The 56282-nt window shown below is 50.3% G+C and carries 62 protein-coding genes (1 of these 62 running past the window's edge); 34 read left to right on the forward strand and 28 right to left on the reverse strand.

The genetic code is table 11. The annotated features are described in order from the left end of the window. Positions 1-17 precede the first annotated feature (17 nt). Genes BZG82_RS05760 through crr form a run of 3 tightly spaced genes read left to right on the forward strand, consistent with a single transcriptional unit; the run spans position 18 to position 2602 of the window. Positions 18-275: an HPr family phosphocarrier protein gene (locus BZG82_RS05760; protein WP_077480214.1), complete on the forward strand. Its 258-nt coding sequence runs from the start codon at positions 18-20 to the stop codon at positions 273-275. Positions 276-325: 50 nt separating this feature from the next. Beyond that, a complete protein-coding gene (gene ptsI, locus BZG82_RS05765) occupies positions 326-2053 on the forward strand; it encodes a phosphoenolpyruvate-protein phosphotransferase PtsI (protein ID WP_077765384.1) in 1728 nt (575 codons plus the stop codon). A gap of 39 nt (positions 2054-2092) precedes the next feature. Further along, entirely contained in the window at positions 2093-2602 is a 510-nt protein-coding gene (gene crr / locus BZG82_RS05770; protein ID WP_069587401.1) for a PTS glucose transporter subunit IIA, read from the forward strand. 58 nt (positions 2603-2660) lie between these two features. Here crr and BZG82_RS05775 read toward each other — a convergent pair whose 3' ends face one another. Both BZG82_RS05775 and BZG82_RS05780 read right to left on the reverse strand, forming a co-directional pair. Further along, on the reverse strand, positions 2661-3584 hold the full coding sequence (locus BZG82_RS05775) for a Dyp-type peroxidase (protein WP_077765385.1): 924 nt from the start codon (positions 3582-3584) through the stop codon (positions 2661-2663). Beyond that, the gene (locus tag BZG82_RS05780) at positions 3581-4084 is read right to left on the reverse strand and encodes a DUF2919 domain-containing protein (protein WP_077765386.1); all 504 of its coding nucleotides are present in this window, start codon (positions 4082-4084) and stop codon (positions 3581-3583) included. Before BZG82_RS05780 ends, BZG82_RS05775 begins: the two co-directional genes overlap by 4 nt. A gap of 120 nt (positions 4085-4204) precedes the next feature. On the opposite strand from BZG82_RS05780, the gene BZG82_RS05785 reads away from it, so the two are divergent. Further along, positions 4205-4552 (forward strand): DUF2956 domain-containing protein, encoded by a 348-nt coding sequence (locus tag BZG82_RS05785; protein WP_077480218.1) that lies wholly within the window; start codon positions 4205-4207, stop codon positions 4550-4552. Between the two features lie 71 nt (positions 4553-4623). Continuing rightward, entirely contained in the window at positions 4624-4995 is a 372-nt protein-coding gene (locus BZG82_RS05790) for a DUF1499 domain-containing protein (RefSeq protein ID WP_158011465.1), read from the forward strand. Here the strand turns inward: BZG82_RS05790 and BZG82_RS05795 are convergent. Then, on the reverse strand, positions 4992-5270 hold the full coding sequence (locus tag BZG82_RS05795) for a winged helix-turn-helix domain-containing protein (protein ID WP_025740011.1): 279 nt from the start codon (positions 5268-5270) through the stop codon (positions 4992-4994). The two genes, BZG82_RS05790 and BZG82_RS05795, sit on opposite strands and share 4 nt — an antisense overlap. A 233-nt stretch (positions 5271-5503) precedes the next feature. On the opposite strand from BZG82_RS05795, the gene BZG82_RS05800 reads away from it, so the two are divergent. Genes BZG82_RS05800 through BZG82_RS05815 form a run of 4 tightly spaced genes read left to right on the forward strand, consistent with a single transcriptional unit; the run spans position 5504 to position 7888 of the window. Beyond that, positions 5504-5851: an ArsC family reductase gene (locus BZG82_RS05800; protein WP_069587405.1), complete on the forward strand. Its 348-nt coding sequence runs from the start codon at positions 5504-5506 to the stop codon at positions 5849-5851. Positions 5852-5889: 38 nt separating this feature from the next. Beyond that, positions 5890-7023 carry a succinyl-diaminopimelate desuccinylase gene (gene dapE / locus BZG82_RS05805; protein WP_077765388.1) on the forward strand — a complete coding sequence of 378 codons (1134 nt, stop codon included), beginning with the start codon at positions 5890-5892 and terminating at the stop codon, positions 7021-7023. Further along, on the forward strand, positions 7020-7718 hold the full coding sequence (locus tag BZG82_RS05810; protein WP_108742963.1) for a M15 family metallopeptidase: 699 nt from the start codon (positions 7020-7022) through the stop codon (positions 7716-7718). The genes dapE and BZG82_RS05810 overlap by 4 nt, the downstream gene beginning before the upstream one ends. Continuing rightward, positions 7706-7888 carry a DUF2897 family protein gene (locus BZG82_RS05815; RefSeq protein WP_077765389.1) on the forward strand — a complete coding sequence of 61 codons (183 nt, stop codon included), beginning with the start codon at positions 7706-7708 and terminating at the stop codon, positions 7886-7888. Before BZG82_RS05810 ends, BZG82_RS05815 begins: the two co-directional genes overlap by 13 nt. A gap of 62 nt (positions 7889-7950) precedes the next feature. Here BZG82_RS05815 and purC read toward each other — a convergent pair whose 3' ends face one another. Genes purC through dapA form a run of 3 tightly spaced genes read right to left on the reverse strand, consistent with a single transcriptional unit; the run spans position 7951 to position 10649 of the window. After that, positions 7951-8664 carry a phosphoribosylaminoimidazolesuccinocarboxamide synthase gene (purC, locus tag BZG82_RS05820; protein ID WP_077640509.1) on the reverse strand — a complete coding sequence of 238 codons (714 nt, stop codon included), beginning with the start codon at positions 8662-8664 and terminating at the stop codon, positions 7951-7953. 59 nt (positions 8665-8723) lie between these two features. Further along, on the reverse strand, positions 8724-9755 hold the full coding sequence (gene bamC / locus BZG82_RS05825) for an outer membrane protein assembly factor BamC (RefSeq protein ID WP_077765390.1): 1032 nt from the start codon (positions 9753-9755) through the stop codon (positions 8724-8726). A 15-nt stretch (positions 9756-9770) separates the two neighbouring features. After that, positions 9771-10649 (reverse strand): 4-hydroxy-tetrahydrodipicolinate synthase, encoded by an 879-nt coding sequence (dapA, locus tag BZG82_RS05830; RefSeq protein ID WP_069587411.1) that lies wholly within the window; start codon positions 10647-10649, stop codon positions 9771-9773. 272 nt (positions 10650-10921) lie between these two features. On the opposite strand from dapA, the gene bcp reads away from it, so the two are divergent. Beyond that, the gene (gene bcp, locus BZG82_RS05835) at positions 10922-11392 is read left to right on the forward strand and encodes a thioredoxin-dependent thiol peroxidase (RefSeq protein ID WP_077480223.1); all 471 of its coding nucleotides are present in this window, start codon (positions 10922-10924) and stop codon (positions 11390-11392) included. An 81-nt stretch (positions 11393-11473) separates the two neighbouring features. Here the strand turns inward: bcp and BZG82_RS05840 are convergent, their stop codons facing one another. From BZG82_RS05840 to BZG82_RS05850, 3 genes are all read right to left on the reverse strand, one after another. Continuing rightward, positions 11474-12910 (reverse strand): FAD-dependent oxidoreductase, encoded by a 1437-nt coding sequence (locus BZG82_RS05840; RefSeq protein ID WP_077765391.1) that lies wholly within the window; start codon positions 12908-12910, stop codon positions 11474-11476. Positions 12911-13014: 104 nt separating this feature from the next. Next, positions 13015-14094, reverse strand: a complete 1080-nt coding sequence (locus BZG82_RS05845) for an AI-2E family transporter (RefSeq protein ID WP_077480225.1) — start codon at positions 14092-14094, stop codon at positions 13015-13017. Between the two features lie 10 nt (positions 14095-14104). Continuing rightward, a complete protein-coding gene (locus BZG82_RS05850) occupies positions 14105-14326 on the reverse strand; it encodes a sulfurtransferase TusA family protein (RefSeq protein WP_077480226.1) in 222 nt (73 codons plus the stop codon). A gap of 132 nt (positions 14327-14458) precedes the next feature. On the opposite strand from BZG82_RS05850, the gene BZG82_RS05855 reads away from it, so the two are divergent. The 4 genes from BZG82_RS05855 to BZG82_RS05870 are packed head-to-tail and all read left to right on the forward strand — an operon-like array spanning position 14459 to position 17385. After that, positions 14459-15973: a beta-barrel assembly-enhancing protease gene (locus tag BZG82_RS05855; protein WP_077765392.1), complete on the forward strand. Its 1515-nt coding sequence runs from the start codon at positions 14459-14461 to the stop codon at positions 15971-15973. 24 nt (positions 15974-15997) lie between these two features. Next, complete coding sequence (gene arsC, locus BZG82_RS05860; protein ID WP_069587416.1) at positions 15998-16354, forward strand: arsenate reductase (glutaredoxin); 357 nt, start codon at positions 15998-16000, stop codon at positions 16352-16354. After that, positions 16351-16941: an NAD(P)H:quinone oxidoreductase gene (gene wrbA, locus BZG82_RS05865; protein ID WP_077480227.1), complete on the forward strand. Its 591-nt coding sequence runs from the start codon at positions 16351-16353 to the stop codon at positions 16939-16941. Before arsC ends, wrbA begins: the two co-directional genes overlap by 4 nt. Before the next feature lie 36 nt (positions 16942-16977). Continuing rightward, complete coding sequence (locus BZG82_RS05870; protein WP_077661849.1) at positions 16978-17385, forward strand: DUF2069 domain-containing protein; 408 nt, start codon at positions 16978-16980, stop codon at positions 17383-17385. Positions 17386-17439: 54 nt separating this feature from the next. Here the strand turns inward: BZG82_RS05870 and BZG82_RS05875 are convergent, their stop codons facing one another. Beyond that, the gene (locus tag BZG82_RS05875; protein WP_077661850.1) at positions 17440-17925 is read right to left on the reverse strand and encodes a zinc ribbon-containing protein; all 486 of its coding nucleotides are present in this window, start codon (positions 17923-17925) and stop codon (positions 17440-17442) included. A gap of 107 nt (positions 17926-18032) precedes the next feature. Between BZG82_RS05875 and leuS the strand changes: the two genes are divergently transcribed. From leuS to lipA, 12 genes are all read left to right on the forward strand, one after another. Beyond that, positions 18033-20609, forward strand: coding sequence for a leucine--tRNA ligase (gene leuS / locus BZG82_RS05880; RefSeq protein WP_077765393.1), 2577 nt, complete (start codon positions 18033-18035; stop codon positions 20607-20609). A 15-nt stretch (positions 20610-20624) separates the two neighbouring features. Then, on the forward strand, positions 20625-21248 hold the full coding sequence (locus tag BZG82_RS05885; RefSeq protein ID WP_101494724.1) for an LPS-assembly lipoprotein LptE: 624 nt from the start codon (positions 20625-20627) through the stop codon (positions 21246-21248). After that, positions 21248-22270: a DNA polymerase III subunit delta gene (holA, locus tag BZG82_RS05890; RefSeq protein ID WP_077765409.1), complete on the forward strand. Its 1023-nt coding sequence runs from the start codon at positions 21248-21250 to the stop codon at positions 22268-22270. Before BZG82_RS05885 ends, holA begins: the two co-directional genes overlap by 1 nt. Positions 22271-22340: 70 nt before the next feature. After that, on the forward strand, positions 22341-22658 hold the full coding sequence (gene rsfS / locus BZG82_RS05895) for a ribosome silencing factor (RefSeq protein WP_069587421.1): 318 nt from the start codon (positions 22341-22343) through the stop codon (positions 22656-22658). 3 nt (positions 22659-22661) lie between these two features. After that, a complete protein-coding gene (rlmH, locus tag BZG82_RS05900) occupies positions 22662-23132 on the forward strand; it encodes a 23S rRNA (pseudouridine(1915)-N(3))-methyltransferase RlmH (RefSeq protein ID WP_077479405.1) in 471 nt (156 codons plus the stop codon). Positions 23133-23138: 6 nt separating this feature from the next. Further along, positions 23139-25025 carry a penicillin-binding protein 2 gene (gene mrdA, locus BZG82_RS05905; RefSeq protein ID WP_077479406.1) on the forward strand — a complete coding sequence of 629 codons (1887 nt, stop codon included), beginning with the start codon at positions 23139-23141 and terminating at the stop codon, positions 25023-25025. Then, complete coding sequence (gene rodA / locus BZG82_RS05910; protein WP_077455581.1) at positions 25022-26140, forward strand: rod shape-determining protein RodA; 1119 nt, start codon at positions 25022-25024, stop codon at positions 26138-26140. Before mrdA ends, rodA begins: the two co-directional genes overlap by 4 nt. A 5-nt stretch (positions 26141-26145) precedes the next feature. Next, positions 26146-26964, forward strand: coding sequence for a septal ring lytic transglycosylase RlpA family protein (locus BZG82_RS05915; RefSeq protein ID WP_069587425.1), 819 nt, complete (start codon positions 26146-26148; stop codon positions 26962-26964). A gap of 112 nt (positions 26965-27076) precedes the next feature. Then, positions 27077-28228 (forward strand): serine hydrolase, encoded by a 1152-nt coding sequence (locus BZG82_RS05920; RefSeq protein ID WP_415752717.1) that lies wholly within the window; start codon positions 27077-27079, stop codon positions 28226-28228. Between the two features lie 142 nt (positions 28229-28370). Continuing rightward, positions 28371-28640 (forward strand): DUF493 family protein YbeD, encoded by a 270-nt coding sequence (gene ybeD / locus BZG82_RS05925; protein WP_069587426.1) that lies wholly within the window; start codon positions 28371-28373, stop codon positions 28638-28640. A gap of 84 nt (positions 28641-28724) precedes the next feature. Further along, complete coding sequence (gene lipB, locus BZG82_RS05930) at positions 28725-29375, forward strand: lipoyl(octanoyl) transferase LipB (RefSeq protein ID WP_069587427.1); 651 nt, start codon at positions 28725-28727, stop codon at positions 29373-29375. Then, on the forward strand, positions 29372-30337 hold the full coding sequence (gene lipA, locus BZG82_RS05935) for a lipoyl synthase (protein WP_069587428.1): 966 nt from the start codon (positions 29372-29374) through the stop codon (positions 30335-30337). The genes lipB and lipA overlap by 4 nt, the downstream gene beginning before the upstream one ends. 83 nt (positions 30338-30420) lie before the next feature. Here the strand turns inward: lipA and BZG82_RS05940 are convergent, their stop codons facing one another. From BZG82_RS05940 to BZG82_RS05965, 6 genes are all read right to left on the reverse strand, one after another. Beyond that, on the reverse strand, positions 30421-31674 hold the full coding sequence (locus BZG82_RS05940) for a glutamate-5-semialdehyde dehydrogenase (protein WP_077765394.1): 1254 nt from the start codon (positions 31672-31674) through the stop codon (positions 30421-30423). Positions 31675-31690: 16 nt separating this feature from the next. Then, complete coding sequence (gene proB, locus BZG82_RS05945; protein ID WP_077765395.1) at positions 31691-32848, reverse strand: glutamate 5-kinase; 1158 nt, start codon at positions 32846-32848, stop codon at positions 31691-31693. A gap of 85 nt (positions 32849-32933) precedes the next feature. Further along, the gene (gene crl / locus BZG82_RS05950; protein WP_069587431.1) at positions 32934-33335 is read right to left on the reverse strand and encodes a sigma factor-binding protein Crl; all 402 of its coding nucleotides are present in this window, start codon (positions 33333-33335) and stop codon (positions 32934-32936) included. A 114-nt stretch (positions 33336-33449) separates the two neighbouring features. Next, positions 33450-34703 carry an esterase FrsA gene (gene frsA / locus BZG82_RS05955; protein WP_077765410.1) on the reverse strand — a complete coding sequence of 418 codons (1254 nt, stop codon included), beginning with the start codon at positions 34701-34703 and terminating at the stop codon, positions 33450-33452. 157 nt (positions 34704-34860) lie between these two features. Next, positions 34861-35316 (reverse strand): xanthine phosphoribosyltransferase, encoded by a 456-nt coding sequence (gene gpt, locus BZG82_RS05960; protein ID WP_069587432.1) that lies wholly within the window; start codon positions 35314-35316, stop codon positions 34861-34863. A gap of 56 nt (positions 35317-35372) precedes the next feature. Then, complete coding sequence (locus BZG82_RS05965) at positions 35373-36665, reverse strand: NCS2 family permease (protein ID WP_069587433.1); 1293 nt, start codon at positions 36663-36665, stop codon at positions 35373-35375. 739 nt (positions 36666-37404) lie between these two features. Here BZG82_RS05965 and BZG82_RS05970 point away from each other — a divergent pair. Continuing rightward, on the forward strand, positions 37405-38880 hold the full coding sequence (locus tag BZG82_RS05970) for an aminoacyl-histidine dipeptidase (protein WP_077661856.1): 1476 nt from the start codon (positions 37405-37407) through the stop codon (positions 38878-38880). Here the strand turns inward: BZG82_RS05970 and dinB are convergent. The 10 genes from dinB to bolA form a co-directional block, all read right to left on the reverse strand. Continuing rightward, positions 38877-39926, reverse strand: a complete 1050-nt coding sequence (gene dinB, locus BZG82_RS05975; RefSeq protein ID WP_077765396.1) for a DNA polymerase IV — start codon at positions 39924-39926, stop codon at positions 38877-38879. The genes BZG82_RS05970 and dinB overlap by 4 nt on opposite strands. 82 nt (positions 39927-40008) lie before the next feature. Next, on the reverse strand, positions 40009-40230 hold the full coding sequence (gene nqrM / locus BZG82_RS05980) for a (Na+)-NQR maturation NqrM (protein WP_069587436.1): 222 nt from the start codon (positions 40228-40230) through the stop codon (positions 40009-40011). Between the two features lie 30 nt (positions 40231-40260). Then, positions 40261-41277: an FAD:protein FMN transferase gene (locus BZG82_RS05985; RefSeq protein ID WP_077661857.1), complete on the reverse strand. Its 1017-nt coding sequence runs from the start codon at positions 41275-41277 to the stop codon at positions 40261-40263. A gap of 84 nt (positions 41278-41361) precedes the next feature. Continuing rightward, positions 41362-42585 (reverse strand): NADH:ubiquinone reductase (Na(+)-transporting) subunit F, encoded by a 1224-nt coding sequence (gene nqrF, locus BZG82_RS05990; protein ID WP_077479416.1) that lies wholly within the window; start codon positions 42583-42585, stop codon positions 41362-41364. 31 nt (positions 42586-42616) lie between these two features. Then, positions 42617-43213 carry an NADH:ubiquinone reductase (Na(+)-transporting) subunit E gene (gene nqrE / locus BZG82_RS05995; RefSeq protein ID WP_069587439.1) on the reverse strand — a complete coding sequence of 199 codons (597 nt, stop codon included), beginning with the start codon at positions 43211-43213 and terminating at the stop codon, positions 42617-42619. A 6-nt stretch (positions 43214-43219) separates the two neighbouring features. Then, on the reverse strand, positions 43220-43852 hold the full coding sequence (locus tag BZG82_RS06000; protein ID WP_069587440.1) for an NADH:ubiquinone reductase (Na(+)-transporting) subunit D: 633 nt from the start codon (positions 43850-43852) through the stop codon (positions 43220-43222). Further along, a complete protein-coding gene (locus BZG82_RS06005; protein ID WP_077455572.1) occupies positions 43845-44648 on the reverse strand; it encodes a Na(+)-translocating NADH-quinone reductase subunit C in 804 nt (267 codons plus the stop codon). Before BZG82_RS06005 ends, BZG82_RS06000 begins: the two co-directional genes overlap by 8 nt. After that, positions 44638-45879, reverse strand: coding sequence for an NADH:ubiquinone reductase (Na(+)-transporting) subunit B (locus tag BZG82_RS16165; protein ID WP_069587442.1), 1242 nt, complete (start codon positions 45877-45879; stop codon positions 44638-44640). Before BZG82_RS16165 ends, BZG82_RS06005 begins: the two co-directional genes overlap by 11 nt. Positions 45880-45882: 3 nt before the next feature. Then, on the reverse strand, positions 45883-47223 hold the full coding sequence (locus BZG82_RS16170) for a Na(+)-translocating NADH-quinone reductase subunit A (RefSeq protein ID WP_069587443.1): 1341 nt from the start codon (positions 47221-47223) through the stop codon (positions 45883-45885). Positions 47224-47633: 410 nt separating this feature from the next. Next, on the reverse strand, positions 47634-47942 hold the full coding sequence (bolA, locus tag BZG82_RS06015; protein ID WP_077479418.1) for a transcriptional regulator BolA: 309 nt from the start codon (positions 47940-47942) through the stop codon (positions 47634-47636). 193 nt (positions 47943-48135) lie between these two features. Between bolA and BZG82_RS06020 the strand changes: the two genes are divergently transcribed. From BZG82_RS06020 to BZG82_RS06050, 7 genes are all read left to right on the forward strand, one after another. Continuing rightward, positions 48136-49263: a methyltransferase gene (locus BZG82_RS06020; RefSeq protein WP_241837350.1), complete on the forward strand. Its 1128-nt coding sequence runs from the start codon at positions 48136-48138 to the stop codon at positions 49261-49263. Positions 49264-49282: 19 nt separating this feature from the next. Next, positions 49283-49852 carry a YajG family lipoprotein gene (locus tag BZG82_RS06025; RefSeq protein WP_069587446.1) on the forward strand — a complete coding sequence of 190 codons (570 nt, stop codon included), beginning with the start codon at positions 49283-49285 and terminating at the stop codon, positions 49850-49852. A gap of 2 nt (positions 49853-49854) precedes the next feature. Then, a complete protein-coding gene (locus BZG82_RS06030; protein ID WP_077765398.1) occupies positions 49855-50415 on the forward strand; it encodes a peptidylprolyl isomerase in 561 nt (186 codons plus the stop codon). Between the two features lie 21 nt (positions 50416-50436). After that, positions 50437-51828 (forward strand): AmpG family muropeptide MFS transporter, encoded by a 1392-nt coding sequence (locus tag BZG82_RS06035; protein WP_077479421.1) that lies wholly within the window; start codon positions 50437-50439, stop codon positions 51826-51828. A gap of 215 nt (positions 51829-52043) precedes the next feature. Next, positions 52044-52859 (forward strand): nucleoside-specific channel-forming Tsx family protein, encoded by an 816-nt coding sequence (locus tag BZG82_RS06040; protein ID WP_077661862.1) that lies wholly within the window; start codon positions 52044-52046, stop codon positions 52857-52859. Positions 52860-52968: 109 nt separating this feature from the next. Beyond that, entirely contained in the window at positions 52969-53856 is an 888-nt protein-coding gene (locus BZG82_RS06045) for a 2-dehydropantoate 2-reductase (protein WP_077765399.1), read from the forward strand. 2 nt (positions 53857-53858) lie between these two features. Further along, on the forward strand, positions 53859-54461 hold the full coding sequence (locus tag BZG82_RS06050) for a DJ-1 family glyoxalase III (RefSeq protein WP_077479424.1): 603 nt from the start codon (positions 53859-53861) through the stop codon (positions 54459-54461). A gap of 56 nt (positions 54462-54517) precedes the next feature. Here BZG82_RS06050 and thiI read toward each other — a convergent pair whose 3' ends face one another. Both thiI and BZG82_RS06060 read right to left on the reverse strand, forming a co-directional pair. Next, positions 54518-55966 (reverse strand): tRNA uracil 4-sulfurtransferase ThiI, encoded by a 1449-nt coding sequence (gene thiI / locus BZG82_RS06055; protein WP_077765400.1) that lies wholly within the window; start codon positions 55964-55966, stop codon positions 54518-54520. A gap of 157 nt (positions 55967-56123) precedes the next feature. Next, positions 56124-56282 carry the end of a flagellar motor protein MotB gene (locus BZG82_RS06060; RefSeq protein WP_077765401.1) on the reverse strand. 777 nt of this gene lie beyond the right edge of the window, so only the last 159 of its 936 coding nucleotides appear in the window; the start codon falls outside the window, past its right edge; the stop codon is at positions 56124-56126.

Raw genomic sequence — 56282 nt, forward strand, 5'->3', positions numbered from 1 at the left:
GAGATACGGGGTGAATCATGTATAAGAAGCAAGTTGAAATTACTGCAGAAAACGGCCTACACACTCGTCCAGCAGCGCAGTTCGTAAAAGATGCGAAAGCCTATGATGCTGACATCACTGTTGAGTCTAACGGTAAAAGCGCGAGCGCAAAAAGCCTGTTCAAACTTCAAACCCTTGGCTTGACCAAAGGCACCATGGTGACTATCTCTGCTGAAGGTGCGCAAGCACAAGAAGCTGTTGAGCACCTAGTAAAACTGATGGGCGAGCTGGAGTAATCCGGCTCTTTTTCTATCGGTTTTAAGTTTGGTAAACGTAAGGTAAAGCTATGATTTCAGGCATCCTGGCATCACCTGGTATTGCTTTCGGTAAAGCACTGCTGCTGCAAGAAGAAGACGTTGTAATCAATAAAAACAAGATTGCCGCGTCTCAAGTCGATCAAGAAATTCAGCGCGTATTGGATGCTCGCGAAAAGTCTAAGACGCAACTTGAAGCGATCAAAGACAAAGCAAGGGAAACCTTCGGCGAAGAGAAAGAAGCCATCTTCGAAGGTCACATCATGCTGCTAGAAGATGAAGAGCTGGAAGAAGAAATTGTCAGCTTCATCAAGTCAAACCTAGCAACCGCCGACCACGCTATCTACAGCGTGATTGAAGAACAAGCGGTGACGCTTGAGTCACTCGACGACGATTATCTGAAAGAGCGCGCCGCAGACATTCGTGACATTGGCTCACGCTTTGTGAAAAACGCGCTAGGCATCAACATGGTGTCTCTCAGTGCAATTAACGAGCAAGTGATCTTGGTCGCCAACGATTTAACGCCTTCTGAAACGGCGCAAATCGACCTGAACTATGTGCTGGGCTTTATCACAGACATTGGCGGACGTACGTCTCACACCTCGATTATGGCACGCTCACTTGAGCTTCCAGCCGTGGTGGGTACTAACGATGCGACTGCGAAAATTAAAAATGGCGACATGCTGGTACTGGATGCCGTAAACAACAAGATTGTTGTGAACCCATCTGAAGACGAGTTGGCGAAATTTAAAGCCATTCGCGATCAGTACCAAGCAGAAAAAGCTGAGCTGGCAAAATTGAAAGATTTGCCTGCCATTACGCTGGACGGTCATCAAGTTGAAGTCTGCGGTAACGTAGGTACCGTAAAAGACTGTGACGGTGTCAACCGTAACGGTGGTGAAGGTGTCGGTCTTTACCGTACCGAGTTCCTATTTATGGACCGTGATTCACTACCTACCGAAGAAGAACAGTATCAAGCGTACAAAGCGGTCGCTGAGGCGGTTGATGGTCATCCAGTGATCATCCGTACCATGGACATTGGTGGCGATAAAGACCTGCCATACATGGATCTGCCTGACGAAATGAACCCATTCTTGGGTTGGCGTGCAGTGCGTATCAGCTTGGATCGTCGTGAAATTCTGCGTGACCAACTCCGTGCTATTTTGCGTGCATCTGCACACGGTAAAGTCCGCGTGATGTTCCCAATGATCATCTCTGTTGAAGAAATCCGTGAGCTGAAAACCGCGCTAGAGACCTACAAAGCTGAGCTGCGTGAAGAAGACCTAGCCTTTGATGAGTCACTAGAAATCGGTGTGATGGTAGAAACACCGGCGGCTGCCGCCATTGCTCATCACCTTGCTAAAGAAGTTGACTTCTTCAGCATCGGAACCAACGATTTGACCCAGTACACCCTGGCTGTCGACCGTGGCAACGAACTGATTTCTCACCTGTACAATCCGCTGTCACCTGCGGTATTGACGGTTATCAAGCAAGTGATTGATGCCTCACATGCCGAAGGTAAATGGACCGGAATGTGCGGAGAACTTGCAGGGGATGAGAAAGCAACGTTACTATTGATGGGTATGGGCCTGGATGAGTTCAGTATGAGTGCCATCTCTATCCCTCGCATCAAGAAGATTATCCGTAATGCCAACTTTGCTGATGTGAAAGCGATGGCCGACACAGCCCTCAATCTGCCAACTGCGGCAGAAATCGAAGCCTATGTCGAAAAATTTATTGCGGAAAAAACCGTCTGCTAATATACAATCAGCAAAGAATTACTGCTTAGGAGCAACACTATGGGTCTGTTCGACAAACTGAAGAAGTTGGTGTCAGAAGACAGCAACGACGCAAGTGCTATTGAAATTATCGCCCCATTATCGGGTGAGATCGTCAACATTGAAGACGTGCCTGATGTTGTGTTTGCTGAGAAAATCGTCGGTGATGGCATTGCAATCAAGCCTTCAGGCGACAAAATGGTAGCACCTGTAAACGGTACTATCGGTAAGATTTTCGAAACCAACCACGCTTTCTCTATCGAGTCTGAAGATGGCGTTGAGCTTTTCGTTCACTTCGGTATTGATACCGTTGAGCTGAAAGGCGAAGGCTTTAAGCGTATTGCAGAAGAAGGCCAAACAGTGAAAGCGGGCGACACCGTGATCGAGTTTGACTTGGGCATGCTGGAAGAAAAAGCTAAATCAACGCTAACACCGGTTGTTATCTCTAACATGGACGAGATCAAAGAGCTAACCAAGCTTTCTGGTGCCGTCACTGTGGGTGAAACACCTGTACTACGTGTGACCAAGTAATTCAAACTTGGTCGACGATAAGAAAACGCAGCCTTCGGGCTGCGTTTTTTATTGCCCGTTATGCAACACCGGGTTGGCTAAGACGCTCCACATATTGCGCTAACGTGGTCTGTGAAGGCATAAACATGATGGCGCCGGTCACCGCTTGGGTAAAGCTTAACATCATGTCAGTTTTGCCATCTCGTTCACCAAACATGCTATCTAACATCACATCCAACGGATGTTGCTGTTGGCAATAGGCAAGGAACAATAGCCCATGCTCTCCACTGACACTGCCGTATGGCAGGCTCTGACGAAGAATTTTCAGGCCGACCCCGTTTTCTTTGATGTCCACACGCCCAACGTGGGATGTATCCGGCATGTCCTCAAGTTCGATGGAGTCAGGCTTGGTGCGTCCAATCACCTTTTCTTGTGCCGCTTGCTGTAACCGCTCCCAAGCCGGTAGGTCATGGACATAGCGTTGGACCAAAGCCACACTGCCCCCAGTAAACGGTCCGTCTGGGATCACTGCAACCGCTTCACGCGCAAGACCTTGCGGATTTTCCGTGCCATCGATAAAGCCTGTCATATCACGCGCATCGAGATAGCGGAACCCGGCTGTTTCATCCACCACATCCACGACTTTCTTAATGGGGGTTAACCATTGCTGAAAAACATAGAAATTCAAATCGTGCCGCAAACCATGAAGATGAATAAAAACATCACAGTCAGTCTTAGGCGCCCGATGTTTGCGACTCTCTCGGAGACGAAAGTCTGTCACGTCCTCCGGATAGGCTAACCCGTGGGCACGACAAAAAGCAGGGCTAAACCCGACCGCCACACCCATCTGAGCATCACCAAAGACCTCTTGCGTTTGCTTGGCAATCTCAGCCAACCGCTGACATTGCTGTAGCACCAAGGCGGCATCATCAGTGACCTTAAGCATCACATACAATGCATAGGGTCCACCATCAGGGACAATCGCGGACTGTGCCTGTGTCATGTTACTTCTCCTTTGTACTTATTGTTGTCTGTGGCGCTTAAATGTAAGCCACGGATAAACTGGTAAAAAAAACGTTTCACCCGTCGGCTTCTTAACCAATACAAGCTCCCCCACACCACCCATAGTCCGTGGCATGCAATCAACCAATCAAACTGCCCGTCAGTGGCCATTAATGTCCTAAGCACATGCGCTCCTTCCCAGCACCAGACCGGCCAAATTAAGGCATAGCCCCAATGCCAAAGGCGCTGAGCCCACCAAGGTGCACGGTGACAATTGCCAACCAACAACAGAAGTATGAGAGGCAACACGCCCACCGCCAAACTGGCGTACAGGGCAGGTTTGTCTGGATAAAATAGTGCCAGCAATTCACTGCCTTGCTGTCGACTGACCCCTGCCATCGCGAGTAGCCACCATGCACGGCTTAATAAAATAAGACAGATCAGATAAGTCACGGGCGCTTTTAAAAAGCCCTTCTCGTCATAATGGTGAAGTGTATCCATGTGTATGCCAATATTATTGCGCTATTGACCAACATGACGCGCACACCGAAAAACTGCAAGATCCCGATGAGAATTTGTTACTCTATTCACCTGATATATCATCCGCAGTACGGAGCAAACATGGGGAAACAAGCAGCCGCTGTCTCGCCTGAAACACAGCAAGAAGCCATGCGTGTAGCCAAAGCGACACAAAAACCAGGACAAACCAAAGCCCAAACCAAACTGATTGCCCAAGGCATCGAGAAAGGTATTGCGCAATATAAGAAAGAGCAAAAAGCCAAAGCGCGCGCACACGACAAAGCTCGGAAGAAAAAACAAAAACAAGCGAGTGAGCATACCGACACTGTCACTGCTAGCGCACCGCCACAACCGACAACATCTGCGCGCGATCGCAGCGATAGCCGTCTACCTTGGCTATTATTGGTGATCAGTTGGATTGGCTTTATTAGTTACCTATGGGTGGGATAATGATACGAACACTGACATTGGGGTTACTCGTGGCATTGACGCTTACAGGGTGCTCGACAGGAGACAAGATAATGAAACAGCCGCCGGTTACCGCCTGCGAAGACAGCCCTAACTGCGTATCAAGCAAGGATACTCGACCCAAGTTTGCATTATCACCTTTCACCCTGACCAGTGAGTCTGTCCGGTTTGACGATATCGTCAACACCATTGCCAGTTTGTCAGGCGCGACGCTTATCTCACAACAAGATAGCTATGCCCACTTCACCTTCACGACCCCAGTGCTGCGCTTTGTCGACGACGTAGAGATATCAGTGCACGGCACAGAGCTGACGCTGCGCTCCGCATCTCGTATTGGCTACTATGATTTTGGTGCCAATCGACGACGCGCTGACGCAATTCGTCAGGCGTTACGCGATAGCAAACTCATTACACCGTCGCCTTAGTTGATATAAGAACGAATATCGCGCTTCTTATCTTCAACCCAATCACGGCGGAAGGGCCCCCAGTCTTTTAGCTGGTAATAGCCATCATTATGGCGCTTGCCATCTTGGATAAAGGTCATGTCGATTCCCAAGCCCGATAATGACTTTAAGACATCTTGAATAGTGCGACGTGGCCAGCCCGTCGCTTCAATTAAGCGCGGTACATTAGGACGTTCCATTTCTTCAACAAGCGCGGCGAGATACAAGCGCCGTGCAAACACAGGATTTAGTTCCATACGAACCTCCGAAAGTTCTGATTAATCCCATTATTCATGTCGGGTAATAGGAGGTTTTGCGTTCGATCAAAACGCCATCAAATCGACGTGCTGCAGACCTATTTAGCGGGAGAATTCACACTCTGCGCGAGATCTCTACCTTGCTATTCATCAGCACATCGATCCCGCGCTAGGTATTGCGTTCACTCTCAACCAGTGTCACTCTTTAATCACGCAAAAACACGACCTAAAAAATCATGACAACTGTATTTGGCATTAAAAACTGCGACACCCTAAAAAAAGCGCTGAAATGGTTAGATAACCAAGGCATCGACTATCAGTATCACGATTATCGCAAGGATGGCTTAGACGCATCGCTGCTGCGCACCTTCGTTGCTGAACTTGGCTGGGAAGCGTTGGTGAATAAACGCGGTACGACCTACCGCCAACTGAGCGATGAGCAAAAAGCCAGCCTCGATGAAGCCAGTGCGATAGCCATCATGCTCGATAACCCTGCGATCATTAAACGCCCCCTACTCGTACACAAGGGTAGCTACTATCTCGGCTTTAAAGAGAACCAATACGCTGACATTTTTGCGTAATGTGATATTCCGTTCATTCTCGTTGTAAGGAAACTAAGATGACTGACAGTGCTACCCTGTCTTTGGCAAAAGATTTGATTAACCGTGAATCAGTCACCCCAGAGGATGCGGGCTGCCAAGATGTAATGATTGCACGCTTAAAAGCATTAGGCTTTACCATTGAGCCGATGGTCTTTGAAGATACCACCAATCTGTGGGCACGCCGTGGCACCCTAGGGCCATTATTTGCCTTTGCCGGTCATACCGATGTGGTGCCTGCCGGACCGCGCGATCAGTGGCACACGCCACCGTTTGAAGCCGTGGTGATTGACGATCATCTCCATGGTCGCGGCGCCGCCGATATGAAAGGTTCACTGGCTGCAATGGTGGTGGCAGTTGAGCGTTTTGTCGCTGAAAACCCAAATCACCCCGGCTCGATTGCCTTTTTGATCACTTCGGATGAAGAAGGACCATTTATCAATGGTACGACCCGCGTGGTTGATACACTGGTCGCACGCGATGAAATCATTGATATGTGCATTGTTGGTGAGCCTTCGAGTACCCATCATGTGGGGGATGTGGTCAAAAATGGCCGTCGTGGATCGATCACCGGCGATTTGTATGTGCAAGGCACTCAAGGGCATGTTGCCTATCCTCACTTAGCCAATAACCCCGTGCATCAGGCTATGCCTGCCCTTACTGAGCTCGCGCAAACAGTGTGGGATAACGGGAATGACTTCTTCCCGCCGACCAGCTTTCAAATTCCCAATATTCAAGCAGGGACTGGGGCTGCGAATGTGATCCCGGGCGAGTGTCATGCACAGTTTAACTTCCGCTTTAGTACCGAACTTGATAGCGAAACCATCAAGCAACGGGTCTATTCCATCCTTGATGCTCACGGGTTGGAGTATCGTCTTGAATGGACTCATAGCGGCGACCCCTTTTTAACCGACAAAGGCACCCTACTCGATGCGGTGGTCGAAGCGGTCGAAGAAGTCAATCATCAAACGCCCCAGCTGTTAACCACAGGCGGCACGTCTGATGGTCGCTTTATTGCTAAAATGGGTGCACAAGTGATTGAACTGGGTCCGGTGAATGCCACGATTCATAAAGTGAACGAGTGCGTTAGCATTCCCGATCTTGAAAAACTCACCGACATGTACCAAAAAGTGCTGGAGAAAGCCCTACGTTGACCTTAAGTCTTGCACAATTAACCGGGCAAGATATGCAATTTCTCGTGCCTATCAATGCCCGGCCGAATGCGCCTTGTTTGCACCCCGAGGTGCTTGAGCACATTGAGGCGTTGCGCCATAGTGCGCAACAAGCCGGCTTTACGCTAACCATCGCCAGTGCTCATCGGTCTTTTGATAGACAACTGGCGATTTGGAATGGCAAATACCGAGGCGAAAAGCCGGTCTTAGACGACCACGGCCAACCGATTGACATTCACACCCTCTCCGATAACGAGCGAGTGAGAGCTATCTTGCGTTGGTCCGCCCTTCCGGGCACCAGCCGTCACCATTGGGGAACGGATTTGGATGTGTTTGACCAACAGGCATTGGCACCCGGTGAATCGTTAGCGCTGACACAAGTAGAATACGATCATGGGCCTCAGGCCCGATTCGCAACCTGGCTGCACGCTCATGCGCCGCGCTACGGATTTTTCTTCCCCTATGCGCAGGACCAAGGAGGCGTTGCTCGCGAGCCGTGGCACATTAGCCATATCGCCACCAGCCAACCTCTGCTTAATGCCTTGACCTTAGATGGCTTGCATCGCGTGATTGCGCAAGCGCCCATTCTGGGACAGCAGGCTATTCTTGAACAACTAGATTGGATATATTCAACCTATGTCACCAACATCTGCGAGGTGCACTCATGGAATGGCTAACCAATCCTTATGTGATTATCGCGATTGTGGTCGCGGTCGTGGTCAGCAATATTATGGCGCTTAAGTACACAGCGAATGCTAAGTTTGGGCTTAAATATAAAGATAAACCTGACGATAAAACCGACGCTGACGAAACACACTCCAACGACACACCATCGACAAAAAAATAGCGCCATCATGGCGCTATTTTCTCTTAAGCAAACGCAAAGGTTTGCGTTTTTAAGCCAAAAAATTACAGATTCAGGCCGATACGCTTCGCCACTTCGATGTAGGCTTCAACAACGCCACCCAAACCTTGACGGAAGCGGTCTTTATCCAGCTTTTCTCGGGTGTTGGCATCCCACAAGCGGCAGCCATCTGGGCTAAACTCGTCACCGAGGACAATGTTTCCTTGATGGTCAACACCAAACTCGAGTTTGTAATCCACCAGCAACAAGTCACCTTCAGCAAACAAAGCTTTCAGCACATCATTAACCTGATAGGTCAGCGCTTTCATGGTCTCCAGTTGTGCTTGTGTGGCAAACCCTAGCGACTCACAGAGCGATTCATTGACCATAGGGTCATGCAACGCATCATTTTTAAGAAACAGCTCAAATGTCGGTGGCGTCAACGCAGTGCCTTCTTCAACGCCTAGGCGGCGACACAAAGAGCCGGCGGCAATATTGCGGACCACACATTCTACTGGGATCATCTCCAGTTTTTTTACCACCGCTTCGGTATCAGACAGTAGCTGATCCATTTGGGTCGGGATGCCAGCCGCTTCCAGCTTTTGCATGATGAAGTGGTTAAACTTGTTATTCACTTCCCCTTTGCGATCTAGCTGCTCTACTCGCTCACCGTCAAAGGCAGAGGTGTCGTTACGAAAGTGCAGAATAAAGCGGTTTTCATCATCAGTTGCATACACAGACTTCGCTTTACCGCGATACAACTCAGCACGTTTTTCCATTACCTATACTCTCCATTAGGCGCTAAAAACGAGGGACGCCATAAGGCGTCCCTGGGTGATTATGGGGTTGGCGCATTGCCAAGCTGGGCAATAACCGCTTTCAGTGCAGGACTCAAGGCTTTGAGCGTTTCCTCTTTCACTGGTTTCCCTTTGCTGGTGGTCACGTTGATTGAGGTTCGGTTCCCCAAATCGCCTAACAGCAAGGTGTAGCTATTATCGCTTAAACTAATTGGCGCAACGCCCAACGCTTGCCAGCTTTCATCGCTGGGCGCGACGTGGCGTGTTTTCACAGTGCCTTGCGATTGATTGCTGCTTTCAATCGAAAAACCGAGCGGCTTGATGATCGCTGGCAGCTTTTCCCACACCACATCATACGGCGCACGGGCAATAATAACCGGCAAACCGCTGCGATCAGTGCCAAAGCTGATTGGAATATCAGACTGCTGCTGCTGCGCGATACGGCGAGCCTCAGCACGTAAGGCAGCGTCATGACTCACCGTGATCAAATTAGTCATCAGGGTGTTATAACGTTCGCTTAGCGCGGGGGTCAGCGGTTGCTCACCTTTTTGCGCACGCCATTCAATCAAGTTGACACCGAGGGCGAAACGACGGCCCTGCTCTAGGCGGGCAATACGAAAGCGCGCCTGATGCTCGCTGTCTTCTTTTTCCCACGCAATCCAGCCCGTCTCGAGCTGATTCTCTTCGCGCTGAGCAACCGGGATGGTGCCGTCATCCGCCAAGCGCTCCACAGTTTGCCAAAGTGACGACAGCTGCTTTTCATTCACCACCGCTAAGGTGACCCCGCGGCTGTCTCGCTCAATACGTGCTCCCGGCACAAGGTCCAACACCTGACGCGGCGGACGGATGTCTACGCCTTTGCCCACCTCTCCCTCAAAATCTTGTGATGGGATTTGGTAGTTGGTTGAAAAGTAGGGCGCTTGGTCTGGCAACGTTTGCCATTCTGAAAGCGGGGTCGTGTTTAAATAGTCGAAATCATCTTTCGCCTGACGACGTTGCTCGGCGCCACCACTGCAAGCAACCAATCCGGTTACCATGATGGCACAAAGGCCGAGCCTAAATACTGGTTTCATTCGCACTCCAACAGCTTAAACAACACCTGCAACCTGCATGGCCTCGCGCACGGTGGGGCGCAAGTGTTCGCTTAATTCGGTTAATGGCAGACGTAGGTGGCCATCCTCAATCAAGCCCATTTCACGGACTGCCCATTTCACAGGAATCGGATTGGCCTCGTCAAAGAGGTGGCGATGCAATGGGATCAAGGTTTCGTTAATCGCGTGTGCTTGGTCAGCCTCTCCAGCACGGGCGAGTTGGATCATTTTCGCCATCTGTGCCGCAGCCACGTTATTGGTCACGGAGATCACACCGTGGCCCCCTGCAAGCACAAAATCGAGCCCTGTTAAATCATCGCCACTGAATAAGAGGAAGTCGTCGCCACAAAGTTCCTTATGAATGGCTACGCGGCTCACATCTGCGGTAGCATCTTTTAAGCCGATGATGTTGTCAAACTGCGCCAAACGCGCCACGGTTTCGGGTTGTAAGTCGACCGCGGTACGCCCGGGCACGTTGTACAAGATTTGTGGTAAATCGCTTGCTTCAGCGATCGCTTTGTAATGCTGGAACAAGCCTTCTTGAGTCGGCTTGTTGTAGTAAGGGGTCACGCTCAAACACGCCGCGACGCCTGAACCTGCAAACATTTTACTGAAGGTAATAGCTTCATGAGTGGCATTGGCCCCCGTCCCCGCGATCACAGGGATACGGCCATCGGCGAATTCCAAGGTCTTTAAAACAACCTTGATATGTTCGTCAACCGTAACAGTCGACGACTCACCGGTCGTACCAACTGCGACAATAGCATCGGTTCCCGATTGGATATGGAACTCGACCAGTTTTTTCAGGCTAACGTAATCAACTTCGCCGTGTGCATCCATTGGTGTGACAAGCGCCACAATGCTTCCAGAAACCATGTTTGTCTCCCTTCGTGTTAATGATGCAATGTTACTTTTGGCGTCTGGCAAACACAAGAACAACCCTACGCGCAACACAGGATTAGCAGAAAATTTTTTCGTCGCTGCCAGACCGTGTGATTAAGGTACCATTCAAGGTGACCACCATGGGGTTAATTTCCGGTCAAAGGATGTCAGCGCACAGTGATCGCCCACATCAGCGGGTTGCGTAAATTCGTCAAGTCCCTATCATCGTTGAATAACTCGCGAACAACAAAAAGGAAACCTCTCGCATGCAAACCTTGACTGCTGGCGCCACCGCGCCTGACTTCTCACTACAAGATCAAAATGGCGATACGGTCACGCTTAGCCAATTCAAAGGCGACAAGCGTGTTCTGGTTTACTTTTACCCAAAAGCCATGACCCCGGGCTGTACAACGCAAGCTTGCTCACTGCGTGATACCAAAGCAGAACTGGATGCGTTGGACACCGTGGTGTTGGGGATAAGCCCCGATCCGGTAAAAAAACTGGCGCGCTTTGTTGAGCGTGACTCACTGAATTTCACCTTGTTAAGCGACGAAGACCACGCTGTCGCGGATGCTTTTGGCGTTTGGGGACCGAAGAAATTCATGGGTAAAGAGTACGATGGCATTCATCGCCTCAGCTTTTTAATTGGCAAAGATGGCAATGTTGAACATGTGTTCAACAAGTTTAAAACCAAAGACCATCACCAAGTTGTGTTGGACTACTTACAGCAAGCCTGATAGCGGTTATCGCCGTCCATTTCCCTTAACGACAAAGAGCATGGCAAACGCCATGCTCTTTTTTGGGGAGCCAATACACCATTAACCCACGGGTTTGGCTAATCCTTCTGGGTAGCCCCGCTCCGTCGCTAATTGACACGCGGTCGCAACAATCTGCGCGTGACTCGGACGCGGCAAAGGATAGGTTGCGTCAGGCGAAAGCCATCCAACATCTTCAAAGTGCGAGAGAATCTTGTTGATAGCAGTCAGTGCCGAAGAGGCTTTGACAATCTCTAAACGTGCATAACGCTCACCGTCGAACGACACATCAGAGGCACGCAAAGACGGGTCGTCTCCGGGGATCTGTTGTGCGCCACACAGTGGTTTGCCCCCCACTTCAGCGTCCTGAAAATCAGGGAGCCACTGCGCGAAGTGCGCAATTGCCCGCTCGGTGCGCTCGCAGGCATGTGACCATGACCAACCTTTATCGATATTTTTCACATACTCAGCAGCCACAGCCGGCTGCGCCGAGTCGTGGGTGCTACTGACTAAGCCCCCTTCGAACAAAGTAATGTCTTTGGTCATGCCATGGAGTTGGAAAAAGCCATCAGGATACGGCGTCAGCTGCGCCATGCCTTGTGGCGTGCCGCGTTCACCGTGAACAATAATTTCTGGCCACTGACAAGTGCTGCTTGGCCAATGGGCAATGTAAGCCGCTTTGTATTCGACAAGACGACGACGCGCAAAGCCCGCTTGATCATCAATGGTGCCGGTTCTAAAACCCGCCGCATTAATCAGATAATCCACATCCGTTGATTGAACTTGCCCGTGTGCATCTTGGTAGGTGACTGTCCACCCCGCGCCATTTGCTTGGGTGTTAATCACTTTATGATTAAACGCGAGCTGGCAGTGCGAGACATCGGCAAGGGCCAGTTGCGCTTCAGCAGCAAGGCGGAAGACACTCAAACCATACTCTTGCACCAATACCAGCGGATACTTCATGCTATCGAGGCGCAAGGACTGCGCGACAGGCCACATCCAGCGTTCGGCCGCGTCGGTCAAGCTTTCATACTCTCGCTGTTTCAGCGCAGCTAAATCGGCTTGATGAAAGAGGCGAAAATAATCTTCGGGCTCGCCCATTACCTTGTTAGCATTATCCATCTCGACAAGTTGCGCGTAGCGTGCTTGAAGGGTCTCTAGGCGCGCAACCACGCTATCCAGAGATCCTTTATCTTGCTGAGGAACCGCCAGAACCGTAGGACGGCGGTTGACTGAGTGTGGATACATGCGCACTGTCGCGATGGACTGCTCGAGCAAGGTTAAGCACTGATCGAGTGAAATCTCGCGGTAGAGGTTGCCCCCTGCATGCAAGTGGCAGATAGGTGGACCATTCACTAACCCAGTGCCTGCTTCAAACAACTGGGTGTCGATGCCACGCTCTGCCAGCCGCATCGCCGCCGTTGTTCCCGCGACACCGCCACCAATGACCGCGACACGAAACCGATTTACCTGTGTTTGTTGTTGCCTTTGTTGTTCCATGCCAACTCTTTTATATGTACTGCTTTTCTGGGCCAAACTGGTGCGGAAAAGGCACGCGCTTCCCCGCTCAACCTTGTTTATTAGAGCGGCGAACGTGGGATGGATCACTGACCATCAGGTTTCGGATCGTCCTCAAGCTCAATCACAGGCAACGCCTGCCAAACCGCCTTCACCAAGGTCGCCAATGGAATAGCAAAAAATACGCCCCAAAAGCCCCAGAGTCCACCGAAAACCAGTACGGCTATTATGATGGCAACGGGATGCAAGTTAACAGCCTCAGAAAACAGCACAGGCACTAATACATTGCCATCAAGCGCTTGAATCACGCCATAAGCAATCATGACGTACCAAAATTCAGGCGTGAGCCCCCACTGAAACAGCGCCACAATTGCGATCGGTAAGGTGACAACCGCCGCGCCGATATAGGGGATCAGCACTGAGAACCCGGTCGCTACGCTAAGCAGCACCGCATACTCGAGCCCCAACACGCTGAACGTCACATAGCTCACGCTACCTACGATCAAAATTTCCGTGACCTTACCACGAATATAATTGGAGATTTGTTGGTTCATTTCATGACCCACACGCGAGGCTAAGCGTCGATTACGGGGCAATAAACCTTTAAACATGGCCAACATTTCTTGCTTATCTTTGAGCAGGAAAAATACCAACAGCGGCACTAACACGAGATAAACCGCCAAAGCGACCAAGTTCACTAACGAAGACAGGGATCCTTTCACCAAGGTTTCGCCCATGCGCAGCACGTTATTTTGCAGCGTATCGACAAAGGTGTTGATCATATGAGGCTTGATCAATTCAGGGTAGCGTTCAGGCAAGCTCAGCATCAGCGCCTGGACGTTATTAAACATATTGGGCACATCCGCCACCAAGTTCACCCCTTGGTTCCAAATGGTCGGCACTAAACCAAAGGCCGCCATCATGGTCATGCCCACGAACAAAGTGCTGACCACCATCACCGACAAGGTGCGCGGCAAACCAATACGGGTTAAGCGATTAACAGGCCAATCCAGTAAGTAAGCAATCACAATGGCAGCCAGTAACGGCGCCAGCAAATTGCCAAAGAAATAGATAGTGATAAAGCCAACTAGCAAGATGGCAACCAAGCTCACTGCATGTGGGTCGGAAAAGCGCCGCCGATACCAGCGGTTTAACATATCAAACATAATCGATCCGTTATTCTTTGGTTACTTTCAAGCGCGCCTGTTGCGGCCTATCCAGCCACTCGATGGTAAAGGTTTGCTGTTCAAAATAGCGCGGAATGTCTTGTTGCGCGCCAGCATCCCCCAGCAAAATGATAAGCTGATCACCGTGTCCTAACTGTGCGGCAGCACGTTTGGCAAGCAGTAATGCCATCGGGCAGACATGCTCACGTAAATCAAGCGTTTGACATTCCATTCTGTCTCACCGGTAGGTATTATCGCCTGCATTGTAATGGACATTAGACAGAACGCCAACGAAACCCACACGCATTTTATTGGTCTGTATCCTAGGTTACATTCCGTTTGCTAACGAAAGGTTCACGCTATCATGCCGCTACGTGCTTTGCGCCATTCACACTCTCTTCTGCCGTCTAAACGGTCGGGTCGCCGCTTGTTGGCCTATCTTTTAGCGGGCCTTTTGGCTACCGCCCCTGCTACCGCCAGCACCGAGCAATATGGATTCGATTTACCGGATATCGGCACCGCCGCTGCGGGAACGCTGACCATTGCGCAAGAGAAGGAATTTGGTGATGCCTATATGCGGATGCTGCGCGCCAGTAAACCCATTATCAGCGACCCATTGCTTTCTGAGTATGTGAATGCGCTCGGCCATCGTCTTGTCGCCAATGCCAATGATGTGCGCACGCCGTTTCAATTTATTCTCATTAATAACCAAGCGATTAATGCATTCGCGTTCTTCGGCGGTTATGTTGCTATGCATTCTGGCTTGTTTTTACATGCCAATACTGAGAGTGAACTTGCGTCCGTCATGGCGCATGAAATCGCCCACGTGACCCAGCGTCACTTGGCCCGCAGCATGGAAGACCAAGCCAAGAAATCCCCACTGACAGTGGCCGCATTGGTGGGGTCGCTAATGCTCGCCATTGCCGCACCAGAGGCTGGTATTGCCGCTGCCCATGCTGCCACAGCAGGCACCATTCAAAGCCGTATCAATTATACGCGCCGTAACGAAGAAGAAGCCGATCGGATCGGCATCGACACCTTAGCTCGCGCCAACTTCGATGTCAGCGCAATGCCTCGCTTTTTCACTCGACTGGCCGATGAATATCGCTACGCCAGTAAGATGCCGGAATATTTCAGCACTCACCCGTTACCCGAATCACGTATCACCGACTCTCGGGCTCGAGCGCGGCAATATCCTCAAAAGCGTGTGCCTCTGTCGCCCGACTACCACTTGGCCCGCGCTCGCATTGTGGCCCGTTATAGCGGCATTGCCGCTGAATCGGCAATGGATTGGTTCGCGCGTAAGCTGAAAAAAGCATCACCGGCGGAAAAGCAAAGCCTCAACTATGGCGTAGCGCTCTTGCACATTGATGCGCACCGCTTTGATGAAGCACGCGCTTTGCTGAAGCCACTTATCCAAGCGCAACCGAACAATCGCTTTTTTATCGATGCAATGACAGATCTTGATATCGGCGAGAAGCACTTTGACAAAGCACTTTCACGCCTGAGTGATGCACTCGCCAATCAGCCCGATAATCGCGTCCTACTCCTGAACCGTGCTTATACCTACGTCAAAGCCCAACGTGGTCAGGAAGCGATTCCGGCGCTCGAGCGTTATACCCACCAATATCCCGATGACAGTAACGGCTGGTTTTTGTTACAACAAGCATATGAAAGTACCGGTACGCATCGGGATGGCGAGCTTGCCGCCCAAGGCGAGCGCTACGCGTTGCGTGGTCAATGGTCAAAAGCCATTCGTAATTACACCCAAGCCAGCCAACTTGTCGAGTTGGGAAGCTTGGCACAAGCACGCTATGATGCGCGGCTTGATCAGCTTCGTCATCAACAAGCGCGCTTTAACGCCCTAAAAGATCGTTAATTCATTCAAATAAGGATATCTGTCGTGACCACTATTACGCTTTATCACAACCCGCGTTGTTCCAAAAGCCGTGAAACACTTGCACTGCTGGAATCCAATGGCGTGCAACCAAACATCGTTAAGTATCTGGAAACGCCTCCGTCTGCCGACACCCTGACCGCCCTGAAAGATAAGCTCGGCATCCGCTCATTTCGCGACATGATGCGCACCAAGGAAGCAGACTATAAAACCGCGCAGCTGGGTGATGCCAGCGTGACGGAAGCGCAACTGCTCGACGCGATGGTCAACAACCCTAAACTCATTGAGCGCCCTATCGCCGTTAAAGCTGAGCGTGCTGTTATTGGTCGTCCACCAGAAAACGTTTTGGATCTTTTGGCATGACAAAGGTACTGGTGCTTTACTACAGCCGCTCAGGCAATACCCGCAAACTGGCGCAACAGCTTGCGCGAGGCATTGAATCTCAGGGCGTGGAGGCCGTGTTACGTACGGTGCCAGAATTGCCGAGTTATACAGACGGAAAAACACCGGCCCATTCAGCCAGCGATCCTTTTGTGACTCGCCAAGACTTGCTCGACTGTGACGGGCTAGCCTTGGGTAGCCCGGTGCGTTTCGGCAATATGGCCGCGCCACTCAAGCATTTTATCGACAGTACCAGTGCCGAGTGGCTCTCTGGGGCCTTAATCGATAAACCTGCCGCCGTGTTTGGGGCCGGCTCTATGCTTCATGGTGGACAAGAAACCACCCTGCTCACCATGACGGTGCCCCTGCTACATCACGGTATGATTCTTGTTGGCGTACCGCACAGTGAAAGCGCACTGCACACCACCCAAGGCGGTGGTTCGCCCTATGGTGCCTCGAGTGTGAGCAACGCTCAAACCCCTTTACTCGCCGATGAGAAAAAAATAGCCAATGCGCTCGGCCAACGGCTCGCTTCACTCGCGCGCACGCTCAACCCCACTAGCTCGTAAAAGGACATCACAGTGACTGACCCTCGTCTTGCATTGATGCGTAAACTCTCGCTTGCCAGCAACCTTGGCCTAATCGCTTGGGTAGCGCTTTGGCACGCCTACCTATCTCCTCACCCGCACTTAAACGCGTGGGCGGTCACGATCGGTTGGCTGGTGCCTTTGCTGTTGCCACTGCCTGGATTGATTAAGGGCAAAGCGTTCACTCACGCCTGGGCCAACTTTATTTTAATGTTTTACTTTTTACATGCCCTAACCCTGATATATGTCGATGAGGGCGAACGCTGGCTGGCGGTAGCCGAGCTTGTGCTGGTCAGCTGTGCATTTTGGAGCAATATTGTGTTTGCTCGCTGGATGGGAAAAGCGCAAGGACTCAAATTGCCTCGACTATCTCAGGTTGAGAAAGAAGAAAAAGCACGCTTTGAAGGTGCCAAAGGTGAAGAATAAGCCCGCCTGAGGCATGGATAACGCAAGGGCCGGGGTTGCCGGCCCACTTTTGATTTAGGCTGGGTAAGCGCGACGGGTAAAAAAGCGATGCCCGCATTTCACACAAGGATGAATCACATCCACGCGATTATGGCGAGTCTGGTGCTGGCATTGTTCACATTGCAATATACCTAACCCCACAATCTCCCCGGCTTCGTACACCCCTTGATGCTGCAAATCATCAAACACTTCACGCCATTCCAGCTGCGTTCGATCGGTGATCTCCGCCAGTTGTTCCCAAATGGTGTCAGCAATCAGGTCGTTAAAAACCTCACTGTCTATCTCATCGGCCTGTGATTTGTCATATTGTGCGCCAAACGCTTTCACATCACGTTTGAAATACGCCTCAATCAATGCCCATTCATCTTTGGTCAAATCCGCTGCCGCCTTAAGGTATTGCTCCGACAACTCCACCCAGCGCGCAAGGGATTCAGGACTGTTTTCCAGCGCATCTTTAACACGCTCGATGATGCTTTGTTGGGTATCTTTCTCTTTATTCATCGTCCTGCTCCTGATTCAAGTGTTGTTGCGGTCTTTGCCTTTCGTTATTCTATGACGATATTTCTCTTTCAGGTTTTACCTTTCTCACAGAATCTCGGAAGCCATCGATGCAAGAACAATATAGCCCGCAAGATATTGAACAAAAAGTTCAAGCCCATTGGGACGAAAATAAAACCTTTGTGGTTCATGAAGACCCTAACAAAGAAAAATTTTATTGTCTTTCTATGTTCCCATACCCCAGTGGTCGTTTGCACATGGGACATGTGCGCAACTACACCATCGGTGACGTCATTTCACGCTACCAGCGCCTGCAAGGTAAAAACGTGATGCAGCCTATCGGTTGGGACGCCTTTGGCCTACCCGCTGAGGGCGCGGCGATTAAAAACAAAACCGCACCGGCACCTTGGACCTACGAAAACATTGATTACATGAAAGGCCAGCTGAAAATGCTGGGCTTTGGTTACGATTGGAACCGTGAAGTCGCCACCTGTAGTCCAGATTACTACCGCTGGGAACAAGAGTTCTTCACCAAACTTTACAACAAAGGGTTGGTATATAAGAAAACCTCGTCAGTAAACTGGTGTCCGAATGACCAAACCGTTTTGGCCAATGAGCAGGTACACGAAGGCTGCTGTTGGCGTTGTGACACACCGGTTGAGCAAAAAGAAATCCCGCAGTGGTTTATTAAAATCACCGACTATGCAGAAGAGCTGCTCCAAGACATCGATAAATTGGATGGTTGGCCAGAAATGGTTAAAACCATGCAACGCAACTGGATTGGCCGCTCTGAAGGGGTGGAGCTGACCTTTGAAGTAGAAGGCGATCACCCTGCACTGGATGTGTACACCACGCGTCCTGATACCCTGATGGGCGTCACCTATGTGGGCATTGCCGCTGGTCACCCACTCGCGGATGCCGCTGCCAAGCAAAATCCAGCGTTGGCTGAATTTGTACAAGAGTGCCGTAACACCAAGGTTGCTGAAGCAGAGCTTGCAACCATGGAGAAAAAAGGCATGGCAACCGGCTTGTACGCGACACACCCTCTAAACGGTCGTCGTGTGCCTATCTTTGTCGCCAACTTTGTCTTGATGGATTATGGCACAGGCGCCGTCATGGCCGTGCCAGCACACGACCAGCGCGACTTTGAGTTCGCCAGCAAATACGGCCTCGATATTGAACCGGTGATCCTTGACGAAAATGGCCAAGCGCCAGATCTGTCCGAGCAAGCGCATACCGAGAAAGGCAAACTGTTTAACTCTGGCGAATTTGACGGCCTAGACTTTGATGCCGCGTTTGATGCGATTGCCGCCAAGCTTGAATCGCTGGGTAAAGGCAAGAAAACCGTTAACTTCCGTCTGCGTGATTGGGGCGTTTCTCGTCAACGCTACTGGGGTGCACCTATCCCAATGCTGAACACAGAAGACGGTGAAGTGGTGCCTGTTCCTAGCGAGGAACTGCCTGTCATCTTGCCAGAAGACGTGGTTATGGACGGCGTGCAAAGCCCGATCAAAGCCGATAAGCAATGGGCGCAAACCCAGTATCAAGGCAAGCCTGCGCTGCGTGAAACCGACACCTTTGATACCTTCATGGAGTCATCTTGGTATTACGCACGTTATTGTTCTCCACAAGCAGACCAAATGCTCGACCCAGCAGCCGCAAACTACTGGCTGCCGGTGGACCAGTACATTGGCGGAATTGAACATGCGTGTATGCACCTGCTTTACTCACGCTTCTTCCATAAACTGCTCCGTGACGACAACATGGTCGACAGTGACGAGCCGTTTAAGCAGCTACTTTGCCAAGGCATGGTGCTTGCCGACGCCTTCTACTACAACGACGAGAAAGGCGTGCGAGTTTGGGTCTCGCCAACCGATGTGACCGTCGAACGCGACAGCAAAGGCAAGATCATCAAAGCTATCGACAATGAAGGACGCGAAGTCGTGCACACTGGCATGACCAAGATGTCAAAGTCGAAGAACAATGGTATCGACCCGCAATTGATGGTCGAAAAATATGGTGCCGACACCGTACGCTTGTTCATGATGTTTGCCGCGCCAGCAGAAATGACCCTTGAGTGGCAAGAGTCAGGCGTCGAAGGCTCTCACCGCTTCTTGCGTCGCGTGTGGAAATTGGTTTACGAGCACAGCGCCAAAGGTGCCGTCGCAGCACTCGATGCTAGCGCCCTGAACAATGAGCAGAAAGCACTGCGCCGTGACGTTCACAAAACCATTGCTAAGGTGAGTGACGACATGGGTCGTCGTCAGACGTTCAACACTGCGATTGCTGCGATTATGGAGCTGATGAACCGTTTGGTGAAAGCACCACAAGAGAGCGAGCAAGACCGAGCCGTGCTGGATGAAGCGCTGAAAGCGATTGTTGTGATGCTCTATCCCATCACCCCACACATCAGCTTTACGCTGTGGGAAGCGCTGGGTGAACAGAACATTGATGACGCCCAATGGCCACAGGCTGACCAAGACGCCATGGTTGAAGATGAAAAGCTCATCATCGTCCAAGTTAACGGAAAACTGCGTGCCAAAATCACCGTTGCCGCTGACGCCGAAAAAGATGCGGTCGAAGCACAAGCGATGGCTGATGAAAATGTGGTTAAGTTTACTGACGGGAAAACCGTGCGCAAAGTCATCTATGTACCAGGTAAACTGGTTAACATTGTTGCTAACTAAACAAGGAGCAGTAGCGTGACCCTGTTTCAACCTGTGTTTCGCTTCCTGCTTGTTGCGGTGGTCGCTTTGACCACCGCCTCTTGCGGGTTTGCCTTACGTGACAGCTACAACTTACCGGACGAGGTCACGCAAGTGTCGTTAACCAGCGTCGACCCTTACGGTGAGCTCACTCGCCAGCTGCGCAATCAACTCAATCAACATAAGGTTGAATTGGTTGCACCAGCCAATACAGTGACCAATATTCACCTGCTTGGCGAAAGCAATAGCGAACAAACCCTATCGCTTTACCAAAACAGCCGTGTCGCAGAGAAAGAGTTCCGCTATGTGGCTCGCTACCGGGTGACTGTGCCGCAAAAAGGCAGTTATACTTTTTCAACCACGCTAAGTCGTAACTTCCTCGATAACCCGCTGACTGCATTGGCTAAATCGGTCGAGCAAGACAAGCTGGTTGCGGAGATGCGGACCGAAGCAACACGCCAGATTATGCGTCAACTCTCACAGCTTAAAGGTGATATTGCCGAATTTGAGCGCCGTGAGGCTGAACAAGCAGCGTTGGAACAGCTTGAACAAGGTGAGCGTCCAAACAAGCCAGAAATCATTATTGAAACGCGTCAGACTGAGACTGATACCGCGCAATGATGAGAACCTATCCAGAACAATTGGCGCAGCAGCTCAAGCAGCCACTGCGCCAAACCTATCTCGTGTTTGGCTCTGATCCTCTGCTTAAACTCGAATCACGCGATGCAATTTGTCGCTCCGCTCGAGAGCAAGGGTTTGAAGAGCATCATCGCTTTATCATTGATGCACAGCTCAATTGGCAGGAGGTGATTGATTGTTGCCAAGCGCTGAGTTTGTTTTCTTCACGCCAGATTATCGAAATCACCTGCCCAGAAAACGGCCTTAACACCACACAAGCCAAGCAATTGGCTGACATCGCGCAATGGCTTAATCCTGATATTTTATTGCTGGTGCAAGGCGAGCGTTTAAATAAAAAGCAAGAGTCTGCCAAGTGGTTCACCGCCTTGTCTCAGCACGGGCTCTATGTGGTGTGTAACACACCCGATGCCCGCCAGCTGCCGCGTTTTATCGAGCAGCGCTGTCAAGGGCTGGGGCTTAAACCGGATCAACCGGCATTGCAGTTATTAGCGCAATGGCATGAAGGCAACTTACTGGCGTTGGTGCAAAGCCTGCACATACTGCAGTTGCTCTATCCGGACGGCGCCTTAACGCTCCCTCGCATTGAAAGCGCCCTGTCGCGCCATCATCATTTTACGCCTTTCCAACTTACCGATGCGTTATTAGAAGGAAAAGCGCAGCGCGCGCAGCGTATTTTGGAGCAGCTCTATGCAGAAGGAAACGAGCCCACCTTGTTGCTACGATTGATCCAAAAAGAGCTCAAGCAGCTTTATGTGATTCATGAGCAAGGCCAACAAGGGCGGCCATTGAACAAAATATTCGACCAACTGCGGATCTGGCAAACACGCCGACCCATGATGATTGCCGCGCTGAATCGCTTAACGCGACCGCGTCTGACTCAACTTCTGCGGCAACTGGCTCAGCTCGAAATCGGTCTAAAAACCGATTACAGCCGCGATCCTTGGCCTGAATTGCACTATTTTTGCGCACTCATGTGCCAAATGCCTGAACCTCAGCCGCGCTAATGTGTCCAATTGGCAAGTGAGTGATATACTCGCTTGCCAGTAATCCAAACGGTAACCATAGAGGTCTCTTTTGCAAGCTACCGAGTTACAACAGTTTGTGGCCGATAAGGTCGATGATATGAAAGCCAGTGACATTGTGACACTGGATGTCCGTGACAAATCTTCCATTACCGATTTTATGGTGCTGTGCACCGGTAACTCCCGTCGCCATGTTGCTTCCATTGCAGAGCATGTGCGTGACGAAGCCCAAGCTATCAATATCGGCGCGATGGGCATGGAAGGCCAAGACGACAGCGAGTGGGTCGTGGTCGATTTGGGCGATGTGATGGTGCATGTGATGCAAGAAGAACAGCGCCAGCTCTATCAACTGGAAAAGCTCTGGAACTAATTGATGAAGATTCAGTTGATTGCCGTCGGCAATAAAATGCCGAAATGGGTTGAGCAAGGCTTCGCCGAGTACCAGCGTCGTTTTCCCAAAGATATGCCTTTAGAGCTGATTGAGATCCCCGCGGGAAAACGGGGCAAAAACGCCGACATTGCCCGCATTCTGCAAAAAGAAGGCGACGCTATGTTAGCCGCGGTCAACCGCGGTAGCCGTATCGTGACACTCGACATTCCTGGTAAACCATGGGATACCCCGCAATTGGCTGAACAGTTAGAGAAATGGAAGCTTGACGCTCGTGACGTGGCGATCTTAATTGGCGGGCCAGAGGGATTGGCACCAGAATGTAAGGCCGCTGCGGAACAAAGTTGGTCTTTATCGCCACTGACACTGCCCCATCCGCTGGTACGTATTGTCATGGCTGAGAGCCTTTATCGCGCGTGGAGCTTAACGACTAACCATCCTTACCATCGAGAATAATCACGGATGAAGCGCCAACGAAGTCAAATTCGCGACCATAGCGCCGAAGCGGCGCTGTTTGTCCGCCGAGCGATTGTCTGCTTCATCGGGATTATTGCCTTAGTCGGGATCTTGCTTACCAACCTCTATCACATTCAGGTCGTTGAACACCAAGATTATCAGACGCGCTCAAATGATAACCGGATTAAAGTGGTGCCTGTCGCGCCCAACCGCGGTCTTATCTATGATCGCAACGGCAAATTGCTCGCAGAAAACCGGCCGGTATATCATCTCGAAATCACCCCTGAACAAGTCGATGATATGCCCGCCACCTTGGCGCGCTTACAGTCATTACTGTCGCTGTCTGACAGTGATATCGACAACTTCCAAAAAGAACGTAGACGTTCGCGTCGCTTTAATGCGGTGCCGCTAAAGACCCAGTTAACCGATAAAGAGGTCGCCATCTTTTCTGCCCACCAGCACCAATTTTCCGGGGTGGAAATCAAGGCGTATCTAAAACGCCACTACCCTTACGGCGATGCGCTGACCCATGTGCTGGGTTACGTTGCAAAAATCAACGACCGTGATATCGCCAAGCTGCGTCAAAAAGATGTGCTCAATAACTATCGCGCGACGCGTGACATCGGCAAACTCGGCATAGAAAAATATTACGAGCCCGTGTTGCATGGTAAAGCGGGCTATCAAGAAGTCGAGGTGAATAGCCGAGGTCGAATCATCCGCACCTTAAAATATGTGCCACCCGTGCCGGGTAAGGATTTGATCCTCAATCTCGATATTGATTTACAACTTTATATCCGTGGCATCCTAGGCGATCGCCGTGGCGCTGTGGTTGTGCTCGATCCGAAAACATCTGGCGTTTTAGCCATGGTATCGACCCCCAGCTATGACCCGAACCTTTTTGTTCACGGCATTTCCAGCACCCAATACAGTGCCCTGCTTAATGATAGAGACAGACCATTGGTAAACCGTGCGACATTAGGCATCTATCCGCCGGCGTCGACGGTGAAGCCCTTTATTGCTGTCGCTGCACTGGAAGAAGGGATTATTACCACCAAGACGACCCGCAACGATCCCGGTTATTGGCGGATCCCCAACTCTAACACTCGCCCTTTCCGTGACTGGCTTCCATGGGGGCATGGCCGCGTAAATATCGTCCAATCGATTGAAGAGTCGGTGGATACCTTCTTCTACCAAATCGCCTATGACATGGGCATTGATAAGCTCTCGTCTTGGATGGAGAAGTTCGGCTTCGGCCAATACACTGGCATAGATATCCAAGAAGAAAGCAGCGCCAATATGCCTAACCGAGAATGGAAAATGAGCCGCCACCGCCAACCTTGGTACAAAGGGGACACCATTCCTGTCGGCATAGGTCAGGGCTACTGGACGGCGACCCCAATGCAGATAGCGAAGGCACTCACAGTAGTATTGAACCGCGGCGAAGTCAAAGCGCCTAAATTACTGATGCTGTCGCGCGATGAAGACGGTATGCATAAACCCAAGCCAGAACCTTATCCTCCGATACAAGGAGTAAGCGATAAGTATTGGGACGTCGCCCTTGAAGGGATGCGATTGGTTAATCATGGTCGTAAAGGTACCGCTAGACGCTCGTTCCGCACCGCAAAGTATGTCTCTGGCGGGAAGTCCGGTACCGCGCAAGTGTTCGGTTTGGGCGAAGATGAAGAATACAACGCCGACGAGATTGCTGAGCACTTACGCGATCATGCGCTTTACATTGGCTTTGCTCCCTTTGAACATCCCAAGGTGGCAGTCTCTATGGTATTAGAAAACGCCGGAGGCGGGTCAAGCAACGGTGCGCCCATCGCCCGTCGTATTTTTGATCATATCTTGATTGAAAAAGACGCTGAAGAGAACAAAGAGGCAAAACAATGAGTTCTTTAGCCCAAGTAAGCAGTAAGCGCTCGTTATTCGATCGCTTGCACCTCGACTTGCCCTTGCTCATTGGCATTTTATTACTGATGGGCTTTGGTCTTGTGGTTATGTACAGTGCCAGTGGCCAAAGTATGGCAATGATGGAACGCCAAGCGGTTCGGATGCTGCTAGCTCTGTCGGTAATGTTTGCGCTGGCACAGGTGCCGCCACGCCATTACGAGTTTTGGTCGCCGTACTTATATGTGATTGGTGTGGCCCTACTGGCGGCGGTCTTACTGGTGGGTGAAACGGCAAAAGGCGCTCAGCGTTGGCTCGATCTTGGCGTGGTTACTTTCCAGCCTTCCGAAATAATCAAACTGGCGGTGCCTTTAATGCTGGCTCGTTTTATCGGTAAGGATCCGCTCCCGCCGAAATTTACGACCTTGCTGATCGCGCTCTTTTTGTTGTTTATGCCCACCATTATGATCGCGAAGCAACCCGACTTAGGTACCTCTATTCTTATTGCCGCGTCAGGCGTCTTCGTACTCTTTCTCGCCGGGATCAGTTGGAAGCTGATTACTGCAGCTGTCGTTGCAATCGCAGGGTTTATTCCTGTGCTGTGGTTTTTCTTAATGCACGACTATCAGCGCACTCGCGTGCTCACGCTCTTTAATCCAGAGTCCGACCCACTGGGAGCGGGCTATCATATTATTCAATCTAAAATTGCAATTGGTTCCGGAGGGCTGGCCGGAAAAGGTTGGCTGCATGGCACACAATCGCAGCTCGAGTTTCTCCCTGAGCGCCATACCGACTTTATCTTTGCGGTCATTGCCGAAGAATGGGGATTAATTGGTGTATGTGCCCTGCTCGCCTTATACCTGTTTTTGATTGGGCGTGGACTGATGTTAGCCAGCCGAGCCCAAACTGCATTCGGCCGTATGATGGCCGGGAGTATCGTGCTCAGCTTTTTTGTTTATGTTTTTGTCAATATTGGTATGGTCAGCGGTATTTTGCCTGTGGTTGGGGTACCCTTACCTCTGATCAGCTATGGCGGTACCTCTATGGTGACCTTGATGGCTGGTTTTGGCATTCTCATGTCCATTCATACTCATCGAAAAATGCTATCTAGGGCTTAATAAACATGCGAGCGATTGTAATTCTTTTCGCCATGCTCCTGAGCGCGTGCAGTACGCAACAGGGCCGATATCAAATGGCTGACGACCAAGCACCCGAACGCCTTCCTGAGCAGGTGCACACTGATGATGCCCAGCCAAGGTATGAGCCTTATAGCTTAGCTGGCAACAAAGACTACACCTTAAATGGTCAACGCTACGAAATACTCCGTGAGCCTCGCGGTTACCAAGAGGCGGGTATTGCCTCTTGGTACGGCCAAAAATTCCACGGCCATAAAACCTCTAATGGCGAAGTGTATGACATGTATTCCATGTCTGCGGCGCACAAAACCTTGCCTTTGCCGAGCTACGTCGAAGTCACCAATCAAAATAACGGTAAGAAAGCGATTGTACGCGTCAACGATCGCGGCCCTTTCCATAACGAGCGCCTGATTGATCTCAGCTATGCGGCTGCAAAAAAGCTTGGTGTTTTGCAAACAGGTACCGCACCAGTCGCACTTCGTTTAATCTCCCCAGAGAAACCCGCGCAAGATGAGTGGCATTCGGCCCGCCATCATGCGTACTATGTCCAGTTGCTTGCATTGTCCGATGGCTTAAAAGCCAGCCAAAGTGCGGAACAATTAGCGAAAGCACACGGTCTACCTACCCACATTGCTCGCCGCGACCAAGTGTATCGTGTGCGTTTTGGTCCGTTTTACGACCGTGGCCAAGCTCAGCAAGCGATGCAAGTCGCTAAACAGCATCAACTGCCGGGCGCTTTTATCGTCACCGAAGCACTTGTTAATGACGACACATCTGTCACAAGTGCTAAAACAAACAATCAGTGAGTTAAAGGAATCGAGCCTGTCTCTCTGTGCCCAATTTGGTATAGTGAGCTTACAGTATCGACATCGATAACCGACAAAAGTACTAAAAATGATGAAAAAATCCGTTTCCCGCATGCGTACATTGCTATCTGCTGCGCTTTTCGTATCAGTGACGGCCCAAGCTGCGCCCGCTGTTGTACCCGATGCTCCACAAATTGCCGCCAAGGGCTACGTGCTTATGGACTACCACTCCGGTGAAGTCCTTGCCGAAAATAATGCCTACAAACGCCTTAACCCGGCCAGCCTCACCAAGATGATGACCAGTTATGTGATTGGCCAAGAGGTTGAGCGCGGTAACATCTCCATGGATGATGACGTGGTGATCAGCGAAAATGCGTGGGCGAAAAACTTCCCGGGTTCATCCAAGATGTTCATCGAAGTCGGGACCACGGTGAAAGCAGCCGACCTTAACCGAGGCATTATCATTCAATCAGGCAACGATGCCTGTGTCGCGATGGCGGAGCATGTCGCGGGCTCGGAAGATGCGTTTGTAGATCTGATGAACCGTTGGGGTGAAACGCTGGGCATGGACAGCACACATTTCTCGAACGTGCATGGCCTCGACTCTAAAGATCTTTATACCACCCCTTATGACATGGCGTTACTGGCGCAGGCGCTGATCCGTGATGTGCCGGGGGAATACCGCATTTACAAAGAGAAAGCGTTTACCTACAACGGGATTACCCAATACAACCGCAATGGCCTATTGTGGGACAAGAGCCTTAACGTTGACGGTATCAAGACGGGCCATACCGATGGTGCCGGCTATAACTTGGTGAGCTCAGCCACTGAAGGCGAGATGCGTTTGATTGCTGTCGTGATGGGCACCAAAAGTGCTAACGCACGTAAAGCTGAAAGTAAAAAGCTATTGAACTATGGCTTCCGTTTCTTCGAAACCGTCGCGCCACACAAAGCAAATGAAACCTTTGTGACTGAAAAAGTGTGGATGGGGGATACCGATGAAGTGTCACTCGGGGTGACCGAAGATACCTACGTCACACTTCCTCGCGGCAAAGCACAAGATCTAAAAGCGAGCTTCGTACTGGAAAAAACCCTTGAAGCACCGATCAGTAAAGGGGATGTGGTAGGCAAGCTGTTCTATCAAGTGGATGGCGAAGATGTAGCCGAATACCCACTGGTTGCGTTGAACGACGTCGAAAAAGGCGGATTATTCAGCCGGTTAATTGATTACATTGTTATGATGTTTCAAAACTTACTGGGCTAAGCCGCTTACCATTTAATCCCATTCCCGCCCACCAACTTGGTGGGCGGCTTGTTTTCTGTCCCAGAGCAGATTAGTATTTCGCGTTAATCGTGATCCATCGCACATAGGTATGCCGTTCTCGGCCTGCCCATTGGGAGTTAACATGCAAGAGCAACCAAAACTAAAAGACTTGCTGGAGTTTCCTTGTCAGTTTACTTACAAGGTTATGGGCCATGCTAAGCCTGAACTGCCGGACCTTGTTCTAGGTGTGATCCAGCAACATGCGCCAGGCGACTACAGCCCAAAGGTGAAACCTAGCGCAAAAGGTAACTATCACTCGGTATCTGTGACCATTACTGCCACCTCTATCGAGCAAGTAGAAACCTTGTATAAAGAACTTGGCGAGATCGAAATCGTTCGTATGGTTCTTTAATCAGAATACCCACACGGCTGGCGGCTTTTAATCACGCCGCCAACCTCTATAATACCCCCACAGATAACAATATGGGTAATCGGTTTGCAGCACCAACTAGTTGTTAGATATCTGGGCCGCCGACCTTATCCGCAAACCTGGCAGCAGATGCGTGACTTCACGGATAGCCGTGATGCACACACTTGTGACGAAGTCTGGTTGGTCGAACATGATCCCGTCTTCACCCAAGGTCAAGCGGGTAAACCGGAACACGTTTTGGTCCCTGGAGACATCCCCGTCGTACAATCAGATCGAGGGGGACAAGTGACCTATCACGGTCCCGGTCAGTTAGTCGTTTACTTTTTAATTGATTTAAAACGTAAAAAAGTCGGCGTTCGAGAACTGGTTAGCCATATTGAAAATCTCGTTGTCGCTACCCTCGCCCATTATGGCGTAACCGCCTACGCGCGTCCCGATGCGCCCGGTGTGTATGTGGATAGCGCAAAAATCTGTTCCCTTGGGCTCCGTATTCGTCGCGGGTGCTCATTCCATGGACTGGCACTCAACATCAATATGGATTTATCTCCATTTCAGCGCATTAACCCCTGTGGGTATGCGGGGATGGCGATGACGCAACTGAGTGATCAGGTTGAAGGCGCAACCCTAACAGACGTCCAACCTGTGCTAGTAGACACTTTAACTCAACAACTGGGATATACTCAGGTTGAGGTTACAACGGAAAGCAGCGATTTATGAGCAAACCGATTCAGATGGAACGCGGCGTTAAGTACCGCGATGCCGAAAAGATGGCGCTTATCCCGGTCAAAAATATGCCGACCGAGCAAAAAGAAGTGCTGCGCAAGCCTGATTGGATGAAGATCAAGCTCCCTGCCGAGACCTCTCGCATCAAAGAAATTAAAGATGCGATGCGCAAAAACAACCTTCACTCTGTGTGTGAAGAGGCCTCCTGTCCAAACTTGGCAGAGTGCTTTAGCCACGGTACCGCCACTTTCATGATTTTGGGTGCGATTTGTACCCGTCGTTGCCCATTTTGCGACGTCGCCCATGGCCGTCCGGTTGCCCCTGATGCGGACGAACCCAAGCATCTGGCGCAAACTATTAAAGACATGAAGCTTCGTTATGTCGTGATCACCTCAGTTGACCGCGATGACCTTCGCGATGGCGGGGCACAGCATTTTGCCGACTGTACCCGTGAGATCCGTGCGCTCAACCCAGAGATCAAAATCGAAACCTTGGTACCTGACTTCCGAGGCCGAATGGATCGCGCCCTAGATATCCTGCGCGACAATCCACCGGATGTGTTTAACCACAACCTAGAAACGGCACCTCGCTTGTACCGTAAAGCGCGTCCCGGTGCGAACTATCAGTGGTCACTGGATCTGCTGAAAAAGTTCAAAGATATGCACCCAGATGTTCCTACTAAGTCTGGACTCATGATGGGCTTGGGCGAAACCAAGGAAGAGATCATTGAGGTTCTGAAAGACCTACGTGCCCACGGTGTCACCATGCTGACATTAGGTCAATACCTTGCGCCGAGCCGCCATCACCTTCCGGTTGAACGTTATGTTCCGCCCGAAGAGTTTGATGAGCTAAAAGCTATCGCGCTGGATCTTGGCTTTACCCATGCTGCATGTGGTCCCTTTGTCCGCTCTTCATACCATGCTGATTTGCAAGCCAAAGGTGTCGAGATTAAATAAGTCTCTATGCTGAGAATACAAAAAAGCCGCGCTCGCGCGGCTTTTTTTACGTTTTGCATATAACTTGCGTTTGTATGCTTAGGTTATTGACGCGTCAGGTAATCTGCTTTTCCGACCCACTTATACGTGGTCAGCTCTTCGAGTCCCATCGGGCCGCGCGCATGCAGCTTTTGCGTTGAAACGGCCACTTCCGCGCCTAAACCAAACTGGGCACCGTCAGTAAAACGGGTTGAAGCATTGACATAGACAGCAGCCGAGCCCGCACCATTGATAAAGGCTTCGGCAGCATCAATATCATTGGTCAGAATCGTATCTGAATGGCTCGCATTGTGTTCGCGCATATGACCGAGCGCGTCGTGCACATCGTCAACCACAGCAACACCGAGCGTTGGACCCAACCATTCAGTATCAAAGTCTCCCTCAGCGGCTTCACGAAGCTGTGCGACACCGTCAAGGTAGGGCAAGGCACTATTCGCTGCGACAACCTTCAGTTTCTGTGCGTTAAGCGCTGGGATAAGACGTGTAAACAACTGTGCCGCGACTTGCTTGTGCACCAATAATGTATCCAAGGAGTTACAAGCGGATGGACGATCCGTCTTCGCATTAATAATCACATCCGGTGCGCGTTCAAGATCGGCACTTTGATCCACATATAAATGGCTAATCCCAAAGCCACCAATAATCACCGGAATCGTGCTGTTTTGCTTACACATTTTATGCAAACTGGCACCGCCGCGCGGAATAATCATATCCACGTACTCGTCCATGGTCAGCAGCTCTGCGACCAATTCTCGATCAGGCTTGTCGATGTATTGCACCGCTGATTGCGGTAGTTCAGCCTTGCTCAGTGCAGATTGAATCACAGTGACCAACACTTGGTTGGTCGCAAAGGTTTCTTTACCACCACGTAAGATACTGGCATTGCCCGTTTTTAGGCACAGTGCGGCAATATCAATGGTGACGTTAGGGCGCGCTTCATAAATCACACCGACAACACCCAGTGGCTCACGGCGCTTCGATAAAGAAAGGCCATTTTCGAGCACCTTATGGTCAAATTCTTGCCCAACCGGATCGGGCAACGACACCACATTGCGCACATCTGCAGCAATCGCCGATAAACGTGCAGGCGTGAGTGCTAAGCGGTCGATCAACGCCTCACTCATGCCCGCGGCGCGTGCCGCCTCTAAGTCCGTTTGGTTAGCCGCTAAAATACTCGCTTGTTGCGCCTCTAATTCATCCGCAATGAAGGTCAGCGCGCGATTTTTTTTCGTAGTGGAAGTTGTCGCGAGTTGGTAAGCCGCCTCTTTGGCCGCTTTCCCCATCATTTGTAAACTCATGTTGTGTGCATCTCTTTTATTGATCGCCAATAACGACAAGGTCGTCTCGGTGTATGGCTACCGGTCCATACTCATAGCCTAAAATATCTGCGATTTGTTGGCTATGTGCGCCTGCAATACGGCGAAGATCGGCTGCTGAATAACGGCAAATACCGCGCGCAAGGCATTGCCCCTCTACAGAGTAAATGCGTGCGACTTCGCCACGCGCAAAGTCACCTTTAACGCTTACGATGCCTTTACTTAGCAGGCTGCTACCTTTTTGCGTCACTGCCGTCACCGCACCGGTATCAATGGTAATATCTCCCGCAGGAGGTGGTCCGGCTAGAATCCAGCGTTTACGGCTCTCTAATGGGCTTTCTAGCGGCAAGAATCGAGTGCCTGCACTGTTACCGGCGACCACGTTTTGGATCACTTCAGGCTTGCTGCCAGCGGCAATCGTGACTTCTATGCCCGCACGTCGCCCAATATCTGCAGCCTGCAGTTTGGTTGCCATGCCACCGGTGCCAAGACCTGTAACACTGCCTCCCGCTAATTTGCGTAAGGTTTCATCAATCGTATGGACTTCCCGAATAAGCTCGGCATCGGGTTGCGTTCTCGGATCCGCCGTAAAGAGTCCGGGTTGATCGGTAAGCAGCAATAATTTGTCTGCGTTGGCTAAAATCGCCACCAGCGCTGAGAGGTTGTCGTTATCACCGACTTTGATCTCAGATGTCGCCACCGCATCATTTTCATTCACAATGGGAATAATGCCGTTATCGAGTAACGCATGGAGCATGTCTCGCGCATTGAGAAAACGCTCGCGGTGATCCAAATCAGCGCGGGTCAGCAGCATCTGTCCGACTTGAAAGCCATAAAGACTGAAAAGATGCTCCCAGGTTTGAATTAAACGGCACTGCCCGACGGCTGCGAGCATCTGCTTATTGGCGACCGTGTCAGCCAACACCGGATAATCAAGGTGCTCTCGCCCAGCAGCAATCGCTCCCGATGAGACAATGATCACTTGATGGCCTTGTTGGCGCAGGCGCGCGCACTGACGAACCAACTCAACCATGTGGGCTTGGTCAAGGCGTTGCGAACCGCCAGTCAGCACACTGGTGCCTAATTTTACAACGATGGTTTGAGAAGAGACGGTGGCTGCAATGTCACCGTCTCGAAGCGCGTCTTGAACTGTCATGATTGCCTGATTGACTAAAAGATAGATGTCTCTTTTATCAATCCCATGTCCATTTAACAAGGACTGAAATCAGGCAAATCACGTTTTAGTTAGAAAGGGCGAGTTCTGGCTCGGTCAGTTTTTGACTTGGGGAAAGGGAAAGCGATAGTTCATCGACCACTAATTGGCATAATTTGGTGTAGAAACTATCAAGGGTTTTCTCAACCTCCGCGCGCTGTTTGGCAGGGACGGCTTTTGCTAACCATTCCCCATGCTCGTCATAGAGGCCATACCCGTAGTGATAACGGAACCCATCGTCTTCTGGGGTCAACACTAACCACCATCCCCAGAATTCGCGTGCATCGGGCTCTTTTTTCGCATCGACGCAGACAGACAAGCTATCGAAAAAGTAGCTTTGTTCATCAGATTGCCCATCACGAAAATACGGGCCAAGCGCAGTAAAACGTGTTTTCAACCGTCCATGAGAAAGCGGGAGCGTTTGGGTCATGGTGTCCTCCAGTGGCACTCTATCTACCTAAGCTCAAGGTATATCATGACGTTATCGGTCAGGTGAACGCCAATCCCCCGCTTTCCGCACTTGATCACACCTTCGCCACCTTGGTTACAAAATATTGGCAAACCACGAGACGGTCTCGCTCAGCGCACGATGGTAGCCGTCATGCAAAGGCGTATTCGGCAATGTCACCGCTTTACCGCCACGACTATAGGTTGCAATCAGTTTGTTGTCGGATTCCGGACAAACCGGATCATCTTTCAAACTCAAGGCTAAAATGGGCACTTCGGTTCGCCGTCCGGTGAGTAAGCCTTGGTTTTTGAGTGACCACGCCTGTAGGCGTGTCCGAAGCGTGTCGATAGGAATATGGCGACCGAGCCGTGACCCTAATGTGTCGAGGTACATGGGTGGCATTTTTTTCATCATTTGTGCATTGGTTAATAGCGAATGCACGATGCCTCCCAGCGCTGCACTGGCTTTGACTCTGTGTGGTTCAAGAAAGGCTAACCGTACCGCCGGATTCGCGCCAAACCGGATCCCCATGGTGCCCAAACGGTGGTGATCCACCCAAGGTACCTCCGCCAACTTGTCTAACATGGCGCGATGTAAGCGGCTGGTATCTTCATTGAGATGCCAATGACTACTGTGCCCCACTGAGGGCATATCTAAGGTCAATACCGCGATATCTGCGGGAGCAAAGTAATCGACGAATACCCGCCATAAATCGGTTTGCAAACTGTCTAAGCTGCCACTGAGAATAACCACCGGCAGAGTCGCATCGGTTCTTGGCAGATACAGGTAACCTTTTAGCGATTTGCCATCGAGCGTTGTTTCCACGGTTTTAACCGTGAAGGGAAGCTTATCCATCGCATGCTCAAAGGCTTTGTAGGCCAGCGTTTCCGATTGCAAAGCGAGCGTATCGCCTTTGAGGTGAGGATACGCCGCGATACCGAAATAGGTACAGGCTTGCAGCCATTGCTGGCTCGCTGCTTGATGCTCTCCTTTGTCTGCCAGCGCTTGGGCGCGCTTTTGGTGCTGCATGCCCACGGCTGTCCACTCGTAGTTCCAATTTCCCGAGCGGTAGCCTTCTACCGTATCCAGCAGACTGTCGACGGAGCGTGAATTATCCGAATGAGCAATACGGGCAAAAATGGCTTCCATCTCTACCGGATCTACTCCTTGCCACGTCCATTGTCCACGACGCCGCATTCGATACCAGCTGCGCTCGCTGTCTCCATCAAACGCCGAATAACTCGCTTGATCGATTTGCTGGATAGCGCCAAACAATGTCGACGTTTCTTTGGCATGTCTGTGTTTGGCAAACAGCTTGACCGACAAATTTTGAGATTCGCTTTCCGACACGTTCACTCCCGAGCGTTCAGTTTATGACGCTCCTAGTGTAAACCATACTCACAGCAAGGCCATGATTTTCAGTCAATCGCGTCCCTAGAAACGAAAAAACGCCGCAACTGTGTGCGACGTTTTGTTGACAGCAGATTATCAATAACCTTGCTAGCTATTATTTGGCAATCGGATCCACATAGCTCACCGCCATATCCCATGGCTGCTCAATCCATGTGTCTTGCGCAATATCGACGATATAATCGTCAACAAGATGCTTACCCGCAGGTTTGGCGCTTACAGTCACAAAGCGTGCTTTGGGATAGAGTTGGCGTACCATTTCTGCGGTTCCGCCTGTATCAACCAAGTCGTCCACCACAATAAAGCCTTCACCATCCCCCGGTGCTTGTTTCACGACACGCATATCGCGCTGATGATCATGATCGTAGCTCGAGATACACACCGTATCGACATAGCGAATGCCTAGCTCACGGGCCAGAATGGCGGCAGGCACCAAGCCACCGCGACTCACAGCAATAATTCCCTGCCACTGGTCAGCGGGTAGCAGCCTCTCCGCCAATTGGCGTGTGTACATCTGCATGTTGTCCCAGGTGATGATGAACTTGTTACTCATGATGAAAACCTCGTGGCGTTTCTCGCCTTGTTATAACGTCAATGTGGGCGGCTGTTTTACACCAAGAAAACGAACTTGAGTAAGAACAATCCAGCCAAGATCCAGATACTGACAGGGACCTCACGCCCTTTGCCCGCAAAGGTTTTTACGGCACAAAACGCAATAAAGCCAAGGCCAATCCCGCTCGCAATCGAGTAAGTGAGCGGCATCAGCAAGCACACCACGACCACAGGTGCGGCTTCGGTCAAATCTCGCCAGTTAATCCCTACAAGACCTGACATCATCAAAATCGCAACATAAAAGAGAGCGCCAGCTGTTGCGTACGCTGGGACCATACCTGCGAGCGGCGCAAAAAATAGCGCAAGCAAGAATAAGATCCCTACAACGACAGCAGTGAGTCCTGTACGGCCACCCGCTGCTACCCCTGACACACTTTCAATATATGAGGTTGTATTCGACGTGCCTAAAAGCGCCCCGACCGATGTCGCGGTACTGTCTGCCAGTAATGCACGATTTAAACGCGGCAGTTTACCATCTTTGTCCAAAAGTTCCGCGCGCTGTGCCACACCCACTAAGGTTCCTGCGGTATCAAAGAGGTCAACAAACAAAAATGCGAACACAATAGACACCAGACCAACTTCAAGGGCTCCGGCAAAATCAAGCTGCATAAAGGTCGGCGCGAGGCTTGGTGGTGCAGACATCACGCCGTGGTAGGGGACATCCCCCGCGACAATACCAATCACGGTGACCACTAAAATCGCAATCATGACCGCCCCTTTTAGGCCACGATGCACCAAACCAATTGTGAGGAAAAAGCCGAGTGCTGCCATCGCTGGCGCAAATGCCGTCACATCACCCAGTGCGACCAGGGTTGCCGGGTGATCTACGACGATCCCCGCATTTTGCAGTGCGATGAGCGCTAAAAACAAACCGATACCCGCCGAGATACCGGTGCGCAGTGACATAGGAATCGAGTTGATAATCCACTCACGAATTTTCAACACACTGAGTAGAATAAAACACAAGCCCGAAATAAACACCGCAGCCAGCGCAACCTGCCACGAGTGGCCCATTTGCAGCACCACTGTGTAGGTGAAGAAAGCGTTCAGGCCCATACCCGGCGCTTGAGCGACCGGATAGTTGGCGACAATTCCCATCACAAAACAGCCGACGGCAGCAGCCAAACAGGTGGCAACAAATACGGCGCCCTTGTCCATTCCTGCTTCAGCCAAAATAGATGGGTTCACGAAAATGATGTAGGCCATGGTGAGGAAGGTGGTCACACCGGCAATAACTTCGGTGCGAAGATCCGTGCCATGATCGCTGAGTTTAAATAAACGCTCTAACATCGTTGGTATCCCGAATAAAAGGTGGCGCATCATAAGATGCAAAAGGAAAACGTTTGCGTGTCAAAAATTGGCGCAAATCTTACCGATCGATGAAGGAAATTTCCAGCACGAAACCGCATGAATTGATCGGAATGTCATGGCTCTCGTGATGGTTGCCAACAAGATTGTCTATCATGACTGGCTTATCAGGCACCTGACATACCATCCATAAAAAAAACGCCACAACTTTGTGTGGCGCCAGAACTAAAGCGTTTGCTTCTGGATCAGAAATGTCTCTGTAAGAGCGGGGGAATCGTAAAACTTACTTGCGGTACCCGAACGGCGCCGGATACGTGAATCCTTTGGTATATACTGACTGTTGGTTCCAGTAGTAGTTAGATACCATACCTTCCATCGTTTTTACCTCTCTCAAGTTTAAACCTAATGTTGTTCACATTTTGTCTCGGTTCCTTGGAGGCGAATACTCGGGTTCACTCCATGAACAATCGATAACCTGTGTTATCAGTGTCTAGATAATAACCCACACGTAATTATATTACAAGCAATAGAGTGACTAGAGTCACAAAAAGTTCATATTTGGTAGTTTTATTACGCCCTCAACGCCTAGATATCCGGCATGTACTCTGTTTTTCCTTCCCTTGATCCTGCGACTGTCACCACCTAGTCGACAGTGGTATGCTTGGTAAAGTCCATCTATTTCAGTAAGGCCTACTGTTTAAAAGGCCAACAATAAAATAAAATGGAGTCTACCGTGTCTGAGATCAGCCAATTATCACCCCAGCCTGTTTGGGCTTTTTTTGACCAGATTTGTGCTATTCCACATCCCTCTTACCACGAAGCACAATTGGCAGCATTCATTGTCGATTGGGCGAAAGGCCGAGGTTTAGAGGTTCGCCAAGATCCCACTGGCAATATTTTTATCCGCAAACCGGCGACGCCGGGAATGGAAAACCGCAAAGGTGTAGTACTACAAGCCCACCTTGATATGGTGCCGCAGAAAAACGAGCACACCGAGCACGACTTTACCACCGATCCGATTCGCCCTTATATCGATGGCGAGTGGGTCACGGCGGATGGCACGACATTAGGCGCCGATAACGGTATTGGGATGGCTTCCTGCCTTGCCGTCTTAGCGGCTGATGACATTGAACATGGTCCACTCGAAGTGTTGCTTACCACCAATGAAGAAGCTGGGATGGACGGTGCATTTGGCCTAGAAGCAGGCTGGCTTGAAGGAGAAGTGTTACTGAACACAGACTCCGAACAAGAAGGGGAAATCTACATGGGCTGTGCGGGCGGCGTCGATGCTAGCATGCACTTTCCGGTCGAGCGTCACCCCATCGGCGACAATTTTGCGCGTTTTACCGTCGGTATAAAAGGCCTAAAAGGCGGCCACTCTGGGGTGGATATTCACACGGGTCGCGCCAATGCCAATAAGCTACTTGCACGCATGCTCAGCCATCACCTCAGTGAGATTGATGTCAGCCTGATTGCATTGCGAGGCGGTACATTGCGTAACGCCATCCCGCGTGAAGCCTTTGCAGATATTGCCGTGCCAGTCGAGCAAAAAGACGCATTAGCCGCGGCGATAGATAACTACGCGCAGTTGCTTCACGATGAGTTGGGACGCTTGGAGGAGAACGTCACTGTCGTACTCGATGCGTCTGACAATCAAGCCGACCCATTGACCCGAGCCGTACAATCTCGGCTACTCGCGGCCTTAAACGCGGCGCCAAACGGTGTCATACGGATGAGCGATGATGTTCCGGGTGTGGTAGAAACCTCACTGAACTTAGGCGTTATCCAAACCGATGAGCATACTATTACGGGATTGTTTTTGATCCGCTCATTGATCGATTCAGGGCGAGAAATGGTGCAAGGCATGCTGCGCTCACTGGCTGGTTTAGCTAACGTGACCGTCGAGTTTTCCGGCGCTTACCCGGGATGGAAGCCTGATCCGGACTCTGAAATCATGCATATTTTCCGTGATACCTATGAAGCTATCTATCAGCGTAAGCCTGATATCATGGTGATCCACGCGGGATTAGAGTGCGGTCTATTTAAAAAACCTTACCCAGATATGGATATGATCTCGTTTGGTCCAACGATTAAGTTCCCTCACTCACCCGATGAGAAAGTGAACATTGAAAGTGTGGGTCACTATTGGCAACAAATGCGCGCTATCTTAAAAGCGATTCCTGAAAAGCGCGCTTAAGCGAGTAAACTTAGCTGGGGGTCATTGTCGTCCCCCAGCCCTACCGACAAACCAATTAGCCGCACCGCTCTACCCTCGCCTCGATAAAACGCTTCATGCAACAAGGTATCAAATAGTCCTCGATCTAACCGCTCACAGCGGTGTGCAACCGTTGTGGTTTGAAAGTCGTTGAATTTGAGTTTGACCCCTTGGCGGCAAATCCGTCCATTCGCATCGGCTTTTTCGAGTCGCCGTTGGAGCTCTTCGTATAAAGTGTCTAACCACTGTAAACAATCATTCAGCGCCGCAAGATCTTGCGATAAAGTGCGCTCTACGCCAACGGATTTACGTATCCGCTCCACTTGCACTGGACGTCGATCAATACCGTGTGCTCGCTGCCATAGTACCTGCCCAAATTTACCAAACCGCTGGATCAGTTCACCATGATCGCTACACTGCACATCTCTACAGGTAAACAAATTCAGTTCATGAAGCTTGGTTAAGGTGACACGTCCTACGCCCGGAATGCATTGCAAAGGGAGTTCAGCCACAAAGGTGTCGACCTCGTCAGGGGGGATCACGCATAAGCCATCCGGTTTGTTGATATCTGAGGCAACTTTGGCGAGAAACTTGATTGGCGCGACGCCTGCCGACGCGGTTAATGATAGCTCGTCGCGAATGGTGTGACGAATCGCTTCTGCAATACGGGTTGCCGAGCCTTGATGACTGTCGCAATCTGTAACATCTAAGTAAGCCTCATCAAGAGAGAGGGGCTCAATAATATCGGTATAACGATGAAAAATAGCATGAAGCTGCTGAGAAACGGCGCGGTACTTGGCCATATTGCCACGCATGACCGTCAGACCGGGACATAGTTTAAGTGCTTGAGCTGTCGCCATCGCGGAACGGATCCCAAAGCGACGCGCGGGATAATTGCAGGTAGCAATCACCCCTCGCCCATCAGGTGACCCGCCAATAGCAAGAGGCACCTGTTGCAAGGCAGGGTTATCACGCATCTCCACTGCCGCATAGAAACAATCCATGTCGATATGGATGATTTTCTTCATGACAATCCTGCATGGCCACCAGATAAGACAGAGTGACTCACTGGTGGCTATCTACTGTACACCTGATCGCGTCAGGTCTCGGCTAGATAATTTGGTTTTTCTTCCACTCACGGGTTTTCTCTGCACGCGCTTCTCGCTTTTTACGTGCATCACACGGCTCTGGGCAGTCGCATTCTTTTTCAATACCGATTGCGCCTAGGCCACCACAGCTCCCACTGATGGTTTTTTGCTGTACGATGTAGCCGATCGCCATCCCTGCAATCACAAGTACAAAAACAGCAAAGGTGATAAGAAATACTGACATAATTGCTCACCTACTATCGTTATTGCGTATTTAACGCTTTAAATAAGGCTTAAACGCCTCAGATGCGATTTCTTTAAAACCGTCATCCGTTTTCACTACCATAAAGGCAGGAATATTGGCTTGATTTGCCAATGCAACGGCTTTCTCTGGTCCAAGTACCATGAAGCCTGTTGCCAAACCATCCGCCGTCATACAAGACGGGTCCAACACTGTGACAGACACTAAGCGATGATGAATCGGTCGTCCTGTTGCTGGATCAATGATGTGCGAATAGCGTACCCCATCATGCTCAAAGTAATTGCGATAATCCCCTGAGGTAGCAACCGCCATATCCCCAGGCTCAATAATCTCTTGCACCGACTGTGTGCCGGCACTAGGCTTTTCAATCGCGATGCGCCAAGGTACGCCGTCTTGGTTCACACCTTTTAATTGTAACTCACCACCAATCTCAACCAAATAGTTATCGAGCCCAAGTGACGCCAAATAGTCAGCGACCACATCTACGCCGTATCCTTTGGCGATCGTTGACAAGTCGACATAAAGGTCAGGATTGGTTTTGGTCAACTGATTGCCCGATAAAGACAGACTCTCTAACCCCGTCATCGCCATTCGCTGTGCGATTTCTTCGTCGGTCGGAATATTCTCTGGTCGTTTTTCAGGGCCAAAGCTCCAAAGGTTCACTAACGGTCCAACCGTGACATCTAACGCGCCATCGGTGAAGGCGTTAAGACGCATCGCTTCTTTCACCACTTTCGCCGTCGCGTCAGATACCTCAACCGGAGAGTCAGCACGATGTTGATTGAAACGGCTCAGCTCCGAATCGTCTCGATACGTCGACATCTGGTCATTCACCAGCTCCAAACGCTTATCGATTTCTTTTTGGATCACCGCCTTCTCGGGCGTGTTTTCCGTTGCAATGTACTTAATGGAGTAATACGTGCCCATTGTACTGCCATTAAGATGGACCAGCTCAGGTGAACGCTCACAACCGACCAAAGCCACGAGCAGTGTCAGCGTTGCCACACAGCCTAACCAAAACTTCTTCATATGGGTGTCCTTCGACGCGAGGTTGATACGTAAAATGGCTGACCCAAAGGCCAGCCATTAAAAGGTAAGTCACACGTTGCGATCTTAGCCGCCGAAGTCATCCAGAAGGATGTTTTCGTCTTCAACACCTAAGTCTTTCAGCATACCGATAACGGCTGCGTTCATCATTGGTGGACCACACATGTAGTATTCACAGTCTTCTGGCGCTTCATGATCTTTGAGGTAGTTCTCATAAAGCACGTTATGGATAAAGCCTGTGTAACCATCCCAGTTATCTTCTGGTAGTGGGTCTGACAGTGCGCAGTACCACTTGAAGTTATCGTTCTGCTCTTGAAGCATATCGAAATCTTCAACGTAGAACATTTCACGCTTAGAACGTGCACCGTACCAGAAGGTGATCTTACGATCTGAGTTCAGACGTTTAAGTTGGTCAAAGATATGCGAGCGCATTGGTGCCATACCGGCACCACCGCCGATAAAGACCATTTCAGCGTCGGTATCTTTCGCGAAGAACTCACCGAACGGCCCTGAGATCGTACACTTATCACCCGGCTTCAGTGACCAAATGTAAGACGACATTTGGCCTGGTGGCACATCAGGGTTACGTGGTGGTGGCGTTGCCACACGCACGTTCAGCATGATGATGCCTTCTTCTTCAGGGTAGTTCGCCATTGAGTAAGCACGGATGATTTCTTCATCCACTTTTGACTCATAGCGGAACAAGTTGAACTTCTCCCAGTCTTCGCGGTATTCCTCAGGAATATCAAAGTCTGAGTACTTAATGTGGTGCGCTGGCGCTTCAATCTGAATATAACCACCTGCACGGAAAGGTACAGACTCACCGTCAGGTATACGCAGCTTCAGCTCTTTGATGAAAGTGGCTTTGTTGTCGTTAGAAATAACTTCACAATCCCACTTCTTCACGCCAAAAATTTCTTCTGGCAATTCGATCTTCATGTCTTGCTTTACAGCAACCTGACATGACAGACGCTCACCTTCACGTGCTTCACCTTTGGTGATGTGATCAAGCTCGGTTGGCAGAATATCACCGCCACCTTCTTTGATTTTTACGCGGCACTGGCCACATGAGCCACCACCACCACAGGCAGAAGAAACAAACACACCAGCACCGGCCAGTGCACCAAGCAGTTTACCGCCTGGCTGAGTAACGATCGCCTTTTCAGGATCGTTATTGATATCAATTGTGACGTCACCGGTTGGTACCAGCTTGGACTTGGCGAACAAAATCACCAATACCAGCGCCAGTACAATCAGAGTAAACATCACTACACCAAGAATAATGTCCATTGACTATTCCTTTTCTCGCAGTTTACCCGGCTTACAGTTGCACACCAGAGAAAGACATAAAGCCCAATGCCATCAAACCAACTGTGATAAAGGTGATCCCCAAACCACGCAGTGCTGGCGGCACGTCTGAATATTTCATTTTCTCACGGATACCCGCTAGGGCGACGATGGCTAGCATCCAGCCCACCCCAGAACCGAAGCCGTAAACCACTGACTCTGCGAAGTTGTAATCACGCTGAACCATGAATGATACGCCACCGAAGATGGCACAGTTCACCGTAATAAGCGGCAGAAAGATACCCAGCGCGTTGTAAAGCGGCGGGAAGAAGCGGTCGAGTACCATCTCAAGAATCTGTACCAACGCCGCGATAACGCCGATGAAGGTAACAAAGTTCAAGAAACTCAAATCGACGCCTTTCACCAGCGCGTCTTCACGCAGAACCAAGTTGTACACCAAGTTGTTAACCGGCACTGAGATGGTCAGTACCACAACCACGGCCACACCCAGACCAAATGCGGTTTTTACTTTCTTGGATACGGCCAAAAAGGTACACATACCAAGGAAGAATGCCAGCGCCATGTTCTCGATGAAGATAGAGCGCACTAGCAGGCTCAAATAATGTTCCATGTGCTATTACTCCTTCGCTTCAACTTGTTCAGGTTTGAAGGTACGCACAATCCAAATCAAAAAGCCGATGAGGAAGAATGCAGATGGGGCCAGAAGCATCAAACCGTTTGGCTGATACCAACCCCCTTCATTGACCACAGGTAGAATAGACACACCAAACACTGAGCCAGAGCCCAGTAGCTCACGGAAGAACGCGACTGTCATCAGCACAAAACCGTAGCCCAGTGAGTTACCAATACCGTCAATAAATGATGGCAATGGCGACGACTTCATCGCATACGCCTCAGCACGACCCATCACGATACAGTTGGTAATGATAAGACCAACGAATACGGACAGCTGCTTAGAAATGTCGTACACGAACGCTTTCAATGTTTGGTCAACCACGATTACCAACGACGCGATGATCGCCATCTGAACGATGATACGTACGCTGTTAGGAATGTGGTTACGGATCAAAGAAACACACAGGTTTGACATCGCCGTTACGAACATCACCGCCAACGTCATGACAAATGCCGTTTGCATCTGTGTGGTCACCGCCAACGCCGAACAAACACCGAGGACCTGTAAGGCAATCGGGTTATTGTCCAGTACCGGTGACAGAAGGTTTTTCTTCAGTTCTTTAGCTTCAGCCATCGATCAGGCCTCCCTCGCGAACTTTTGCTAGGAATGGACCAAAGCCCATGTCACTTAGCCAGAAGTTAAACTGGTTCTGAACACCATTACTGGTTAGAGTCGCTCCCGACAATGCATCGATACCGTGCTCACTACCTTGAGGAGCGCCGCCTTTAACGATGCGAATTGCTGGCTCGCCCTGCTCGTTGAATAGCTTTTTGCCATCCCACTGTGCGCGCCATTTCGGGTTTTCAACTTCACCACCTAGCCCTGGTGTTTCACCTTGCTCGTAGTAAACGATGTCAGCAACTGTATTACCGTCGGGTTCTACCGCTACGAATGCGTACATCATGCTCCAAAGACCGGAGCCATTGACGGGCAAAATCAAACGCTGAGTTTGACCTGCCTCGTCTTTGACTAAGTACACCTTAGCGACGTCAGGACGACGACCGATATCGGCAATGTTTTCATCGCCACTCAGCTTTTTCGACAAGGCCGGATCATTGGCAGCCGCACGCTGATCGTAATCAGCTGCTGATTCAACGTTGACCGTCTCAGGGCTAACAAATTCACCGTCGTCTAGGCTGACCAAGCGGGTTTCAATGTACTTGTTGTAAGCATCATTGATCGCACTTTTGCCACCCGTGACATCAATGCCAGCCACCGAAAGGATGTTTTTCTGTACGTCTAGCTTTGCATTAATTTGTTGCAAAGGACGTAGCGCTACTGCTGCACCAGACACCACAATCGAGCACACCAAGCTCAATGCGATAACAACGAGCAGCGTCTTTTTAATACTATCGTTACTACTTGCCATTACGAGCCAGTCTCCGTTTGATGTTGCCCTGAATCACCAGGTTATCGAACAGTGGTGCAAACAGGTTCGCGAACAAGATCGCCAGCATCATCCCTTCTGGATATGCTGGGTTAACCACGCGAATAATCACGGCCATCGCACCAATCAAAATGCCGTACCACCATTTTGCTTTATTGGTGAACGCAGCAGAGACAGGATCCGTCGCCATGAACATCATACCGAACGCAAAACCACCCAGTACAAGGTGCCAATGAGCAGGCATGCTAAACATTGGGTTAGAATCAGAGCCAATCACATTGAACAAGGTTGCCGCGGCGACCATACCGAGGAAGGTACCCAAGATGATTCGCCATGATGCAATGCGCATGTAAACCAGCGCCGCACCACCAATCAAGATGGCAAGCGTCGATACTTCACCCATTGAACCTGGGATATTACCAATAAAGGCGTCCATCCAAGTCATGGTTTGACCGGTCACGTTGTGCATCAGCGCCATTTCACCGCCGGTTGACCATTGACTCAGTGCAGTCGCACCCGAGAAGCCGTCCGCAGCGGTCCATACCAAATCACCAGAGATTTGAGCAGGATAGGCGAAGAACAAGAATGCACGGCCAGCCAACGCAGGGTTCAAGAAGTTACGGCCTGTACCACCAAAGATTTCTTTTGCAACCACCACACCAAAGGTGATACCCAAAGCGGCTTGCCACAATGGCAGCGTTGGCGGAACAATCAGTGCAAAAAGAATCGAGGTCACGAAGAAACCTTCGTTCACTTCGTGCTTGCGGATAATACAGAACAGTACTTCCCAAAAACCACCCACGATAAACACGGTGGCATAAATAGGCAGGAAGTAGGTGGCACCCAAGACCATTTTGGTGCCCCAACCTGCACTCGCAAGCGGCCCCGCAATCGCCTCAGTCAGCCAATAGTGCCAGTTCCCTTCAATGATTTGCGCAAGCTGCGCGCCTTCATATAAATGGTTCAGGCCCATAATGGCTTGGTTACCTGTGTTGTACATACCCCAGAACATTGCGGGGAACACAGCAAACCACACCATGATCATGATGCGTTTCAAATCGATGCTGTCACGCACGTGAGCGCCAGCTTTGGTCACCATGCCTGGCGTGTACAAAATGGTCGCGACCGCTTCATACAGGGCAAACCACTTCTCGTGTTTACCGCCTGGCTCAAAGTGTGGCTCGATTTGCTCTAAAAAGTTTTTCAGGCTCATCTGTTACCCTTCCTTCTCAATTTTTTCCAGGCTCTCGCGGAGCATTGGGCCAAATTCGTACTTGCCAGGGCAGACAAATGTACAAAGTGCCAAATCCTCAGGATCTAACTCCAGCGCGCCTAACTGTTGCATACTATCTGTATCACCGGCACAGATATCACGCAGCAGCATAGTCGGCTCGATATCCAGCGGCATTACTCGCTCATAGTTACCGATTGGCACCATGGAACGATCACTACCGTTGGTCGAGGTGGTCATATTGAAAAGTTGGCCTTTAAACAGGTGGCCAAGGTACGCACGGGTCACAGAGAAGCGGTTTTTGCCGGGAGATAACCAACCGAACAGCTCTTTCTCATTACCTTCGCGTAATACAGACACTTGCAGGTGGAAACGGCCAAGATACGCATGAGGACCAGTCGCTTTGGTGCCCGAGAGTACAGAGCCTGAGATAATGCGGCTCTCGCCGGCCATCAACTCACCGTCCGTCAGCTCATCGAGGTTAGCGCCCAGTTGAGTACGTACCAAGCGTGGCTTATTGACCATAGGGCCTGCTAAGGCAACCACGCGATCGGTGTTAAGTTCACCGGTCAGGAATAAATGACCAAACGCAATGACGTCTTGATAGTTCAGGTGCCATACCATTTTTTCCATACTTGCTGAGCGCAAGTGGTGGATATGGGTGCCGACAAGACCAGCTGGGTGAGGACCAGCAAAGACATGCTGCTCAACGTTTGATTGCTTGCTAGTCGGTAACTCTACGTCTGCTTTACAAACGAATACCGTTTTTTCGGTAAGGCGAGAAACCACATCTAGGCCCGCAACGAAAGCCTCTTTTTGCTCATCAATGATCACTTTCGGGTCCGCGGCAAGCGGATTGGTGTCCATGGCATTGACAAAGATAGCTTCCGGTACGGCATCAACCGCAGGCGACTTGCTAAAAGGACGAGTACGAAGCGCTGTCCACATGCCAGACTCGACCAGTTGGTCAACAATGGCTTGGCGATCTAGCGATGCCAACTGTGAGGCTTCATATTTATTAAACGTGACTTGCTCGTTTCCATCGACTTCAATGACGACAGACTGAAGAACACGCTTGGCACCGCGGTTAACTTCAACCACTTTACCAGCTGCTGGTGCAGTAAATTTCACGCCCGGATTCTTTTTATCTTCAAAAAGAATCTGACCTTTTTTCACTACATCACCCACACGCGCGTGCATGGTGGGGCGCATTCCAACGTACTCTTCGCCAAGCAAGGCGACTTTCTTGACGGCTGGGCCGTCATTTATCACCTGAGTAGGAGTCCCGGCAATAGGGATATCCAAACCCTTTTTTATTGTAATCATACGCACTTGCACTACATTAACGGGAAAAAGAATTCTGTTATTGCGCAGTTAAAGACACGACTTTCGACTGTTTGGCGGCCATGACGGCCCACCGTCGCAACATCCTGCTAACCAAATCGTTACACAAAGGTAGCCTAGGTTAGTCTTTAAGCGCCGTATTCTATCACTAACCCCAGCGTTGATTCTATGGGTATTGTCACTGGAGCGTGGCAATTATCCATACCTGTACAAACAATACTCGCTGTAAGGTCACAGTTTCACTGCTGTTTTTTTGTTCACCTTAGCAGGCAACGTGAATGCTCGCCTGTGCTAATGAAACAAAAACCCCGCGCAGTTACCGCCCACCAATTCGCTCATATTTGTGTAAGAAYTTGTTGCCACAACGTGAAAACTCACCATCAGCGCTGTCGCTATTTTCCCCCTCCACGACAAGCGGGTGAGTCAGGTGCTTGCGCTTGTGACGCCCACTCTTGCGGCGTATAAGTGTGGATCGCCAACGCATGAATATGATGAGCCAATTCATCCGATAGGGTCGTATTCACAGCTCGGTGACGTTGAATTAAACGTTGACCGTCAAATGCCTCTGATACCACCACGACTTTGAAATGGCTCTCTGACCCTTCTGGCACGTTATGCATAAAGCTTTCATTACGCACATCCAGAAAGCTAGGCGAAAAGGCCTGCTCGAGCTTCTCGGTGATCTGTGTTTGTATTTTCATTTTGCTTCCCACATTTTACACGGGGAGCACGGGTGCTCTCAGTGTAGATGCTATTGATGATTTTGCGACTTTCGCGGTGGCGTGAGCTTTCAACACCAGAGATGACGCCACGTTTTAAATTGCAGTCTCTGGCTGAGTACGACAATATACCTACTTTATCTAGCGCGACGCAAAAACTCCGATGAAGACTGAAATGACGACGCCTGCGGGCCAGCCATTAATACTCCACCGTTACCCCCGACGTAAAAACGAAACGCTGCAAGCGTTCGATGCAGCCGACGAATACTTGATTGAGCACGTGGATGAGTTGTCATTACCGGCCGGTGCGCGTGTGTTGATCATCAATGATCACTTTGGCGCGCTAAGCTGCTGGGCGTCACAACAAGGCTATGACACGATTCAAGTCAGTGATTCTGTGGTGGCACAACAAGCAACTGTCCAGAATTTAGCCGCCAACGCTCTGCCTAGCGTCGTCCAATTAACCAGCTTAGAGCCGCTGCCAGAGCGCGTCGATGTGGTGCTATTACGGATCCCGAAAAGCACACGCATGTTGTCATGGCAATTACAACAACTTGCCGCAATCACCGATTCGTCCATTCCCGTCATCGCTGCGGCGAAGACCAAAGAGATTCACACCTCAACGTTAAACCAGTTTGAGCACCAGCTCGGCAACACAGTGACCTCACTGGCGAAGAAAAAAGCACGCTTAGTATTTTGCACGCCGCGTGACGACAAACCCGAGTTAATCGACCAGCTACATACGTTCGATGTGCCTGATTACGCCATGACACTGGCGAATTTCCCCAATGTATTCTCTGCGCAAAAACTGGATATTGCGGCGTATTTGATGTTACCGCACATTCCGAGTGAACCCGGATTAAAAAGGATTGTCGATCTAGGGTGTGGTAATGGTGTGCTTGCCTTGCAAGCGGCTCGAAACAATCCAAATGCCTTTATCCATGCCGTTGACGAGAGCCATATGGCTGTCGCATCGGCGCAACGTAACCTTTTAGCGCATCACATTGCGCCTACTCGCTTTCAGTGTGAAGCGCGGGATTGTTTGAGCGAGTTTGCACACCATGATGTGGACTTGGTGATGTGCAATCCACCATTCCATCAACAACAAGCCATTACCGATCATATTGCTTGGCAAATGTTTTGTGACGCAAAACGTGTTCTGACCAATCATGGCCGCCTTTTAGTCATCGGAAACCGACATCTCGGCTATCATGCTAAGTTAAAACGCCTTTTTGGTAATGTCTCCGTCATTGCGTCGAATAAAAAATTCGTTATTCTTCAAGCAGTACACGCCCAACATTAAGTAAAGGATGCTGAACACAATGAAAAAACTGCTCGTTGCCGCTGCCGTGCTTATCCTAGCAGGCTGTTCATCGCCGCGTGATCCGCAACTAACTATCGCGCCCAAACCCGCCACCTCAAACCAACAGCAAGTGAATAACTTGCCCGTGGTCGTCAAAAGCCGTGATCTGCGTACCGCCCAGTTTGTAGCTGTCATTGACAGTGGTCGCTCTAACGTGAAGCCACTGCATGCTAGCCAGAATCTGCGCGTTGTCTTAGAAGATACCCTTTCTCGCCAACTTTCTTCGCAAGGCTTCCGTGTAGTGGCGAATGGCCCGGGAACACTGCGCCTCGATATTCTTGATGCCCTCGTGCGTGTAAAACACACAGTGTTTAAGCACAATATGGAAGCATCGGTCCAGCTTCAGCTGGTCGCTGAATCTCCTGATGGTCGCTTCGTGAAGCGTTACACTGGCAAATCAACCCAAGAAGGGATCAGCAGCGCATCGCCTGATGATATCGAAATGGCCCTAAACAACTTGCTTGAGGCGGTGCTGCAAGATATTGCCAACGACGAACAGTTGCTTAAGCACATGAAAGAGCACTTTTAATCATGCGTACCTTCTGCATGATGTGCATGCTTGCGTTGGCTGCATTGCCAGCGCAGGCGGAAGTGTTGGTAAAGGTGGATACAACGCTCGGCGCATTTACGCTCAGTCTTGATGAGCAAAAAGCGCCCAAAACCGTGGCTAATTTTCTCCGTTATGTTGATGATGGCAGCTATGTAGGCTCTATATTTCATCGCGTGATCCCGGGGTTCGTAGTACAAGGTGGCGGGTTTGATAAAGACCTCGAACGCCTGCCGGTATATGACACGGTTGATAACGAATCCACCAATGGCTTAAGTAACCGGCGCGCCACAATTGCGATGGCCAGAACCAATGACCCCGATTCGGCCACGCGTCAATTTTACATTAATATCAATGATAACGGCTTTCTAGACGCCACGCCCAACAAGCTTGGCTATACCGTTTTTGGTCGAGTAGTTGAAGGCTTTGTCACGGTGCAAAACATTTCATCTCAATCAACCGTGACGATCCCAAGCAAGCGGATGCAAGACGTACCACAACAACCCATTGTGATAAATAGCATCTCTCGAATRTCTTCTCAGTAGCTGACAGGCAGGCTTGCGATCATGTTATCTAATCTTAAAGGGGCGCTTGCGCCCTATGCCGACCGCCGACTCCTTTACGTGTTCTTGATGGGCTGTTGTAGCGGCTTTCCTTGGGTGTTAATCGGCTCCAACTTAAACGGCTGGCTCGCGGATGAAGGGCTCTCTCGCACCGCGATTGGTCTATTCGGCTCGGTGTTTGTGCTGTATGCGGTGAACTTTCTCTGGGCGCCTTTGATCGATAGACTCAAAGTGCCCATGCTTAATGAGCGCTTCGGACAGCGCCGCAGTTGGATATTGCTCACCCAAGCGCTGATTCTGATCGCAACCTTAGCCTTATCTCAACTTAATTTACACGGCTTGACGGCCATCGATCCTTGGGTGACTACTGTGGTGCTTTCATCGCTGATTTTTGCGATTGCACTCGCCTCTGCCACCCAAGATGTCGCCATTGATGCCTTTCGCATTGATAATTTTGCTGAGCATGAAACCGATAAATTCCCACTTGCTTCAGCCATGTCGGTCATAGGATGGTGGACGGGATATTCCGTGCCCGGTTACATCGGTTTTATCAACGCTGACGCCATCGGTTGGAATCAAGTGTATGTGATTATGGCAGGTTTCGTAGGCTTAATGTTACTGGCAACCTTGTACGTAAAGGAGCCTGCCAGTGACCGCGACCAACGCCAAGATGCCGCGACCCGTTACTATCTAGGGAAAGGGTACAGCAGTGCACGCACTTGGTTAGCAGTGACTGTGTTTGAACCTTTTGCCGAGTTTTTCCGCCGCAACGGTGTAAAAGTTGCGTTAGCCATTCTGTTGTTTGTTTTTCTCTTTAAGATTGGCGAGGCCTTTTTGGGCCGCATGTCGATTGTCTTTTACAAAGATGTTGGCTTCAGCAATGAGCAAATTGGCTACTATTCCAAACTCATTGGTTGGGGGCTGACGGTGGTGTACACCTTAATCGGTAGCTATATTAACTTGCGCTTTGGGGTGATCAAAGGCTTGTTTATTGGCGGTGTAGCTATGGCCTCCAGTAATTTGATGTTTGCTTGGCTTGCCGTGGTGGGGCCAGACGAGCACCTGCTGCTAGGCGCGATACTGGTGGATAATTTTACCTCGGCTTTCGCCACCATTGCCTTTGTCTCTTTCTTGACCTTCTTAACTGGGCGAGCTTTTTCCGCCACTCAATACGCACTGCTTGCATCGTTGGGTAACCTTGGCCGCACCTCTCTTGCATCGTTCAGCGGTATGATGGTGGACTGGCTAGACAGCTGGTCAACATTTTTCGTAATAACCTCATTAATGGTGATCCCAGGTCTAGTCATGCTGATCTATATTGGTAGACATTTTAGAAAACAATCATCGCATCATGACGCCTCTTCTGGACAATGCCTAAAAACCCGGCAGGACTAGCTTTCAACCATCACAGCGGAGTGCAAAAAATTGCGCTCTGCACCCCATTAATTTGTAATTAAGATCACACAAAAATGACATGTAATCGGATACATCCCATCTTCAGTCACATCTATAATTCTTGTCTACATTTGTTACATTCTATGCAGTGAACTTAATCAATATACTGCCTCCATTGAATTCAACGGTTACACACTTAAGCAGAGGCAGTCACCATGAAAAAGTCCCTACTCGCACTTGCCGTCATGGCAGCTAGCGCGGCACCTATCGCCAACGCAGCTGATTACTCAGACGATATCTATAAAAACGATCATAAATGGCTTCAGTTTAACGCCATGTATGCCATCAACGAGAAACCTCAGTTCGGTACTGACACCGATAAGGATCATAATTACCTCGAGATGGAATTTGGCGGCCGTAAAGGCGTGGTTGATCTCTATGGCTATGTGGACATCTTCGATCTTGCCGAAAGCGATAGCGACAACAACAATAAAAAAGGCGCGCCTAAAGCCTTTATGAAGCTAGCACCACGCTTCTCAATTGACGGCATCACCGGGAAAGACTTGTCGTTTGGCCCTGTACAAGAAGTATACTTCTCGACTTTGTTTAACTGGGGTGGTGGCGATAGTGACACTAACAACTCGTTCTGGGGTGTCGGTGCCGATGTTGAACTGCCTTGGTTTGGCAAAGTAGGCATGAACCTTTACGGTTTGTATGACATCAACAAAAAAGACTGGAACGGTTACCAATTCTCGACCAACTGGTTTAAGCCTTTCCACTTTTTCGACAACGGTAGCTTCCTGTCATACCAAGGCTATATCGATTACCAGTTCGGTGCCGATGACACTTTCAAAGGCAACAGCCAAGCGACCCACGGCGGCGCGATGTTTAACGGCCTATATTGGCACTCAGACAACTATGCCCTCGGTTATGGCCTAAAAGCCTATAACGATGTCTACTTGATTGAAGATGGTGGCACAACGGAAAGCTCAGGTATTTCCCACTACCTAAGCGCTACCTACAAATTCTAAGTGACTGCGCCGGCCTCTCGGTCGGCGCTTTTTTCCTCCCCCAACTTGTTTCTCTATCTTGATCCTACCTCGTGATAAACTATGCACTTTTAACCGCCCTGAGCTTGTCATGAACATAACTTTTATCGGTGCAGGCGCAATTGGTACTTTGTGGGCAACCCAATTAGTGCAAGCCGGTCATCGCGTGCAGGTGATCACCCGTGCAGGCACAGAAGTGTGCCGGCAATTGGTACTCGACAGCCATACCGTGACGGTCCCCGCTAACCAGCCACAAGCCATTACCGATTGCGATCTATTAATGGTGTGTACCAAGGCTTACGACGTCATGCATGCCTTACAACCTCTCATCGAGCAGCTTCATCCCGATACAATTATCGTCTTAATGCATAATGGGATGGGACCGCATGCGCAAATCAACACGCTAGTGAGTCCGTCGCAACCTTTATTGCTCGCCACCACCTCACACGGCGTCTTTAGCCCATCTCATGGGAGCTATCAGCATACCGGCCACGGAGAGACTTACATCGGCGCGGCGAATCAGGCAGGTCAGCAGTGTGCCTTTGTCGCCGAAGTGTTAGATCATGCCTTATCGCCAGTGCACTGGCACGAAGCGATTATCCATCAGCTATGGCATAAGCTGGCGGTTAATTGTGTGATCAATCCACTCACCGCGATTCATCAAGTGAATAACGGAGCATTGTTATCTGCCGACTACCAAGACACCATCCAGTTACTTTGCCAAGAACTTGCCCGTGTAATGCAGGCTGACGGAATCGCTACCCATGCCGAACAGCTAAAAACACAAGCACTGACAGTGGCACGCGCCACCGCAAATAACTACTCATCAATGAATCGCGACTGCTATCATGGCAGAAAGACAGAGCTTGAACAGATCACAGGCTATTTACTGGCTCGAGCGGCACATCATCAGATTAAGGTGCCTACTCATCAGGCGCTGTATGATGCCGTAAAGCAACGTGAGGTACAAAAAGGATAATCATGAAACCGATTAACGTCTTAGTATGCGTGGCGCCCGGCAGCGAGGAAATGGAAACCGTCACCGCCATTGATGTGATGAAGCGGGCTGGTTTTTGTGTCACCGTTGCCAGCGCCGACCCTGAAGGTTCACTCACTTTGACCTGTTCTCGTGGCGTACAATTAGTGTGCGATGCACCTTTGGCGAGTGTGGCCGACCAGCCGTTTGATTGCGTCATTTTACCCGGGGGCATTGACGGGGCGCAGTGTTTAGGCGATAGCGCGATCGTGACAGAAATTATCAAACAACAGCAAAGTGACCATGCATGGGTCGCGGCTATCTGCGCGGCTCCCGCGCTTGTCTTGCAGCGCCACCAGCTTTACCCCACCTCTCATATCAGTTGCCACCCCAGTGTCAGCGATCAGATCCCAGAGCAATGGCGCAGTCGTCGCCGTGTGATGACTGATTATGATCACAAGTTGATCACCAGCCAAGGCCCGGGCTCTGCGCTCGAATTTGCCATTGAGATTGTTCACGTCTTGGCAGGGAAAGCTCTGGCTTGGCAGGTTGCCGAACCTATGGTCCCCCTTCCAAACTTGCAGTACGAGAAAAAATTCGCCGAATAAAAAACAGGCAGCGAGGCTGCCTGTTTTTCTTTGCTTAAATCGAGCTTTTTTCGCGATTAGCCGCGATAGACTTTGACATTTTCAAAGCCCATATCTTTTAGATACAGCGCTTGAAGGCGGCTCATCACACCACGCTCACAGTACAGCAAGTAGGTTTTGCTTTGGTCTAGGTCGCCAAAGCGGGTCGCTAATTTAAAGAAAGGAATATGAACAACGTCAGTGCCGTCGATGTTCAGTGGCTTTTCCTCTTCGTCATCACTGCTGCGAATATCAATGACAATCGCGCCTTGCTCGGCCTCGTTAACCAGTTCAACCTCGGGGGCCTTTTCCTGACTGAGTTTCTCGATATCGCGAATATCCATCACCGAGGCATTGTTAACCACTTGCTCCAGTAACGCGAAGTCAAATTTCGCTTCCTCGGCCTCAAGTTTGGCTTTCTCGGCTTTAATCGTCGGGCTTTTTGAAATCACACCACAGAATTCAGGCATGGTTTTAGCGAAGTCTTCAGTGCCGATTTTACGGGCTGTCTGGATTATGTCTTCTTTATCCCAGTTGATCAGCGGACGCAAGATTAACGTGTCCGTCACGTTATCAATCATACGTAAATTGGTCAGGGTTTGGCTCGATACTTGTCCCAATGCTTCGCCGGTGACCAGAGCTTGAATACCGAAACGCTCGGCAACCATGCTCGCCGCACGCATAAACATCCGCTTTAGCACGACTCCCATCTGACCATCATCGATGTTTTCGAGGATACTGGCGACAACCGGCTCAAAGTCGATAGAAATAAATTTCACTTTCGCCGACGAGCCAAACTTGTTCCACAAGAAGTGCGATACCTGCTGCACACCCGTTTCATGGGTTTTGCCGCCTAAGTTGAAGAAGCAATAATGAACCTTGCTACCGCGCTTAATATGCAGGTAGCTAGACACCCCTGAGTCGAATCCTCCGGAGATCAGGCTCAGCACATCTTCTTGCGTGCCGAGAGGGAAGCCACCCAAGCCGGTGTGACGGTGCTTCACCAAGTTCAGCTTATCGTGGTCCACTTCCATCATTACGGTGACATCAGGCTTTTTCAGCTGTACGCTGGCGCTCGGAACGGCTTGGTTTAATCCTCCCCCCACGTAGCGTTCCACATCAATCGAGGTAAAGTCATGCTTTCCGCGGCGTTTAGCGCGCACACAAAAGGTTTTGCCTTCGATTTGATGACGAACGCCCGCAAGGGTGAGCTCATAGATATGGTGTAAATCGTTAAATAATGTTTGCTCAACCTCAAGCACCGTCTGCACGCCAGGTGTGTTGGTTAACACATCCAGTACAAGCTGACGCTCGTTTGGTTGTTTTAACGTCACCTCAATGTGATCCCTACGGTTATATACTGCCGTATTATCTGTCCGACGCTTTAAAATATTACGAATATTGCATTCGAGGATTTTAGTAAAACGCTTTCTGACAGACTCACTTTTGACGATCACCTCAGGGTGAATTTTAACGATAAACTTCATAACCGGTTCGATACAGCTGGAAACAAGGTCGCGGATTATACAATAACCACGCCCTAGCTGAAACCGGGCATTGTTGTGTCTGAGCGAAAGTGAAAAATCTGACCATAATAAACGTTTTTAATCAGTCCATTACGGTCAGAATCCAGCTGAATCTGGCTTATGGGGTAGGTGCAGCCGCGTTGTCGGCCGATATTTCATCCGAAAAACTGGGTTTTCCTTGGATCACAGCAATTTCCACACGACGATTGGCCGCACGGTTATCTGGCGAGTTATTCGGCGCTCGCGGCTGAGTATCCGCCAGCCCTTCCACTTTCAT

It is taken from the genome of Salinivibrio sp. PR5 (assembly GCF_001996085.1).
In the GTDB taxonomy this organism is placed as follows: domain Bacteria; phylum Pseudomonadota; class Gammaproteobacteria; order Enterobacterales; family Vibrionaceae; genus Salinivibrio; species Salinivibrio proteolyticus.

Excerpts from the sequence above, each read along its gene's own strand:
- holA (WP_077765409.1), top strand. The coding sequence starts at position 21,248 with ATGAGAACCTATCCAGAACAATTGGCGCAGCAGCTCAAGCAGCCACTG.
- rodA (WP_077455581.1), top strand. The coding sequence starts at position 25,022 with ATGAGTTCTTTAGCCCAAGTAAGCAGTAAGCGCTCGTTATTCGATCGC.
- proB (WP_077765395.1), bottom strand. The coding sequence starts at position 32,848 with ATGACAGTTCAAGACGCGCTTCGAGACGGTGACATTGCAGCCACCGTC.
- BZG82_RS05775 (WP_077765385.1), bottom strand. The coding sequence starts at position 3,584 with ATGACACAGGCACAGTCCGCGATTGTCCCTGATGGTGGACCCTATGCA.
- BZG82_RS06020 (WP_241837350.1), top strand. The coding sequence starts at position 48,136 with ATGACGACGCCTGCGGGCCAGCCATTAATACTCCACCGTTACCCCCGA.
- crl (WP_069587431.1), bottom strand. The coding sequence starts at position 33,335 with ATGACCCAAACGCTCCCGCTTTCTCATGGACGGTTGAAAACACGTTTT.
- bcp (WP_077480223.1), top strand. The coding sequence starts at position 10,922 with ATGCAAACCTTGACTGCTGGCGCCACCGCGCCTGACTTCTCACTACAA.
- BZG82_RS05915 (WP_069587425.1), top strand. The coding sequence starts at position 26,146 with ATGCGAGCGATTGTAATTCTTTTCGCCATGCTCCTGAGCGCGTGCAGT.
- BZG82_RS06005 (WP_077455572.1), bottom strand. The coding sequence starts at position 44,648 with ATGGCAAGTAGTAACGATAGTATTAAAAAGACGCTGCTCGTTGTTATC.
- BZG82_RS05920 (WP_415752717.1), top strand. The coding sequence starts at position 27,077 with ATGCGTACATTGCTATCTGCTGCGCTTTTCGTATCAGTGACGGCCCAA.
- BZG82_RS06040 (WP_077661862.1), top strand. The coding sequence starts at position 52,044 with ATGAAAAAGTCCCTACTCGCACTTGCCGTCATGGCAGCTAGCGCGGCA.
- BZG82_RS05985 (WP_077661857.1), bottom strand. The coding sequence starts at position 41,277 with ATGAAGAAGTTTTGGTTAGGCTGTGTGGCAACGCTGACACTGCTCGTG.
- BZG82_RS05840 (WP_077765391.1), bottom strand. The coding sequence starts at position 12,910 with ATGGAACAACAAAGGCAACAACAAACACAGGTAAATCGGTTTCGTGTC.
- dapE (WP_077765388.1), top strand. The coding sequence starts at position 5,890 with ATGACTGACAGTGCTACCCTGTCTTTGGCAAAAGATTTGATTAACCGT.
- BZG82_RS06025 (WP_069587446.1), top strand. The coding sequence starts at position 49,283 with ATGAAAAAACTGCTCGTTGCCGCTGCCGTGCTTATCCTAGCAGGCTGT.
- BZG82_RS06045 (WP_077765399.1), top strand. The coding sequence starts at position 52,969 with ATGAACATAACTTTTATCGGTGCAGGCGCAATTGGTACTTTGTGGGCA.
- BZG82_RS05855 (WP_077765392.1), top strand. The coding sequence starts at position 14,459 with ATGCCGCTACGTGCTTTGCGCCATTCACACTCTCTTCTGCCGTCTAAA.
- BZG82_RS05760 (WP_077480214.1), top strand. The coding sequence starts at position 18 with ATGTATAAGAAGCAAGTTGAAATTACTGCAGAAAACGGCCTACACACT.
- BZG82_RS05785 (WP_077480218.1), top strand. The coding sequence starts at position 4,205 with ATGGGGAAACAAGCAGCCGCTGTCTCGCCTGAAACACAGCAAGAAGCC.
- BZG82_RS16170 (WP_069587443.1), bottom strand. The coding sequence starts at position 47,223 with ATGATTACAATAAAAAAGGGTTTGGATATCCCTATTGCCGGGACTCCT.
- BZG82_RS05875 (WP_077661850.1), bottom strand. The coding sequence starts at position 17,925 with ATGAATAAAGAGAAAGATACCCAACAAAGCATCATCGAGCGTGTTAAA.
- BZG82_RS05845 (WP_077480225.1), bottom strand. The coding sequence starts at position 14,094 with ATGTTTGATATGTTAAACCGCTGGTATCGGCGGCGCTTTTCCGACCCA.
- thiI (WP_077765400.1), bottom strand. The coding sequence starts at position 55,966 with ATGAAGTTTATCGTTAAAATTCACCCTGAGGTGATCGTCAAAAGTGAG.
- ptsI (WP_077765384.1), top strand. The coding sequence starts at position 326 with ATGATTTCAGGCATCCTGGCATCACCTGGTATTGCTTTCGGTAAAGCA.
- bamC (WP_077765390.1), bottom strand. The coding sequence starts at position 9,755 with ATGAAACCAGTATTTAGGCTCGGCCTTTGTGCCATCATGGTAACCGGA.
- BZG82_RS05940 (WP_077765394.1), bottom strand. The coding sequence starts at position 31,674 with ATGAGTTTACAAATGATGGGGAAAGCGGCCAAAGAGGCGGCTTACCAA.
- gpt (WP_069587432.1), bottom strand. The coding sequence starts at position 35,316 with ATGAGTAACAAGTTCATCATCACCTGGGACAACATGCAGATGTACACA.
- bolA (WP_077479418.1), bottom strand. The coding sequence starts at position 47,942 with ATGAAAATACAAACACAGATCACCGAGAAGCTCGAGCAGGCCTTTTCG.
- BZG82_RS05795 (WP_025740011.1), bottom strand. The coding sequence starts at position 5,270 with ATGGAACTAAATCCTGTGTTTGCACGGCGCTTGTATCTCGCCGCGCTT.
- purC (WP_077640509.1), bottom strand. The coding sequence starts at position 8,664 with ATGGAAAAACGTGCTGAGTTGTATCGCGGTAAAGCGAAGTCTGTGTAT.
- BZG82_RS05790 (WP_158011465.1), top strand. The coding sequence starts at position 4,624 with ATGAAACAGCCGCCGGTTACCGCCTGCGAAGACAGCCCTAACTGCGTA.
- ybeD (WP_069587426.1), top strand. The coding sequence starts at position 28,371 with ATGCAAGAGCAACCAAAACTAAAAGACTTGCTGGAGTTTCCTTGTCAG.
- nqrE (WP_069587439.1), bottom strand. The coding sequence starts at position 43,213 with ATGGAACATTATTTGAGCCTGCTAGTGCGCTCTATCTTCATCGAGAAC.
- BZG82_RS05815 (WP_077765389.1), top strand. The coding sequence starts at position 7,706 with ATGGAATGGCTAACCAATCCTTATGTGATTATCGCGATTGTGGTCGCG.
- BZG82_RS05965 (WP_069587433.1), bottom strand. The coding sequence starts at position 36,665 with ATGTTAGAGCGTTTATTTAAACTCAGCGATCATGGCACGGATCTTCGC.
- BZG82_RS05870 (WP_077661849.1), top strand. The coding sequence starts at position 16,978 with ATGCGTAAACTCTCGCTTGCCAGCAACCTTGGCCTAATCGCTTGGGTA.
- rlmH (WP_077479405.1), top strand. The coding sequence starts at position 22,662 with ATGAAGATTCAGTTGATTGCCGTCGGCAATAAAATGCCGAAATGGGTT.
- BZG82_RS06050 (WP_077479424.1), top strand. The coding sequence starts at position 53,859 with ATGAAACCGATTAACGTCTTAGTATGCGTGGCGCCCGGCAGCGAGGAA.
- nqrM (WP_069587436.1), bottom strand. The coding sequence starts at position 40,230 with ATGTCAGTATTTCTTATCACCTTTGCTGTTTTTGTACTTGTGATTGCA.
- dapA (WP_069587411.1), bottom strand. The coding sequence starts at position 10,649 with ATGGTTTCTGGAAGCATTGTGGCGCTTGTCACACCAATGGATGCACAC.
- BZG82_RS06000 (WP_069587440.1), bottom strand. The coding sequence starts at position 43,852 with ATGGCTGAAGCTAAAGAACTGAAGAAAAACCTTCTGTCACCGGTACTG.
- crr (WP_069587401.1), top strand. The coding sequence starts at position 2,093 with ATGGGTCTGTTCGACAAACTGAAGAAGTTGGTGTCAGAAGACAGCAAC.
- nqrF (WP_077479416.1), bottom strand. The coding sequence starts at position 42,585 with ATGGACATTATTCTTGGTGTAGTGATGTTTACTCTGATTGTACTGGCG.
- leuS (WP_077765393.1), top strand. The coding sequence starts at position 18,033 with ATGCAAGAACAATATAGCCCGCAAGATATTGAACAAAAAGTTCAAGCC.
- BZG82_RS05780 (WP_077765386.1), bottom strand. The coding sequence starts at position 4,084 with ATGGATACACTTCACCATTATGACGAGAAGGGCTTTTTAAAAGCGCCC.
- BZG82_RS16165 (WP_069587442.1), bottom strand. The coding sequence starts at position 45,879 with ATGAGCCTGAAAAACTTTTTAGAGCAAATCGAGCCACACTTTGAGCCA.
- BZG82_RS05850 (WP_077480226.1), bottom strand. The coding sequence starts at position 14,326 with ATGGAATGTCAAACGCTTGATTTACGTGAGCATGTCTGCCCGATGGCA.
- BZG82_RS06035 (WP_077479421.1), top strand. The coding sequence starts at position 50,437 with ATGTTATCTAATCTTAAAGGGGCGCTTGCGCCCTATGCCGACCGCCGA.
- BZG82_RS05970 (WP_077661856.1), top strand. The coding sequence starts at position 37,405 with ATGGAGTCTACCGTGTCTGAGATCAGCCAATTATCACCCCAGCCTGTT.
- mrdA (WP_077479406.1), top strand. The coding sequence starts at position 23,139 with ATGAAGCGCCAACGAAGTCAAATTCGCGACCATAGCGCCGAAGCGGCG.
- lipA (WP_069587428.1), top strand. The coding sequence starts at position 29,372 with ATGAGCAAACCGATTCAGATGGAACGCGGCGTTAAGTACCGCGATGCC.
- wrbA (WP_077480227.1), top strand. The coding sequence starts at position 16,351 with ATGACAAAGGTACTGGTGCTTTACTACAGCCGCTCAGGCAATACCCGC.
- dinB (WP_077765396.1), bottom strand. The coding sequence starts at position 39,926 with ATGAAGAAAATCATCCATATCGACATGGATTGTTTCTATGCGGCAGTG.